The organism is Methylobacterium sp. E-012 (genome assembly GCF_057836545.1).
In genome coordinates this window covers 1-42,267 of record NZ_JBYQEY010000008.1, presented here as the reverse complement: position 1 = coordinate 42,267, position 42,267 = coordinate 1, and the positions used below count along the sequence as shown (strand labels likewise).

At 65.3% G+C, this 42,267-nt stretch carries 52 protein-coding genes and 1 pseudogene; 23 read left to right on the top strand and 30 right to left on the bottom strand.

The features are described 5' to 3' along the window. Positions 1-217 precede the first annotated feature (217 nt). Both AC3IF1_RS30840 and AC3IF1_RS30835 read right to left on the bottom strand, forming a co-directional pair. Positions 218-757, bottom strand: coding sequence for a hypothetical protein (locus AC3IF1_RS30840; protein ID WP_489220889.1), 540 nt, complete (start codon positions 755-757; stop codon positions 218-220). Positions 758-2,085: 1,328 nt separating this feature from the next. Next, entirely contained in the window at positions 2,086-2,916 is an 831-nt protein-coding gene (locus AC3IF1_RS30835) for a helix-turn-helix domain-containing protein (protein ID WP_489220888.1), read from the bottom strand. Positions 2,917-3,326: 410 nt separating this feature from the next. On the opposite strand from AC3IF1_RS30835, the gene AC3IF1_RS30830 reads away from it, so the two are divergent. The 4 genes from AC3IF1_RS30830 (at position 3,327) to AC3IF1_RS30815 (ending at position 4,886) form a co-directional block, all read left to right on the top strand. Next, complete coding sequence (locus tag AC3IF1_RS30830; protein WP_489220588.1) at positions 3,327-3,812, top strand: hypothetical protein; 486 nt, start codon at positions 3,327-3,329, stop codon at positions 3,810-3,812. A 96-nt stretch (positions 3,813-3,908) separates the two neighbouring features. After that, a complete protein-coding gene (locus AC3IF1_RS30825) occupies positions 3,909-4,175 on the top strand; it encodes a hypothetical protein (RefSeq protein ID WP_489220587.1) in 267 nt (88 codons plus the stop codon). Positions 4,176-4,254: 79 nt separating this feature from the next. Next, entirely contained in the window at positions 4,255-4,470 is a 216-nt protein-coding gene (locus tag AC3IF1_RS30820; RefSeq protein ID WP_489220887.1) for a hypothetical protein, read from the top strand. A 176-nt stretch (positions 4,471-4,646) separates the two neighbouring features. Beyond that, the gene (locus AC3IF1_RS30815) at positions 4,647-4,886 is read left to right on the top strand and encodes a DUF6894 family protein (RefSeq protein WP_489220886.1); all 240 of its coding nucleotides are present in this window, start codon (positions 4,647-4,649) and stop codon (positions 4,884-4,886) included. Between the two features lie 169 nt (positions 4,887-5,055). Here AC3IF1_RS30815 and AC3IF1_RS30810 read toward each other — a convergent pair whose 3' ends face one another. From AC3IF1_RS30810 to AC3IF1_RS30800, 3 genes are all read right to left on the bottom strand, one after another. After that, positions 5,056-5,580, bottom strand: coding sequence for a DUF1993 domain-containing protein (locus AC3IF1_RS30810; protein ID WP_243969442.1), 525 nt, complete (start codon positions 5,578-5,580; stop codon positions 5,056-5,058). Positions 5,581-5,790: 210 nt separating this feature from the next. Next, positions 5,791-6,429: a pyridoxamine 5'-phosphate oxidase family protein gene (locus tag AC3IF1_RS30805; protein ID WP_489220885.1), complete on the bottom strand. Its 639-nt coding sequence runs from the start codon at positions 6,427-6,429 to the stop codon at positions 5,791-5,793. Between the two features lie 11 nt (positions 6,430-6,440). After that, positions 6,441-8,528, bottom strand: coding sequence for a sodium:solute symporter family protein (locus AC3IF1_RS30800; RefSeq protein ID WP_489220884.1), 2,088 nt, complete (start codon positions 8,526-8,528; stop codon positions 6,441-6,443). A 39-nt stretch (positions 8,529-8,567) separates the two neighbouring features. Here AC3IF1_RS30800 and AC3IF1_RS30795 point away from each other — a divergent pair, with 39 nt between their 5' ends. From AC3IF1_RS30795 to tal, 3 genes are all read left to right on the top strand, one after another. Further along, entirely contained in the window at positions 8,568-8,708 is a 141-nt protein-coding gene (locus AC3IF1_RS30795) for a hypothetical protein (protein WP_489220890.1), read from the top strand. Beyond that, complete coding sequence (locus AC3IF1_RS30790; protein ID WP_489220883.1) at positions 8,705-9,031, top strand: hypothetical protein; 327 nt, start codon at positions 8,705-8,707, stop codon at positions 9,029-9,031. The genes AC3IF1_RS30795 and AC3IF1_RS30790 overlap by 4 nt, the downstream gene beginning before the upstream one ends. Before the next feature lie 188 nt (positions 9,032-9,219). Next, entirely contained in the window at positions 9,220-10,185 is a 966-nt protein-coding gene (gene tal / locus AC3IF1_RS30785; RefSeq protein ID WP_489220882.1) for a transaldolase, read from the top strand. Positions 10,186-10,475: 290 nt separating this feature from the next. On the opposite strand, the gene AC3IF1_RS30780 is transcribed toward tal, so the two are convergent. Continuing rightward, positions 10,476-10,862: a heme utilization protein gene (locus tag AC3IF1_RS30780; protein ID WP_489220881.1), complete on the bottom strand. Its 387-nt coding sequence runs from the start codon at positions 10,860-10,862 to the stop codon at positions 10,476-10,478. Positions 10,863-11,138: 276 nt separating this feature from the next. Between AC3IF1_RS30780 and AC3IF1_RS30775 the strand changes: the two genes are divergently transcribed. Further along, positions 11,139-11,387, top strand: coding sequence for a hypothetical protein (locus AC3IF1_RS30775; RefSeq protein WP_489220880.1), 249 nt, complete (start codon positions 11,139-11,141; stop codon positions 11,385-11,387). 9 nt (positions 11,388-11,396) lie between these two features. Here AC3IF1_RS30775 and AC3IF1_RS30770 read toward each other — a convergent pair whose 3' ends face one another. The 3 genes from AC3IF1_RS30770 to AC3IF1_RS30760 all read right to left on the bottom strand — a co-directional run bounded on the left by AC3IF1_RS30770 (position 11,397) and on the right by AC3IF1_RS30760 (position 12,812). Further along, positions 11,397-11,657, bottom strand: a complete 261-nt coding sequence (locus AC3IF1_RS30770; RefSeq protein WP_489220879.1) for a hypothetical protein — start codon at positions 11,655-11,657, stop codon at positions 11,397-11,399. A 114-nt stretch (positions 11,658-11,771) separates the two neighbouring features. After that, entirely contained in the window at positions 11,772-12,044 is a 273-nt protein-coding gene (locus tag AC3IF1_RS30765; protein ID WP_489220878.1) for a hypothetical protein, read from the bottom strand. A 3-nt stretch (positions 12,045-12,047) separates the two neighbouring features. Continuing rightward, on the bottom strand, positions 12,048-12,812 hold the full coding sequence (locus AC3IF1_RS30760; protein ID WP_489220877.1) for a Crp/Fnr family transcriptional regulator: 765 nt from the start codon (positions 12,810-12,812) through the stop codon (positions 12,048-12,050). Positions 12,813-13,393: 581 nt separating this feature from the next. On the opposite strand from AC3IF1_RS30760, the gene AC3IF1_RS30755 reads away from it, so the two are divergent. Continuing rightward, positions 13,394-14,140: a Crp/Fnr family transcriptional regulator gene (locus tag AC3IF1_RS30755; RefSeq protein WP_489220876.1), complete on the top strand. Its 747-nt coding sequence runs from the start codon at positions 13,394-13,396 to the stop codon at positions 14,138-14,140. After that, a complete protein-coding gene (locus AC3IF1_RS30750) occupies positions 14,137-14,382 on the top strand; it encodes a hypothetical protein (RefSeq protein WP_489220875.1) in 246 nt (81 codons plus the stop codon). The genes AC3IF1_RS30755 and AC3IF1_RS30750 overlap by 4 nt, the downstream gene beginning before the upstream one ends. 87 nt (positions 14,383-14,469) lie before the next feature. On the opposite strand, the gene AC3IF1_RS30745 is transcribed toward AC3IF1_RS30750, so the two are convergent. From AC3IF1_RS30745 to AC3IF1_RS30730, 4 genes are all read right to left on the bottom strand, one after another. Further along, on the bottom strand, positions 14,470-15,639 hold the full coding sequence (locus tag AC3IF1_RS30745) for a methyltransferase domain-containing protein (protein ID WP_489220874.1): 1,170 nt from the start codon (positions 15,637-15,639) through the stop codon (positions 14,470-14,472). Positions 15,640-15,879: 240 nt separating this feature from the next. Next, positions 15,880-16,224: a hypothetical protein gene (locus AC3IF1_RS30740; protein ID WP_489220873.1), complete on the bottom strand. Its 345-nt coding sequence runs from the start codon at positions 16,222-16,224 to the stop codon at positions 15,880-15,882. Next, complete coding sequence (locus AC3IF1_RS30735; RefSeq protein WP_489220872.1) at positions 16,221-16,871, bottom strand: ParA family protein; 651 nt, start codon at positions 16,869-16,871, stop codon at positions 16,221-16,223. Before AC3IF1_RS30735 ends, AC3IF1_RS30740 begins: the two co-directional genes overlap by 4 nt. A 51-nt stretch (positions 16,872-16,922) precedes the next feature. Beyond that, on the bottom strand, positions 16,923-17,546 hold the full coding sequence (locus AC3IF1_RS30730) for a hypothetical protein (protein WP_489220871.1): 624 nt from the start codon (positions 17,544-17,546) through the stop codon (positions 16,923-16,925). A gap of 138 nt (positions 17,547-17,684) precedes the next feature. Here AC3IF1_RS30730 and AC3IF1_RS30725 point away from each other — a divergent pair, with 138 nt between their 5' ends. The 3 genes from AC3IF1_RS30725 to AC3IF1_RS30715 are packed head-to-tail and all read left to right on the top strand — an operon-like array spanning position 17,685 to position 19,670. Beyond that, positions 17,685-18,650, top strand: coding sequence for a tyrosine-type recombinase/integrase (locus AC3IF1_RS30725; RefSeq protein ID WP_489220870.1), 966 nt, complete (start codon positions 17,685-17,687; stop codon positions 18,648-18,650). A gap of 10 nt (positions 18,651-18,660) precedes the next feature. Beyond that, positions 18,661-19,302, top strand: a complete 642-nt coding sequence (locus AC3IF1_RS30720) for a hypothetical protein (protein ID WP_489220869.1) — start codon at positions 18,661-18,663, stop codon at positions 19,300-19,302. Then, on the top strand, positions 19,302-19,670 hold the full coding sequence (locus tag AC3IF1_RS30715) for an HGGxSTG domain-containing protein (RefSeq protein WP_489220868.1): 369 nt from the start codon (positions 19,302-19,304) through the stop codon (positions 19,668-19,670). Before AC3IF1_RS30720 ends, AC3IF1_RS30715 begins: the two co-directional genes overlap by 1 nt. A 35-nt stretch (positions 19,671-19,705) precedes the next feature. Here the strand turns inward: AC3IF1_RS30715 and AC3IF1_RS30710 are convergent, their stop codons facing one another. Beyond that, positions 19,706-19,966: a hypothetical protein gene (locus AC3IF1_RS30710; protein ID WP_489220867.1), complete on the bottom strand. Its 261-nt coding sequence runs from the start codon at positions 19,964-19,966 to the stop codon at positions 19,706-19,708. 33 nt (positions 19,967-19,999) lie between these two features. On the opposite strand from AC3IF1_RS30710, the gene AC3IF1_RS30705 reads away from it, so the two are divergent. Together AC3IF1_RS30705 and AC3IF1_RS30700 are read left to right on the top strand one after the other, a co-directional pair. Continuing rightward, positions 20,000-20,260: a hypothetical protein gene (locus AC3IF1_RS30705; RefSeq protein WP_489220866.1), complete on the top strand. Its 261-nt coding sequence runs from the start codon at positions 20,000-20,002 to the stop codon at positions 20,258-20,260. A gap of 32 nt (positions 20,261-20,292) precedes the next feature. Then, positions 20,293-20,595: a hypothetical protein gene (locus tag AC3IF1_RS30700; RefSeq protein WP_489220865.1), complete on the top strand. Its 303-nt coding sequence runs from the start codon at positions 20,293-20,295 to the stop codon at positions 20,593-20,595. Positions 20,596-20,623: 28 nt separating this feature from the next. Here the strand turns inward: AC3IF1_RS30700 and AC3IF1_RS30695 are convergent, their stop codons facing one another. Then, on the bottom strand, positions 20,624-20,899 hold the full coding sequence (locus tag AC3IF1_RS30695; protein ID WP_489220864.1) for a hypothetical protein: 276 nt from the start codon (positions 20,897-20,899) through the stop codon (positions 20,624-20,626). Positions 20,900-21,044: 145 nt separating this feature from the next. On the opposite strand from AC3IF1_RS30695, the gene AC3IF1_RS30690 reads away from it, so the two are divergent. After that, positions 21,045-22,202, top strand: a complete 1,158-nt coding sequence (locus AC3IF1_RS30690; RefSeq protein ID WP_489220863.1) for a hypothetical protein — start codon at positions 21,045-21,047, stop codon at positions 22,200-22,202. Between the two features lie 2 nt (positions 22,203-22,204). On the opposite strand, the gene AC3IF1_RS30685 is transcribed toward AC3IF1_RS30690, so the two are convergent. From AC3IF1_RS30685 to AC3IF1_RS30675, 3 genes are all read right to left on the bottom strand, one after another. Then, positions 22,205-22,924: a cache domain-containing protein gene (locus AC3IF1_RS30685; protein ID WP_489220862.1), complete on the bottom strand. Its 720-nt coding sequence runs from the start codon at positions 22,922-22,924 to the stop codon at positions 22,205-22,207. A 56-nt stretch (positions 22,925-22,980) separates the two neighbouring features. Continuing rightward, positions 22,981-24,678: a methyl-accepting chemotaxis protein gene (locus AC3IF1_RS30680; protein WP_489220861.1), complete on the bottom strand. Its 1,698-nt coding sequence runs from the start codon at positions 24,676-24,678 to the stop codon at positions 22,981-22,983. A 357-nt stretch (positions 24,679-25,035) separates the two neighbouring features. Further along, entirely contained in the window at positions 25,036-25,824 is a 789-nt protein-coding gene (locus AC3IF1_RS30675) for a helix-turn-helix domain-containing protein (RefSeq protein WP_489220860.1), read from the bottom strand. A gap of 340 nt (positions 25,825-26,164) precedes the next feature. On the opposite strand from AC3IF1_RS30675, the gene AC3IF1_RS30670 reads away from it, so the two are divergent. Continuing rightward, on the top strand, positions 26,165-26,431 hold the full coding sequence (locus tag AC3IF1_RS30670; protein WP_489220859.1) for a hypothetical protein: 267 nt from the start codon (positions 26,165-26,167) through the stop codon (positions 26,429-26,431). An 89-nt stretch (positions 26,432-26,520) separates the two neighbouring features. Here the strand turns inward: AC3IF1_RS30670 and AC3IF1_RS30665 are convergent, their stop codons facing one another. Beyond that, positions 26,521-26,928: a DUF1993 family protein gene (locus AC3IF1_RS30665; RefSeq protein WP_489220858.1), complete on the bottom strand. Its 408-nt coding sequence runs from the start codon at positions 26,926-26,928 to the stop codon at positions 26,521-26,523. Positions 26,929-27,170: 242 nt separating this feature from the next. Next, positions 27,171-28,139: an alpha/beta fold hydrolase gene (locus AC3IF1_RS30660; RefSeq protein ID WP_489220857.1), complete on the bottom strand. Its 969-nt coding sequence runs from the start codon at positions 28,137-28,139 to the stop codon at positions 27,171-27,173. Between the two features lie 398 nt (positions 28,140-28,537). On the opposite strand from AC3IF1_RS30660, the gene AC3IF1_RS30655 reads away from it, so the two are divergent. Then, positions 28,538-29,125: a phospholipase A2 family protein gene (locus tag AC3IF1_RS30655; RefSeq protein WP_489220856.1), complete on the top strand. Its 588-nt coding sequence runs from the start codon at positions 28,538-28,540 to the stop codon at positions 29,123-29,125. 144 nt (positions 29,126-29,269) lie between these two features. Beyond that, positions 29,270-29,566: pseudogene (locus tag AC3IF1_RS30650) on the top strand (IS481 family transposase); the annotation flags it as partial. 191 nt (positions 29,567-29,757) lie between these two features. Here AC3IF1_RS30650 and AC3IF1_RS30645 read toward each other — a convergent pair. From AC3IF1_RS30645 to AC3IF1_RS30635, 3 genes are all read right to left on the bottom strand, one after another. Next, positions 29,758-29,889 (bottom strand): hypothetical protein, encoded by a 132-nt coding sequence (locus AC3IF1_RS30645; protein ID WP_489220891.1) that lies wholly within the window; start codon positions 29,887-29,889, stop codon positions 29,758-29,760. Further along, the gene (locus AC3IF1_RS30640) at positions 29,876-30,463 is read right to left on the bottom strand and encodes a chemotaxis protein CheB (protein ID WP_279598608.1); all 588 of its coding nucleotides are present in this window, start codon (positions 30,461-30,463) and stop codon (positions 29,876-29,878) included. The genes AC3IF1_RS30645 and AC3IF1_RS30640 overlap by 14 nt, the downstream gene beginning before the upstream one ends. 536 nt (positions 30,464-30,999) lie before the next feature. After that, positions 31,000-31,407, bottom strand: a complete 408-nt coding sequence (locus tag AC3IF1_RS30635; protein WP_489220855.1) for a hypothetical protein — start codon at positions 31,405-31,407, stop codon at positions 31,000-31,002. Positions 31,408-32,165: 758 nt separating this feature from the next. Between AC3IF1_RS30635 and AC3IF1_RS30630 the strand changes: the two genes are divergently transcribed. After that, positions 32,166-32,453: a hypothetical protein gene (locus tag AC3IF1_RS30630; protein ID WP_489220854.1), complete on the top strand. Its 288-nt coding sequence runs from the start codon at positions 32,166-32,168 to the stop codon at positions 32,451-32,453. 1,082 nt (positions 32,454-33,535) lie between these two features. Here the strand turns inward: AC3IF1_RS30630 and AC3IF1_RS30625 are convergent. Further along, positions 33,536-33,862 (bottom strand): helix-turn-helix domain-containing protein, encoded by a 327-nt coding sequence (locus AC3IF1_RS30625; RefSeq protein WP_489220853.1) that lies wholly within the window; start codon positions 33,860-33,862, stop codon positions 33,536-33,538. A gap of 287 nt (positions 33,863-34,149) precedes the next feature. Here AC3IF1_RS30625 and AC3IF1_RS30620 point away from each other — a divergent pair, with 287 nt between their 5' ends. Further along, on the top strand, positions 34,150-34,458 hold the full coding sequence (locus AC3IF1_RS30620) for a hypothetical protein (RefSeq protein WP_489220852.1): 309 nt from the start codon (positions 34,150-34,152) through the stop codon (positions 34,456-34,458). Positions 34,459-34,490: 32 nt separating this feature from the next. Here the strand turns inward: AC3IF1_RS30620 and AC3IF1_RS30615 are convergent, their stop codons facing one another. The 6 genes from AC3IF1_RS30615 to AC3IF1_RS30590 form a co-directional block, all read right to left on the bottom strand. Then, positions 34,491-34,691: a hypothetical protein gene (locus AC3IF1_RS30615; protein ID WP_489220851.1), complete on the bottom strand. Its 201-nt coding sequence runs from the start codon at positions 34,689-34,691 to the stop codon at positions 34,491-34,493. A 13-nt stretch (positions 34,692-34,704) separates the two neighbouring features. After that, complete coding sequence (locus AC3IF1_RS30610; protein WP_489220850.1) at positions 34,705-35,229, bottom strand: hypothetical protein; 525 nt, start codon at positions 35,227-35,229, stop codon at positions 34,705-34,707. Between the two features lie 7 nt (positions 35,230-35,236). Beyond that, positions 35,237-35,584 carry a nucleotidyltransferase domain-containing protein gene (locus AC3IF1_RS30605; protein ID WP_489220849.1) on the bottom strand — a complete coding sequence of 116 codons (348 nt, stop codon included), beginning with the start codon at positions 35,582-35,584 and terminating at the stop codon, positions 35,237-35,239. A gap of 134 nt (positions 35,585-35,718) precedes the next feature. Continuing rightward, a complete protein-coding gene (locus AC3IF1_RS30600) occupies positions 35,719-36,198 on the bottom strand; it encodes a PAS domain-containing protein (RefSeq protein ID WP_489220848.1) in 480 nt (159 codons plus the stop codon). A 77-nt stretch (positions 36,199-36,275) separates the two neighbouring features. Continuing rightward, positions 36,276-36,518: a DUF6894 family protein gene (locus AC3IF1_RS30595; protein WP_489220847.1), complete on the bottom strand. Its 243-nt coding sequence runs from the start codon at positions 36,516-36,518 to the stop codon at positions 36,276-36,278. A 272-nt stretch (positions 36,519-36,790) separates the two neighbouring features. Beyond that, positions 36,791-39,064, bottom strand: a complete 2,274-nt coding sequence (locus AC3IF1_RS30590; RefSeq protein ID WP_489220846.1) for a hybrid sensor histidine kinase/response regulator — start codon at positions 39,062-39,064, stop codon at positions 36,791-36,793. A gap of 482 nt (positions 39,065-39,546) precedes the next feature. Here AC3IF1_RS30590 and AC3IF1_RS30585 point away from each other — a divergent pair, with 482 nt between their 5' ends. Both AC3IF1_RS30585 and AC3IF1_RS30580 read left to right on the top strand, forming a co-directional pair. Continuing rightward, positions 39,547-41,964, top strand: coding sequence for a bifunctional diguanylate cyclase/phosphodiesterase (locus tag AC3IF1_RS30585; protein WP_489220845.1), 2,418 nt, complete (start codon positions 39,547-39,549; stop codon positions 41,962-41,964). Positions 41,965-42,006: 42 nt separating this feature from the next. Then, a complete protein-coding gene (locus tag AC3IF1_RS30580) occupies positions 42,007-42,168 on the top strand; it encodes a hypothetical protein (RefSeq protein WP_489220844.1) in 162 nt (53 codons plus the stop codon). The last annotated feature ends 99 nt before the right edge of the window (positions 42,169-42,267 follow it).

Genomic DNA, 42,267 nt, shown 5'->3' with positions numbered 1-42,267 from the left:
GGCCGGCGCTCGCGGTCTCCAGTCCCGCCGCACCGCGCCGACCCTCACGCAACTGCCCGGCCAAGGCTTCACGGGCGCCCTGCGGGGAACTGGCCCGGAGAACGCCTGTCGTCGCGTGCTTGCCCGCCGCACGCTTTGCGGTGTCGCGAACGCCTCGGGCACGCGAACGGGAAGAAGCGATGCTGTAGCAGGTGCAGGAGGTGCTGTCGCCGTCAGCTCACCGGCGGCTGAGCGCCGGCCACTGCGTGATCACCGCGTCGTCGGCCGGCATGTAGGCGTCGACGATGGCGCCCTTACGGCTGACAACACAGATCATCGCCGCCTGGCGCACCTCGTACATCATCGGCCGCTCGTAGGTGATGCGGAACAGCACCGGTGCGAAGTAGTCGCCCTTCTTATCCGTCTTGTCGGCGCCGGCCGAGACCGCCTCGACCTGCTTCATGCCGGCCTTGGTCGCCTCGCTCATCACGGTGGCGCGGCAGGTATCGACCGTGCGGTTGCGACCCGGCACCTCCGGCAGGGGCTGTCCGATCGTCTGCAGAGCTGAAGAGGTGCCCTTCACCAGTCCTGTACCGGGCACCATCGACAGGACGGTCTGCTCACCGGCCGAAGATGAAGCGACCCCGATCGGCGCGATCTGCCAGGGCATCTGCCAGGTAGCGGCAGACGTGTCGGGCTGGGCGGAAGCGTCCTGGGCTAGGGCAGGTCCGGCGAGAGCAAAAACGAGGGTAGCGCAGCAGATCGAACGTCGAATCATCAAGGCTCTCCTATTTCGCGAGGGTGAACGAGGGGCCGCGGCATGGACCTAATCCGTCGGCGAGAGGGCGGACGGCATCGTCCAGGGTGAGGGCGGCACAGAAGCGGTCGGCGGGGTGGCTGAGCGATCGACCCGTACCCGGTGCATGGAGGCGTAGGCGATTGCACCGGCATCGATCCGCGGCCGCGTCGCCGTCGGCGAACTGATGAGACCCGCCGTCTGCTCGGCGTCATGAGTAGGTACGCGTATTTTCGAGACCGTTGCCCGCGCTCGTGGCTGTCTGAGCGATCGAGCGTGCCGCGCCGGTCCGGGGTTCAGGACCGGCCCGACCACGCCCTGTGCGTCGCGCGGCGGCATCATCGCAATCGTCCGGTCTAGCACCGGCCGCTTTGGATCTGGGCCGAGCGTCGCTACGCGTTCGGGCGGAGCTGCAGCAGTGATCGTCGGCGCAAGACCAACGACGACCTCGGTCGGCGGCCGCATTGGAGCCGGTCTGGGTAGCAGGGTCGGCGTGGCCGTCGGGTCCGCTGGCTCGGTTCGCGTCGTTCCCAACTCGGGTCGACCCAGCAACGGTCGCGGCGCGTCCGGTTCGAGGGTCGCGACCACGGATGGCGGGATCATCGTCGCGATATCCTGACGCTCGGTGTGGTCAGTCCACGCGGGTGCCTGTTCGTGCGTGAGACGCGCTGCATCGAGGGGTGCGCGGCTGATTAGCGAAAGGCGTGGGTTGGCGCGGGGTGGCAGGAACTCCTGCTGCTCAACCGTATCCGCGGGGTTCGGATCCAGAAAGCTGCGCGGTCCGTCGGCAAGGGAGAAAGTGTCTGGGTCACCCGCGTGTGAGAGAAGCCCTGTCAGGTGTGGGACTTCTACCCATGGTGGGAATGTCGCTGGAGGTGAAGCTTCGGCAGACACCACTGATGCCACACGTTGGGCGGACGTTGAGAAGATCCAGTTGCTGGGCGGGACAAGCCACGCCGCGCCAGCGGCGAACACAGCGAGGGTTGAAAGGCATGAAATCGAGATCGTGGCCCAAGATGACAGGCGGCTGCTGGGCCTAATGACCTGGAGTGGCCGGGCCGCACCGACCGGCTTCAAGTCACCTACAAAGACGGGATCACGCTGCAACATCCTCTCAGAACTGATCTGGGTGAGAAACGGTTCAAGGCCGGGATGATGTAGAATCGTCGCTAGCCGAACACGGCCGGAATCCTGACGGTGCATACGGATGATGCACAACGCCCAAATAGTTTGATGTTGAGCGCTGAACGACAGCCGACAAACTCCGCCTTATCCGAGCGCCGTCCGCCTTGCCGAACGCCTGTAGACCGTCACCGCATGGCTCGGCCGCCTCCACCACCCGCGCGGATTCTCGCACGATCTGATCGGCCAAGGTCGCCCGCCGCTTGTCGGCAGCCCTTCTTCGGCTCCGTTTTCCTCGATTCTCCTAGATCTAGAACCTGAGTAGACGTGGTGGTCGCGCTTTTGACCCCTCCCCCTTGCGAGAGGGAGGGTGCTGCCTGCTTTCTCAGGTTCGAGAGAGGATCGCCTTTCCGCGCCAGCCGCAGCCAAGCCAGCCACTCGCGGCTCACGATGCGCACGATGTTCGTGTCATTGCGCCAGCCAGTGACCTGCCGCTCCTCGACAGTCACAAACCCGAACCGCACAGCCTCGCGGATCGCGTTCTTCACGGTCGAGCGTGAGACCCCGACCACGGCCGCGACGTTGTCGATCGCCAGCCGGCAGTCGCCGCGGCGCGCTACCTCGGCGGCGACCAGGGCGAGCACGCCTTGCTCGGCGTGGGTGAACTTGGCGGCGAGACCTAGCGGCATGCGGCCAGAGGCGGCCCAGCGGCGGCGACGCTCCAGCGAGGCGTCCGTGCGTGGCCGGGAGCCGACGCCGGGCCTCCTGGGGCTTCCCACGTATTTTTGCGCGGGTAGGTCGATCGAATGCTTGGCTGTTCCCCCTGAGTTCGGGCTTTGTCCGGATCGCGGTCCACTTTTGGACAGCGTTCGCGTTCCGATCAGCCCAGACAGAGCTTCGGCTTCGGCCTCCGTGACCTTCCCCTCCCCGAACGCGCGCCACAGCAGCGCCGTGATGGCTGGCAGCGCCGCGCACGGAGCCACCTCCGCCCGTCGGCGGATCTCATCGGCATAGTTCATCGAACCCGGTCCCTCACGGGCCGCGGCTAGGGTCCAGGCAAAGCCTTCCCGTTGACGGAAACAGGTTCCGTCTTGACTCCCGAGGGAGGTCATGGCTTGTGAGGAGTTAGTTAGACCGGCCTCACAGGCCCTTGGGTTTTTCAGCAGCCTCTTCCTTGCCGGGAAGGGGCTGTTGGCTTTTCAGGGTCTATCTCGCGGCGATGGTCTCCTGAATGGCGGCCGCGACTCGCTGAGGCGAGCCTGGCCGTGACCGCCCATGTCGGCCGGGGCACACCGTTAAGTCAACGCCGTGGCCCGATGGCCGCAGGATTGCCTCGCCTAGCGTGTCTGCGTAGTTTGGCACCGAAGCTGGGCGGTTCTCGCCCGCCGCTTCGTGTTGCGTACCCGCACTCTGTCACCGTGAGGCAGGCATGGTCGTGATGCGCATCGCAATGCTGTGTGGGTTGAGTGCCGCGTTGGGCGGCTGCCTGTCTCCTGCAGAGACCGCGCCGTCCTACAGCGCATTGTCCTACGCGGGTCCATCGACAAAGGCCGTATGGGATAAGGCTTCGCTAGATGCCGTCGAGCCGGGGCAGCCGCTGAGATCCGATTTCGGCAGAACGGGTTTCGGCCAAGATCCAATCGCTGATTTGTCGGCGTCTGAACGCGCCAGGAGTGCTTGGGAGGCCCAGCGCCCTTCCGAGTTTGCTCGGCCGTTATGGCCCTCAGCTCGTTCTGTCGGCGTTGCGAAACCGAGCAAGGCATCCGATCCCGTCAGCACGGCCAGCCTCTCGAGGCCGGCTAAGAGCGGCGGCCATCGTGGTATTGGTCCGCAGGCCTATGACCGCGAAGCGACGATGGACCGTTTGGAGGAGGAAGCTAAAAAGGACGCCAAGCCGATCTGCAGCGGTTGCTGAGCTTGGTGGGCGTTGCACAGAGCGCCCGCCAACCGGACATGGCATGTCGACCGGGCGGCACGGTTAAGTCAACGTCAGGGAATAATCAGCGCGACCATGCCGGCAGGACCTTCGACCCTCGCGGACCTGCGCAAGGCAGGTATCATCACGAGCCAGGAGATCGTCGCGGCGATCGACGTCTACCTCCGGGATCCGGCGGCAGGGCCCTATCGCTTCGCCAGCGGGCACAGCATCGACATCGCAGCGCTCGTCGCTCTCAAGCTCAGTTGCGAGGAGATCAGAGACCGGGCTGGCCCGCAGGAGAAGACATTCCGGACGGCCGTGGCGGCGGTCGTCATGGGGGCGCATCCGACCCCACCGTGATCTTGGACCATTCGATCATTTTGCTGTCGATCCAGATCAGCGGCGAGACGCTCTCGCCGAATGCGGTTAGGCTCAGACCATGATCGACGCTACTTTCCGTGCCGAGGACGCCCTTCGTGAGGTCCGTGGCTTCGTGCGCGCGGCGCGGGCGGTCATCGAAGTGACGCGGCTAAAGGCGGCCGGCACGGATCATCAGGTGGCTGAAGCAGCCGCACTACAGGCCCGCGGCCTCGCCGCGTTAGCCGCGTCACAGGCGTTGCTGGATCGTGTGAACATCCGATCCTGCCAGCGATGAGCCGAGCAGCGCGCCCCTGTCCCGGTCTGATCGCGAATTGAACTCCGCTGTAGATACGACGTATGTTGGTGAGGCCCCCAAAATCCACCTTATGATAGCTTTGCCGCGGTCCTAATCTCTGGGCATTCCGCGTTTGCGAGACCTGTGTGCTCCCGCCTGTTTCGCGCAGAGAGCCCATGCCTCGGTACTTCTTCGACATAAACAACGGCCGCGCTGATCGCGATGAGGAAGGCCACGAGTGCGCCGATCTTCAGGCCGCCGTGCTGCAAGCCAAGCAGGCGCTCCCAGAGATCGCGGTCGCTGAGTTGCCCAAGGACGGCGAGCGCCAAGCCATCACGGTCCTGGTGACGGATGAGAATGGACAGGCCGTCTATCTAGCGGCTCTGACCTACACGGGGACGTGGTTGAGCCGATAGCACCGCGCCGCAGGATCGCCCGCACCTCCCTGACGTGTTCGGGCTCGGGGATGCCCGGCAGCAGGGCGGCGGTCGCCTCGTGGCAGGCCAGCCAGCGCCGGGCGAGGGGCAGCATCTCGTCGCTGCCCGCTCTCAACCCGTTACGGACACTCGACGCGTCCGCCCTGTGCTAGGCCGGGCGGGTGCGCAGTTGCCCCTCATAGTCGCGCTTGCCGATCGGCACGCCCCGCGAGCGTAGGATGTCGTAGGCGGTGACGGCGTGGAAATGGAAGTTGGGCAGCGAAAACGAGAGGATCAGGGTCTCCGACGTAAAGGCCACGCGCCGCGGTCCGATCTGAAGGTCGAGGTCGCGGCCCGTCCAGGTGTTGACCTCGTCTGGGACGTAAGCCTCCAGCGTCGCTTCCGCTTTGTCCATCATGACTTGCAGCTCTACGAAGGGGACTGGTCCGACCAAGCCAGGTGGCTCGAACACACCGGTCTTTGCGGCCTCCAGCCCCCACACGGCATGATGCCAAGCAGCCTCGATCTGGAAATGAAAGGGGGCCATGTCATCGTAGAGCCGGGCTCCCACAAGTTCATCCGGGTCGGCGCCCAACTCGGCGCAGTGCCTGTTTGCGCGGTCGAGGAAGCCCGCAACGGCACGCACGGTCTGCAGGAAGGTCGGCACGCTGAGTTCGTAGAAAGATGTCGCCATCGGACCTTCCCGGATTTGGACACTCATCGTCGCTGACGATTGTGGCACCGACCTACGTTGTCGGATTTCCGCCTTCGACCCAACGCAGTCGTTTATGCGCGGCCGGGCGGCTCCCGGAAGCGGACGTATGGTCCGCTGCTTCTCTGACAGTGATGCGCTCGAAGCGGTGATCGCAGACCGAGATGTTGGAGGTGGACACTCGGATCGCTTCTATCCGTCGCCCGTGCCAACCTTCGCCTCGTATTCGGACTGCGTGATGGTTCCGACAGCCGCCACGCTCTCGCGATCCGCCTGCGGCAGGTCTTCTTGTAGGGACGCCAGCCGCTTCCACTCAGCTACCGGTGCGTTCCCGCGAGCATCGGGCACGTATCGCGAGCTGTCCTCGCGCCGGTAACGATGAACGTAGCGTGGGCAGTTCAAAAAGATCTGCGTCGGGCTGATGCGCATGACCATGGCTGCGCCTGGGACCGGAACGGTCTCGTCCAAGCGCGCAATCCCGTGCACCCGAAGCCGCCGGGGCGTCTCGAAGTCGATGAAGAGGAGGCCCACACGGGCCTCCCCCGTGACGTTGCCCATCGACAGGAACATCCCGTTGCCGTCGTAGCATGGCAGCAGCAGGTCATCCCCGTCGATCCGCACGAAGCCCGGCGTACCGCCCTTGTAGGACACGGTCGGCTGGCCTGTGGCATCCACCGTTGACAGGAACAGCATGTCGCGATCCGCGATGAAGGCCCGATCAGCCTCCGACAGCCGCTCGCTGACGATCGCGCGCTCCTGCGTATCCGCCAGCCGCCGCGTGCCGAAGCGGTCCTGAAGCGACCTCTGTTCAGGCGTGTAGAAGCTACCCATCACGGAGCTCCTCAAGCCATTGCCGGGCGGCTCTGAAGAGGCACTGCCGCCCTTCCTTCCCTGTTCGCTTCAACGACCGTGAACAGCTCGTCGACGCGCTGCCGTTCCTCTGCGGATTGCGGCAACACGTATGCGCACGCGACGTACACGAGCAGATTTACGGCCAAGCCGAAACACCCGGAGGTCAGGCCGTAGCCGAAGGGAAGCTGGCCCCCGTAGGCGACTTCGAGCCCGACCGCCGTGACGAAGCCAAGGATCATGCCGGCGAACGCGCCCTGCCGGTTTCCGCGCCTCCAGAAGATGCCCAGGAACTGCGGGATCGAGAGCTGGATGATGCCCTGGTAGGCCAGCACGGCGAGCGAGAACAGCGCCGGCAGCGTTAGGGTGGCGAGCCACGAGGCGAGCAGGGTCAGCAGCAGCATGCCGACCTTGGCGATGACGATCATCTGCCGCTGTTCGAGCTGGACGTAGTTGCCCACCAGATCGTTGGCGAGCTGCGCGCCGTAGGCCTGGATGTTGCCGTCCGTGTGCCCCATCGAGGCGGCCAGCAAGACGACGCCGGCCAGGCCCAGCAGCACGAGGCCGCCGGCCTGCTCGGAGACGATGAACCAGACATCGTCGGGCTTGGCCACCGCCTCCGGCACCTTGGACGCGAGCATGCCGAAGATCAGGAGCGCGACACCGAACAGGAAGGTCAGCGGCACGGCGAGGGCGGCCGACTTCTTCAGGCTGCGCACGCCATCGGCCGTGAACAGGCGCACGAAGATGTAGGGCCAGCACCAGCCTCCGAGCGCTCCGGTGAACATCAGCGCGAACAGGTAGAGCGGCCCCTCCTTGGAGCCGAAGCTTGGGATCGCGAACATCTTCGGGTCGAGTGTGCCAAGCGTGCTGCCCCGGGCCATAACGAGCCAGACGATCAGGCCGACGAGCATCAGGCCGCCGCCGATGTAGGCGACGATCCCCTGCAGGTAGTCAGAGATGACGACGCCGCGCATGCCCATGCGCACCGTCCAGACCTGCCGCAGGGCGATCACGAGCACGCCGACTACGACCGAGGTCGAGAACGAGAGCGCGCCGAGCGACATGGCTTGGAACAGGTTGCCGAGCGCCTGCATGCCCAGCACGAGCCAGGGCAGGCCCGAGACGATGCCGATCAGGGCCGCGACCGTGCGGATGTGGCGCGAGCCGTAGCGGAGCGCGAACAGGTCGCCCTGGGTGCGCAGATCGTAGGCCTTGCCCCAGATCCAGACCGGCCGGGCGAGCACGAACAGCAGCACGACGGTCAGGAGTGAGTAGGACAGGACGTAGAACGACAGCACCACGCCGCCGACGAGGTCCGCGAGGTCGTGGAGCGCCTGCAGGTCGTCCAGCGATGCAGAGGCGAGGTCGAGCATGCCTACGAGACTGGGCTCGCGTGGCGCTGCGGATGCCGATGTGGCGGCTGGCTTAGGGGCCGGGCTCTCGGCTTGCCGCTCGTCCTGATCGTCGGCCAGGATTGCCGTAGCCCCGGCCACGAGGAGGCGGACCCAGACGGCATCCAGCATCTCCGCGTAGGTTTGCGCCTCGGCGCGGGCCGCCTCGATCTGCTTGAGCATGCTGGCCGGCAGAGTGGCGTCCTTTTGGCCGGCGCCACGGACGAACGCGACCAGTTCGCGCTTGCTCATTCGCAGCATGCGGTCGGCCATGTGCAGGCCGAGGGTATGAGGCGCGAACCGCTCGTGCCACTGGCGGGGAGTGCGGGTCGCGGTCTGCACATGCACGGCCTCGAAGTCGAGCGAGGCGGCGCTCTCTGTGGTCAGCGGCTCTCCGTCCTCCACGGACGCAGCAGCGTCGGACAGGCTGGCGAGATCGCGCAGCACCGCGTCGGCCGCCTGCCGGAGCCAGTAGGGGTTAGCTGGGTCTGGTCCGACGGCGATGTCAGAGAACTCGTCTCGCAGCACCGGCATCTTGGCGCAGAGGTCGGCGACCGATGCCACGGGGAAGGCGTAGATCGCCGGCTGAAGAAGCAGGATCTGCTCGAACAGCGCGTCACCCTCCTCGGTCTGGTCGTCCTGCGTGACCGCCTCATACCGGCTCGCGGTTTGATCGACTGGTCGCAATCAGACCTCGCCGCAGCGTCAGGCGTCAGCCTGTCCACGGTGAGGGACTTTGAGACTGGCAAGCGGACGCCAATCGCCAACAATCTGGCGGCACTTCAACGCGCCCTTGAAGGTGCGGGCGTCGATTTCACCAACGGTGGCGAGCCAGGCGTGAAGCTGCGCCGGAAGGATCCAACGTGAGCACGGCAGCCGCGTCGCCCGAGCGCTTGGCCGAGGTCCGCCGTCTCACGGAAGCTCTGATCGATCAGGTGCTCGAAGCGCAGATCATGGGGCGGCCGGTTCCGCACGAGCAGAGCGAGGCGCTGATCAAGGCCGCTTTCTTGCTGCGCGAGTGCAACCTACCCTGGTGGCCGACGCTCGCCCAGGCGCTCCATGGCTTGGGCCGTGACACTGGGGAGGCGACACCAGAGACGGATGTGGGAGATGAGCCGCTGGAAGATATAGACCAGCAAGGGCTAACACGCTTCCTCGCCCAGCTCTGGTTAGAGAAGGGTCGATCATGACCGCCGCCCCTCCCTTCATCTCCGAGAACGGCGGCGGGGCCGGGATCCGGTTCCGGGAGCGTAAAACGTAAATTGCGGAACAACCCTTCACCGCTGACACTATCTTCTGAGTGTCCGGTGCTCGCTCCCAGTGCTTGATTTGGACACACGCCGGGTTGTCCGGCCGGCAACATCCCGAGAGGCTCGCCATGACATCGCTGCTCGATCAGCTGCGCGAGATGACCGTGGTAGTCGCCGACACCGGCGACATCGGCACCATCGAGAAGCTCAAGCCAGTCGATTGCACCACCAACCCGTCGCTGCTCCTGAAGGCGGCCGGTATGGAAGGGCTCGCCCCCATCGTGGACGAGGCGGTGACCTGGGGCAAAGCACAAGGCGGCGACATCGAGGATGTCGTCCAGTCCGTCGCAGACCGGCTCGCCGTGTCGGTGGGCATCGAGCTGACGAAGCTGGTACCGGGGCGGGTCTCCACGGAAGTGGACGCCAACCTCTCATTCAACACGGACCGGACGTTGGAGAAGGCCCGGGCGATCATCCGCGCCTACGACGAACGCGGCGTCTCGCGCGACCGGGTGCTGATCAAGATCGCCTCTACATGGGAGGGCATCCAGGCGGCGCGTGTGCTCCAGCGCGAGGGCGTGGACTGCAACCTGACCCTGCTGTTCCACCTCGCTCAGGCCATGGCCTGCGCGGATGCCGGCGTATTCCTGATCTCGCCCTTCGTTGGGCGCATCACCGACTGGTACGCCAAGGCTGAGGGTAAGACCTACACAGGGGCAGACGATCCCGGCGTTCAGTCCGTGCGGGCCATCTATGCTGCGTACAAGTCGCGCGGGATCAAGACCGTCGTGATGGGCGCCTCGTTCCGCAACGTCGATCAAATCCAGGCGCTGGCGGGTTGCGATCGGCTGACCATCTCGCCGAAGCTGCTGGAGGAACTCGCGGCCGCGCAGGGCACGCTCCCTCGTGTCCTGTCGCCCGATGTCTACGGTGAAACGCCCGAGGTACCTGCCACCGACGAGTTCTCGTTCCGTTGGGAGATGAACGAGAGCGCGATGGCGACGGAGAAGCTCGCCGAGGGCATCCGGCAGTTCGGCAGCGATCTACGCGCGTTGCATGCGCTGATCCGGAAGAAGCTCACCGATGGTGGGTAGGGCAGCGGTCATCCTGTATCCCGCGCTTCGCTTTTTGACCATCTGGACGATCTGCTCATCCGTCTTCCCGCGGGGCCTGTATCCGCGACGTTCCAACTCATCCACCATGCTTTCGCGAGTCTGTAACTGCTGTTCCAGCGACTTGCTCAACGGTCCGAAGCGTGTGGCTACAGCTTGGCGTAGGCGTTCTGGCATACTCATTGAACCAACATATCAGGCGTGCTTGTTTGCATTGAGGCGACCTCCCCCGCCAGCCCGTGATCAGATCGGGCGGCGGGGCAGCGTTCCGCCTACCCTGCGCGCTTGGCGCTCCAGCTCCCGGTGCACTCGACTAGGCCGTCCGTCGTCTGCCACGTCCCGCGGCCGGTTCCCTTTGGATCGAGGCTGCCGGTGATCGGCACCTTGTTCGAGCCCTTTGTGATCGTGGCGGTGACACTGCCGCCAGCGGACACGCCTCCGTCAATGCCGATGTCGTCGCCCGTATAGGAGACGTCGCTGGTCCTGATCTGTACCGCGTAGTGGGTGCTGGGCGAGCACGGGCCAACGTTCGTGACGGCTTCGATGTCCCAGCTGCCGTCGAAATGGTCCGGGATCTTGACGCTTCGCTTGGCTGCCTCAGCCGAGCTGAGGACGGCCAGAAAGCCAATAGTTAGTGCTGGGATGAAATTGCGTCCCACGAAGGGCTCCTGCGGTTGCGATCACGAACCGATCGGATACGAGGCAAACAGCGCGAGGCGCCGAAGAGTTGCCGCGCATCAGTGCAATGGGATTACCGCCTCTCAGCAACTGCCTCACACCATGTGACATCGATAGAAATACATGGGCCTATTTTCCAACTTATGATCATATTTAGCGGCCAAACATCCCGCCAATGCAACATTTGATGGCGTCTGGATCTTTGTAAACTCGGGTCGCGTTGAGCCAACACCGCACCAACGCGGCGCGGAGGTCCCATGTACAATCCCTTCTTCTCTTCGTTCATGCTCGCGATTGAAGCTCAGCGCGTGATCGAGCTGCGCATGGTGCGTCTTGCCTGGGGCGGCCGCGAGAGCCGAGCCGAGATGCAGTCGATGGTCGTCGAGAAGGTGCATGCGGCCGGCGAGGCGATGACGACGCTGATGCTCGGCGGCTCGCCCGAGACGGTCATCGCCCGCTACCGCGAGCACGTCGCCTTCAACACCAAGCGGCTGTTGGCAGCCTGATGCGACGCGTCAGTCGCGCCGAGCTTCGGTGCTCGCGCGCTCGACGACAGCCCGCAAGGCTGCGCTGCCTTCCATCACGAACCAGGCCCGCAACATGCTGGTGGTTTCAGGCGTGTCGTCCGACCGCTCCCGGAACAGATCGGCGTAGCGGGCCAGCTCGCGCTCCATGAACATGTCGAGGTAGCTCGCACCCTTCGTCCGTGCGAGGTCGACGAGGGCATCGTTGAGAACGCGCCGCATTATCTCGCCGACCATGGCCGAGACGTACACCGCCTCGGCACTGCCTTATTCGGGTTCGCTCATGATTTGCCCTATAGCCCCGCGCCGCGGCGTCCCTTTTGGGGTTTGCAGGCAACATTTTCTATCGATCACCAGCGAGATAGCTCAAACCGGCTTGAGATGTCGTCGCAGCCAGCGCGTTGCGTCTTCCAAGGCCGGAAAGGCAGGGACCCTCTGCCCTTGCAGCCGGCCGAACCCCGCCTCCATGAACCAGCTTCCGACATTGGCATGCTCGGGTTCGGCGAGGCGAACCAACACTGCCACGAGCAGGCCGTTGGCGATCACCAGCATGCCGTCCCGGTCGGGGCTGTTGGTGTCGACCGCGATCGGTTGCAGCTGCAGCACGAGCAGCGTCTCGACGTTGCCCCGCCCGGACATCGGCTAACCCTCCTGGGCTGTACCGGGCCAACTCAGGTCGCGGCGATCACCCCAGCGCGTGCTGCGCAGGTGCAGGTAGTTCGGTGTGAAGCGGCAGAAAGCCTTCAGGCGCTCGACGTCGAGGATTGTCAGCACCCGGCGCTTGAGGTGGATCAGGCCGAGGGCGCGAAGCTCGCGCAGCGTCCGGTTCACGTGCACGTCGGACAGACCCATCGTGTCGGCGATCTCGGTCTGCGTGAGCGGGAACGCGTAGCTGTTGTCCGTGACACGCCCGACCGCTTCCAGGCGCATGAGAAGTTCGCACAGAAGGTGCGCGATGCGCTGGTCCGGAGCACGTGCTCCCATGTTGACCAGCCACTCGCGCAGGACGGCACCATCGACCAGGGAGCACCACCAGAAGGCGCGCGCGATGCTCGTGTGATGCGCCGTGATCTCATCGATGGCCCGACGGGGGATGTCCACGACCTGGCACTGCGAGATGGTGCCGATGGTGTGATCCATCTCGTCGAGGATGAACACGTTCAGGTCGCAGAAGTCACCTGGTACCAACAGGGCCATGATCTGCCGCTGGCCGTCCGGGAGCATCTTGTAGCGGCAGGCGAAGCCGTCGAGGATCAGCAGGACGTTGTCGGGCTTGTCGCCTTCCCGGATCAGATCCTGGCGCGCGCCGACGTGCCGAACCTTGAGTATCAGGTTGTTCAAAGCCCAGCGAGCTTGGTCGGACAGCGGCTCGAAGCTCTCGAGCTTCCGCGTCAGCGCCTGCTGCATTAAACCGCCCTCCCAAAAGAGAGAACGAGGTGATTGTTCGAAAGGTGCCTCTCGAAGGAACGCCAGACCGAGCCCAGCCGATCTAGCGACGACACCGCGAGCACGACATTGGATGCCTGCGCCTTGTCCAGTGATCGATGATCCGCCCGGTAAAAGACCCCGTCACCCGAACCGGGCGACGGGGCTTGAATACGCTTGGGTCGGAAGGAGCCGTGCAGGCGATGAAGGGGCAAGGAACGCTCGCGCGGCCAGCTGTGCTCACATCATCGCGGCTACAGCCGGACACTCATGCCAGCGGATAGAGACATCTATCAGATCAAAAGACAGGATTTGACGAGGTTCGCACTCATTCGCGTCGTATATACGGATCTTGCTGAAAGCCATGCCCTCGACGCGCTGTTGAAACAGAGGGCGATTGGAAGCTAGTGCCACGGTTGAATAACCACTGCAGAAACGCGTCTTATGACAGAACACGAAAATAACATCGGTTTATCGAAGTGACCATCATCAGCTAATCCGATCCAGGTGCTGATGGCCGGAAGAGCCGTGCGCTTCCACCTGCATTGCCAAGGTGAAGCACCATGAACTCAGCCCCCAACCAGCACGCCATGGGCATGCTCATCCGCAAGCTGGAGAGCATCGCCACCCTCTCGGACGCGGAGCGTCAGGCCATCCAGGGTCTGCCGGTGAGGATCCACAACCTCGACGCTCGCCAGGACATCGTGCGCGACGGCGACCAGCCCACGCATAGCTCCCTCATCCTCGACGGATGGGCCTGCCGGTACAAGCTCCTCAGTCAGGGCAAGCGCCAGATCTTCTCGTTCCATATCGCGGGCGACATCCCGGATCTGCAGAGCCTGCACATCCCCACCATGGATCACAGCCTCGCTACGCTGACCAAGGCCGTCGTAGCCTTCATCCCACACGAGAACTTGCGGGAGCTGACGGCGCGCCACCCCGGCCTCGCGGCCGCCTTCTGGCGCGACACCCTAATCGACGCAGCGATCTTCCGCGAGTGGCTGGTCAGCATGGGCCGACGCTCGGCCTTCGAGCACGTCGCGCACCTGTTCTGCGAGCTGTACCTGAAGCTGAACGCGGTGGGCTTGGCTGGCGATCACCGCTGTCCGCTGCCGATCACCCAGACCGATCTCGCCGACGCGCTGGGGCTCACCTCCGTGCACGTCAACCGCGTGCTGCGGGAGATGCGCGGCCGAACCCTGATCACGCTTCGGAGCCAGATGCTCGTGATCGAGGCGTGGGACGAACTCCTGCGGGCTTCCGAGTTTGACCCCACGTACCTGCAGTTGGAGAGGCGGGCGGCCGGATGACCCTACGCCTACAGCCTGTGCAGGTCGGAACGAACAGCTACGATGCCGAAGGCCAGCTCGTCTTCGCTGACGGCTTCCTGGCCGCGGTGCTTGTGCAGCTCTCAGGATTTCACAACGACTTGGCCGGGATGTGGTTCCTGGAGGCGGGCTTCGGGCTGGTGAGCAGCGCGTCCCCGCCCACCTTCGCTGACCTCGATGAGGCACAGAACTGGATCGAGAATCGGCTGGCTCACCCGATTTGAGCCCTGGGTTTTGATCTGCCGCCTCCGCGCACCGGCCGGGCGGCCCTATCATCACGGCTCGCCCGGCCTCGCGTAGCTTACCTGTCGCTACGGCTCGCCGGCGCTGCGCTCGGCATTTGCCAGCATACTCTGTAACCCCAACATCCTGCGTGCCTCGGCCAGCAGGACAAGATGCTGAACGGCAGCCGGGCCCGTAGGTGGGATTGATCGGCTCGCCTCGGCAATCAGACCCTGAAACTTCCTTCGATCGAGTCCTCGCCAACTCGTGCTTGCTCGCACCGCCTCTAGGACAGCCTGCATCGCCTCCAGCCGATATTCAGCGGCCTCCCTCTGTGTTTCTGCTCTTTCCGTGCGTGACTCGGCTTCCGCAATCTGATCGGCCATGGCCTGGGCCGAGCGGAGCGTGCTCAAGGGGCTCGTTGCGATCTGGCGAGACTGGTCAGCGAGTTCGATGACGATGCGATCCATCAATTGCGCACGGATTGCCTGGAGATCGCTCGCATCAGGGGTCTCACGGCCCTTCCGTAGCCAGGCGTAAAACTCGGTGGCCTCGGCCTCTACGATCTCTTCCGCGCGCAGATCGAGATAGCCCATGGTGGCAAGCTCAAAGAGCATCAAGTGAAAGCTCGCCGGCACGAACACCCAGTTGTGGGCGTCGACGTAGTCGGACCGCGTTGCAACGGTGAGCTGTCGATGAGCTTCGTCGAACGAGAACGCGATGACGGCCTGCCGCGTATCGTCCATGCCCCAACCAGGCGCGCCGCCCTTGTTGGACATGCGCATCGCGTACTCGAAGTGCGTTCGGACGTCGTGGCGAACTCGCCTCTCTTGGAATGCGATGATGGCGTCGGCCGTCGTCGAAGGGTGTCGGTAGAAGTCGAAGCATTTCCGCTTGTCGGGGACGGCGAGGATGATGATCCCGTCGGGACGGATCAGCGTCTCAGCGGCCTTCAGAAAGGTCACGACGTCAGTCGTGTGTTCGATGACGTGGCTCGCGATGAAGGCATCGAAGGTGCCGTGCTGATCTGCCGGCACAGCATCGGCGATAGAGCCGCCCTGCCAGACGAAGTCCACCTCTTCGATCCGAGATGTGTCTTGGTCGGCGTACTTGATCAACAGCTCTTCACGGGACGCATGGTCGATCACGAAGGTGTTCCAGCCGTTACGCTTGGGCGCCAGTGGACTGAAGCTAGGTCCGACCTCAATGAGGCGGGCATCCTTGCCTAAGGACTGCAGAAGGCGTTGCGTTCGATCCATACGCGCCTGCTCCTGATCGCGCAGCCGGCGTACACGAACCAGAAACGTCAGTCACGAGGCCGTAAGTCTGGATGTACCTGCCTCGATCAGCGACGCAGCGTTAGGCCGGGCGGATCCCTGTGAGAAAGCCGCCCGGCCTCGCGCACCTTCCGACCGCGTCCGCGGCGGGTAGCATCGATCTCGCGCTTAAACAGTATTTTTCCAACACCACGAAAACACTATTGCGGTGACAGATGAACGCTATTGCCACCCGCGCGCCGACGGCTTGCCGATCACGTGGTCTATCCCCTCCAAGATCAGGGAATGGATCGAACGGCCGCGATCCTCGGCGATGCGGGCAAGCGCTGCATGCCGGGCGTCATCGAGGTAGACCGTCTGCCGCGCTGCGACCGGCCGGCGCCCCTTGGGCCTGCCGACTGGCTTCGCGCTCTCTTCGGCTTCGCTCGGCTGCGGCATCTCGGCGACCGGCGCGAGCTGGGGTTCTAAGGCTGCCGGCGGCGGGTCCTCGTCCTGCTCAACCTCACGGGCTGCCGCCGCTGCAGCCTTCATCGCCAGCGTCTGTGAGACGTTCGGGCGGCGGCTCATTGGGTCTCTCCCAGGCGGACCATGACGGCGTCAGCGAGCGCGGCGAACTCGGCGGCGGACGGCGTATCCGGTGGCACGGCCTCACCCGTCGCGAGGCTGTCGGCCACGATGGCGCGATAGGAGATGGCCGGCGCCACCGGCTCGGTGAGAGCGGCTAGCGTCGTCACCACATCGCGCCCTGCCCCGGTGCGCCGGTCGATGCGGCTCGGGACGATGAGGATATCCGGCCGGTCCCGCTTGGCGGCCTTCCGATGCCTACGGATCGTGCCGACCGTCTCGGCCGCGCCGCGCAGGTCCAGCACCGTCGAGCCAGCTGGGACCAGCACGAGGTCGGACACGGCGATCGTCGCGCCGAACGCGGCGCCCATCGCACCAGGTGCGTCGATCAGCACGAAGTCAGTCCCCTGCCCCCGCACGGTCTTCACCCACGCCGAGACCGCCGCGTCGGCATCCTCCTCGAGGAGATGCGGGGCGACCTTAAACGGCAGTTGCCCATCCTCGGCGATCGAGGCGGCATGCGCGGCCGGATCCGCGTCGAGCACCGCGACGGTGCGCCCGCGCCGATGCAGTTCGGCCGCGAGGTTCAGAGCCGTGGTCGTCTTGCCGACGCCGCCCTTGCTCTGCGCAAGACCGATGATTCTCACCATGACGGCGCCAATATCTCGCTATTGTGGTGGTATAAAATTCTCATAAAAACTTTATCCTGCCGCCATCGTGGCGTGCCCGTCGTTGCGGATGAGCCAGTAAAGGATTGAGGCGGATTGGCCGAAGGCAGCCCCGCCTTCGACCTCGCCGCGGGCTACAACGGCGCGAGCCGCCAGGCCCTTGTCGATGGTCTCGCAGGCCTGAGCGCGGACCGCTGCGGCATTGCCGTGCTTCGTGATCGCCCGGTTGATCCCGCCCGAGTACTTCACCGGTTTTAGGAACCGAGGCTCGATGGCGCCCCCGAGGTGGGTAGCGAGCAGCAACGAGTAGACGGCGGTTCCACCGACGGCGAGGCGTTGGGCCTTTATCTCGTCAGCCGTAGTCGCGTCGGTGAAGTGCCGGAGGTTGCCGAACGCGTCGAAGGTATACATCGCCTTAAGCTCGACGAGAGCGAGCGGCGCGCCGGCCGGGTCGAGCACGGCCAGGTCGACCCTGTTCCATTCCCGGGCGACGATGTAGCCGGACGGCTCGTAATCTTGGTGCAGCCTGAAGGCGAGGCGGTCGCGGATCGAGGCCTCGACCTTCATCGTCGTCGCAAGATATGCGAGCTCATTCGGGCAGAACTCGCCGCCGATCGCGGCGAGGGCGGAGGCCAGCTCTTGATCCGGGTCTTTCATGCAGCCGCTCACCAGAATGCCGTTGCCGCACGTCATCACACTTTAGTGGTGTGATAAAAGCGGTATCTTGAGGTGGCACTCGCACGAACTTAGCGCGTGTGATAGTGTCTGAGAAGGACAGTTATCGGACACGATGCGATGTCGGGCCTGAAATCTCGCGCGCCGGAGGTGAGCGCCGGCCTGCCGGTCGTCGCCGGCCTGTCGGATCAGGCCAAGGCGTTCCAGCGTGGCGGCAAGGCCAAAAGCACGCAGCGGGCCTATGCCAGCGATGTCGCGCAGTTCGCGGCTTGGTGCGATCGGTTCGGGTTCCAGGCCATGCCGGCGACGCCGCTCGCCGTGCTGGAGTTCTTGAGCCGCGAGGCGACGCGCGGCGCCAAAGCGTCGACCATCGCCCGGCGGCTCGCCGCGATCCGGTACGCGCACAAGCTGGCCGGTTTCGCAGACCCAACGGACGATGAGGGCTTGCGCGAGGGGATGCGCGGCATTCGGCGCCATGTCGGCACGCGCCCGGTTCAGAAGGTCGCCGCGACCGCCGATATCCTGGCGGCCCTACTGATGCGGACGCCGGACACCCTGACGGGCAAGCGGGATCGCGCGTTGCTGGCGCTCGGCTTCGCGGGCGCGTTCCGGCGCTCCGAACTGGTGGCGCTCGATGTCGAGGACCTGCGCGAGGATCCCGACGGCCTGCGGGTGCTCGTCCGGCGATCGAAGGTGGACCAGGAAGGGCAGGGGTTCGAGAAGGCTATCCCGCACGGTCGTCTGATCCGGCCCGTCGCCTTAGTCCGTGAATGGCTCGACGCGGCGGGCATCACGACAGGGGCGGTGTTCCGGCCGGTGAACAAGGCCGGCAGGGTCGAGGGCGAACGTCTCGGGCCCAAGACGGTCGAGCGGGTGGTGAAGCAATACTGCGCCGCCGCGGGCCTCGATGCCTCGACGTTCGGAGCGCACAGCCTGCGGGCTGGCTACATCACCACGGCGGCCGAGCGTGGGGCGGATCTCGCCCGGATCATGGATCAGTCGGGCCACAGGGACCCGCGGACGGTCGTCGGGTACATTCGCCGGGCCAACGCCTTCAAAGGGCACAGCGGCTCCGGGTTTCTGTAGGGGCATGAGGATGACACGTAAGGCAAGCGAGGGCGCGCTCTGGGCGGCCCGCATCCGGGCAGAGGAACGCGGCGCGCGATCCGGCGCAGCGGATCGGCATGATGCCGCCAGCCGCGAACCCCTGGCCCAGGTTCCGGCGCGGACGGTCGGCGGCGAGCTGCTGCCCGGCGACGATTTCACATCCACGGTTCTGCCCGCGGTCCTCGACACGCTGGTGAGCCCCGACGCGATCGGCGCCGACGCCAGCCGTAGCCGCCTCCAACTGGCGGAAGACGCCGGCGCCCTCGACCTCGCGCTGGACACGGCCGACACGATCCAGGCGGCCGACGGGCTCGAACGGATGCTGGCCCATCAGCTTGCGGCAACCCACGTCGCGGCGATGAAGTCGGCGGCGCTCCTGGGGAAGCAACTCGACATCGCCGATCGGACGATGGGCGCGGCCTGCCAGGCAGCATGCATTGAGGTGGGTCGACTGGCGGGTGCTACGGCACGGCTCAACGGGTCGTTCCAAGCTGGGCTGCAGACGCTGCAGAAGGTCCGGTCCGGTGGCCGGCAGGTTGTCGTCGTGCAGTACAACCAGGTCGAGGCTGGTGCGCAGGCTGTGATCGGTGGGCAGACGGGGGTCTCCCGCGGAAAACGGAAGGGTGGGTAATGGGGGCTTTATCCAAAAGCGACGACCCACCCCATGCACCCCGCCACGTTCCAGACTGGCGAGAGGCGCTAATCCGGGCGCAGGCGGCAGCGCGGTGCGGGGCTAAGACCCGATCCGGCTGCCCGTGCCAGGGGCCGGCGATGGCAAATAGCAAATGCAGAATGCACGGCGGGCGTAGCACCGGGGCGAGGACGGCCGAGGGGTTAGAGCGCGCTCAGACGGCAACCCTGACGCACGGTCGGCGCTCTGCCGCCTACGTCGCGAACCGGCGGGCACTGGCAGCGCAGAACCGCGAGATGCGGGCGACCATTCGGCACGCGAAGGCTGATTTGCGATGGATGGCGCGGCTCGTCCGGCTCTACGGATAGGGGTTTTCGCACCAATACGCGCGCGCGCGCGAGGGTCAGCCGGCCTTCTCGATCTCGCCCCGCAGCATCAGGTCTCGCGCGCCTTCGGCCAAGGCCTGCAGGGCTGCGACCGCGGCTTGGTGCTGAACCCGGCTCGCGTCGTCCCGGACCTCGATGGTGACGGCCGCGGTGAGCGCCATCTGGCGGGCCGTCTCAATGCCGGCATTGATGGCGACTCGCTCGCGGCTAATAAAGCTGCCCATTAAAATGATTCGAACCTCATCATCCGATGGAGTACTCAGCTCGTTGATAGCCAACAAGGGTCCGCACCTTCAGAACGAGCGGCATCCGTGATCCATCAAACAGAAATTCCCGGCAATTTCTGGGCCGAGCTTGAGCATAACGTTTCGTCGAAAGTTGGCGAAGCTCTTAACACAGATGAAGTTCCGCACGAGTTGCTGATTTCGTATCTGCGCGATTTGGAGGTCATGGCGCGGACGGCATGCCATAGCCGACAGACCGTCCAGATCATCGCCTCCGGGCGTAGCCTTCTCGGAGACCGGACGGAAGTTGGACCAAAGGATTGTGCGTTCTCATACGCGCATCTGTGATCGAAATGGATCTCGGGACAGTGGGCTATGTCATGACCGAACAGGCGTTCGCGGTCTTGATAGCCGCGGCCTTCACCTTCGGGTGTGCAGCGATCCACGAGTGGCGCGAGCACGCGCGGCACCTCACGCCGATCCTCGCCAGCATTACGATCGGCTTGGCTCTTATGGCCGGTATGATCGCGTTGGCGCAGAATGGGGCCATCAGTCCAGCCGACGCCTCGAAGCTTAACCCCATGGGCCGCGCCCAAGTGTCCTCGTGGCATTCGGAAACGAGAATGGCTGCGGCCCAGAAGCCGAGCATGGCCGAGATCCAGCAGGCGCTTCGCGGGCAGTAGTGCAGCCCGTGCGTCGCGGACAGCGCACTCACGCAGGATCTCCGTTACTCTCCAACAAGCCGGACCATGCGGCGGCCAGGATGGCAGCGCGGGCCTTGGTCCGGCGAGGGTCCGCGGCCGTGATCTCGCGCCGTATGGCGTCGAGGGTTGCGGGACCGCCGGCCGCGTGCGCCTCCAGGCCGGCACGAAACAGGGCGGACCGGAAGGCGAGGGCTGCCGGGGCGGCCGGCCCATGGCGCTCAATGTCCTGGATCAGGGTGAGGATGCTGGCCGGTGTCGGCGGATCGGGGAGGGCGGCAATCACGGCGCCTGCCTCCCGATCCCGGGCCAGGCCACACCCTGCACACTCTGCTCGCTCACGGGCGCGCACGCGCGCGAGGCCGAGGCGCGGCCGGGATGGGGGACGGGCACAGGGTCTCGCGGTCGAGCCCGCGACGCGCGGCGCCATCGTGACGCCTCTGGAGACGCGGGCGACCGGCGCCAACGCCCGGATCCGTGGTGATGTGGACCAGGCGCTCGGTCCCGCCGCAGACCCAGCCACGGTGCGCGCGGCGCGGCAGCAGAGCTATGACCAGGTCGTGCCGCCGATGTATCGGCAGGCCGTGGGGCAGCCCGTGCAGGTCGACACGAGCAACGTGCTCGGCATGATCGGCGATCTCCGCAGCCAGGAGAAGGGCCCGGCGGCCGACGCCTTGGCTCGCGCCTGGAACCTCCTGCACCATGACGGCGACGTGCAGGGCGTCGGGCAGGCCATGATCCCGGATCGCCGGCCGGAGGCTCTGCACAACGCCAAGGAGGCCTTGGACAGCGCCATCCATCAGGCCCAGACGCAGTACGGGTCTGCGGGGGCCAGCACGGTCAACCGGCTCGGTCAGGTTCGTGGCGCTCTCAACGATGCCCTAGAGGCGCAGGTCCCGGGTTACGCCGATGCGAACCGCACGGCGCAGCAGTACTTCGCGGGCGGTGACGCCTTCGAGCGCGGGCAGACGCTGCTCAACGCGGGCCGGGACGCGGTTCGACCGGGGCAGCTCGCGGCAGAGACCGCGGCGATGTCGCCGATGCAGCAGTTCATGCAGCGCACGGGGCTCCGGTCCGAGATCGACCGCCACCTCGGCACGACTCTCAACGACCGGGTGGCCCTACAGCGCGACCTGATGGGCGAGGGCGATTTCAACCGCGCCCGCATGGCGACGGTGTTCGGCGAGCAGCCGACCCAGCGGCTCGCCTCGACGGTCGGGCGCGAGGCGCAGTTCGATCGGACCTACAACGACGTGGTGCGCGGCAGCCATCCGGCCCCCTCTGCGCTCAAATGGAGCCGGGGCGTCTACCTGCGCTGGAGGTCAGCTTCAATTGAAAGGGGCCATACGGCAGCCGGATCAAGGGCATTCGCATCGATGCCGACGCTCTCGGGCGTCAGGGCGATCAGCAGCCCGGCAACCAGCAAGGCCGCAATGGCTATCAGCACCAAGCCGACGCGCTCTGGATCAAGCCACCGCGCGCGCAGCATCGCGCACCCGAAGGTGAAGGTCGCTGCCTCTGTCAGCGGCACAAGGTTGGCCAGCGCCACGATGCGCTTCCTGGTTGTGAGTCCAGTGCGATCTGACTGAGCCTATTTCTGCTCGTCCAGATTGAGGGCAGCTTCAGCGGCCTTTAGACCATCGCGTGCCTTCGCCAGCGCCGCGGTTCGGGCATCACCGACCTGGTTCAGCGTCTCCAGAAAGGCATTCCAGTCGGCACGGGCTGCTTGCGGGATCTCTCCGTCGAGCTTCTGGCGCAGGCTTACCAAGCGCGCCTCCGGAGTAGCCAGCGCCGGCGCCGCTGTATCGGTATCGTAGATGCCTACCCCGCAGGTCTGATCGCCAGCCTTCGTATAATAGGTGGTCTTAGGCTCCTCGACCGTGCTGCCGGGCTTCGGGAACAGGTAGCGGATCTCCTTAACATCGCCGGCCACGGCCGTGTCCACCATCGTCTTGATGAAATACTTGCCGGTCTTGTCGTGCAGGTCATGCACGTCGTGACCTTGGAGGATGGGATTGGGATGCGCGCTCATGATGCCATCGGGTCCGACGCAGAACACGTAACTGTCGGCGGTGCGGAAGCCGTCCGTGCCCTTGGTGAACGCGCCGAGCGCCTTGGCCTTGTCGACCATCACGGCCTTGCTCGCGCGGCTCAGCATCCATTTGGCGCCCATCTCGGCCCCAGAACCGCTATCGTCGCAAGAGAGACCAGCTTCGCTATCGCCGCAGGCGTCGGCGCTTGTGCCGATGCTCAGAACAGTCACCACGGACAGCAGGAGGGGAAGAGATACCCGGCGGATCGATGCAGGCATGGCTGGTCTCCGATACGAGTGCAGGATGAGAAAACCAAAGGCTGGGGACGCAAAGCTCATGCTGCCCGCACCGTAGCGAGGAAGCGCCCGACCTCGGCCGCAAGGTGCTCGGATTGACGGGATAGTTCGGAGGCTGCCCCCAGCACCTGGCTGGCTGCTGCGCCCGTGTCCTCGGCCGCACTCGCGACACCCGCGATGTTGTGTGTCACCTCGCCGGTGCCCATCGCGGCCTGGCTGACGTTGCGCACGATCTCCTGTGTCGCCGCCCCCTGTTCCTCCACGCCCGCGGCGATCGAGGTCGCCACACCGCTGATCTCGCGGATCCGCCCGGTGATACCGGCGATCGCCGTGACCGCCTGACCGGTCGAGGCCTGGACCTGAGCGATCTGTCCGGAGATTTCGTGTGTGGCCTTGGCGGTCTGCTCGGCCAGGGCCTTCACTTCGGAGGCGACCACGGCGAAGCCCTTGCCGGCTGCTCCGGCCCGAGCGGCCTCGATCGTGGCGTTCAGGGCGAGCAGGTTGGTCTGCCCAGCGATGGTCGAGATCAGCCCGACCACGTCGCCGATGCGTGCGACCGCGGCGCTCAGCTCCTGCACCAGGGCGCCGGTGTGATCCGCCTCGCGCACGGCACGCTGCGCCAGTTCGGCCGAGCCGGCGACTTGCCGGCTGATCTCCTGCACCGACGAGCCCAGTTCCTCGGCGGCCGCGGCCACGGTGTTGACGTTCGAGGCAGCTTCCTCGGCGGCAGCCGCGACCGTCGTCGATTGACTGGCGGTCTCCGTCGCCGTGGCGGTCATGGTCTGGGCGGTGGCCTGCAGCTCGGTCGCGGCGGCTGAGACCAAGCCGATGATCCCGCCGACCGCCTGCTCGAAGCCATCGGCCATCTGGCGCATGCCGGCCTTGCGCTGCGCTTCGGCGTCGAGGCGGGCCTGTGCGGTCTCGGCTTCGAGCACCCGGGTCCGGATTAGGCTGTCCTTGAACACCTGGACCGCCGCGGCCATGGCGCTGATCTCATCTCGTCGAGATGCTCGTTCTATGGGTACGGTGGCATCGCCCGCCGCCAGAAGCCGCATGGACTCGGCCAACCGCTTTAAAGGGGCCAAGCTTCGGCGCATCCAGAACCACAGCACCGCGCTAGAGACGAGGGCCAGCAGCCCACCGATCAGACCGGCTTGCCTTTTCAAACGAGTCACGATGGCGAGGTAGTCAGTGCGCTCGATGCCGGCGTAGAGGATGCCAAGGGTACTGCCGTCGGCGGCGAGGATCGGGTCATAGGCGGTGAAGTACGGGACCCCGAGGATTTCGGCTTCGCCCCGGTAGGGCCGGCCCTGCTTGATCACCGCATCGTAGACGGGTCCGGGTGCCAAGCGCGTGCCGATAGCGCGAGTCCCGTCGGATTTAGTCACGTTGGTCGCCACGCGCAGATCGCCGAGGAAGATCGTGGCGGTGCCCCCGATGATGGTCCGGACGCGATCGACGGCGGGGTCCTCGGCCCCGATCGAGTGGGATCCGATCTGGAGGTGACCATCGACCAGGCTGAAGCGCTGCGAGCCACCCTCGTCGGACAGGTTCTGCCGCAACAGCCTCATGTTGCTCTCCAGCACGGCGGAGGCGTGCTGAGTCATATCCGTTTCGACCTCGACCAGGATCGTGGCGATTGTCGTCGCCGAGGCGATACCGAGCATCACGGTACCGACGAGGCTGAGGCGCATCGGGAGCGTAAGGGAAAGCCGGGTCAGGCGGCGCAGGGACATCCGACGGCTCTCATGGCGTGAGGCCGATCTCATCGCCACGAGCCATCACATCGCTTCGTCTGAAGAAACAAGTGCGTGTCGGCCGTGACGCGGGATCGTGATGCGGAGATAGGCAGATACAGATCATCAGGCACGCTTCAGCCTGATTCTGTATTCGTGATACAGCGCGGCCTCTTAAATATTTCTTACGACAATTCACTAACCCTCTGCATCAGCGTCTTTAAAAGTCACAAACTTGCGAGCTGCAACCGCAAATTGAGGAGTTTACATTATAAACTGAACTCCGTTGCTCGAACGGTGGGGAAAGTCCGGGTGCCGTTCTGAGTGGTGTCCATCATCCTATCCAGCCGCAGACCGTCACCGCATGGCCCGACCGCCTCCACCGCCCGCGCGGATTCTCGCTCGGTCTGATCGTTCGAGGTCGCCCGCCGCTCGTCGGCAGCCCTTCTTCGCTTCAGTTTTCCTCGATTCTCCTAGATCTAGAACCTGAGTATGCGTGGTGGTCGCGGATTTGACCCCTCCCCCTGATAACAGGGGGCGCCGTGCCAGCTGCAGCCAGGCGGTCCATTCCCGGCTGATGATGCGGATCACGTTGGTGTCGTTGCGGAAGCCGGTGATCTGGCGCTCCTCGACGGTCAGGAGCCCGAGGCGCACGGCCTCCCGGATGGCGTTCTTCACGGTGGTGCGAGACACGCCGGTCACCGCGGCCATGTTCTCGATCGACAGCCGGCAGTCCTTGCGGCGGGCCACCTCGGCCGCCACCAGGGCGAGAACGGCCTGCTCGGCCAGCGTGAACCGGGCCGCGATGGCCGGAGGAAGCCTGCCAGAGGCCGCCCAGCGGCGGCGGCGCTCCAGCGAGGCGCCCGTGCGTGGCCGGGAGCCGACGCCGGGCCTCCTGGGGCTTCCCACGCATTTTTGCGCGGGCAGGTTGATCGAATGCTTGGCTGTTCCCCCTGAGTTCGGGCTCTGTCCGGATCGCGGTCCACTTTTGGACAGCGTTCGCGTTTCGATCAGCCCAGACAGCGCCTCAGCCTCAGCCTCTGTGACCTTCCCCTCCCCGATCGCGCGCCACAGCAGCGCCGTGACGGACGGCAGGGTGATTCGGTCAGACGCTTCGATGGCGCGGCGGATTTCGTCTGCAAACACGTGTCTCGGCCCTTTTCACAGGGCCACAGGGGGACGATCGGCGGCGCAGGCTGTGCGCTCCGTTCAAGACAAGCCGGTATCGTTGCCGGAACCGAGGTTCCGACTTGACGCCCGAGGGCGCTTCGTGGCTTGTGGGGATTGGAAAAGCGGCCCCACAGGCCATCTCGATTTCGACAGCCTCGACCTTGCCGGGTCGGGGCTGTTGGCTTTTCAGGGTCCTACTGTGGCGGTTGGTGCTCCTGGTTGCTCCGGCGACTCGCGTGAGGCGCGCGCCGGCCGGACTTGGCATGTCGGCTGGGCGGCACGGCTAAGTCAACGTCAGGGAATGATCAGCGCGACCATGCCGGCAGGACCTTCGACCCTCGCGGACCTGCGCAAGGCGGGTATCATCACGAGCCAAGAGGTCGTGGCTGCCATCGACGTCTACCTGCGGGATCCGGCGGCAGAGCCCTATCGCTTCGCCAGCGGGCACAGCATCGACATCGCAGCGCTCGTCGCTCTCAAGCTCAGTCGCGAGGAGATCAGAGACCGGGCTGGCCCGCAGGAGAAGACATTCCGGACGGCCGTGGCGGCGGTCGTCATGGCGGCGCACCCGACCCCGCCCTGATCTTGGACCATTCGATCGTTTTGCTGGCGATCCAGATCAGCGCCGAGACGCTTTCACCAGAAGCGGTGAGGCTCAGACCATGATCGACGCTACTTCCCGTGCCGAGGACGCCCTTCGTGAGGTCCGTGGCTTCGTGCACGCGGCGCGAGGTCGCGGCCCGTCCAGGTGTTGACCTCGTCTGGGACGTAAGCCTCCAGCGTCGCTTCCGCTTTGTCCATCATGACTTGCAGCTCTACGAAGGGGACTGGTCCGACCAAGCCAGGTGGCTCGAACACACCGGTCTTTGCGGCCTCCAGCCCCCACACGGCATGATGCCAAGCAGCCTCGATCTGGAAATGAAAGGGGGCCATGTCATCGTAGAGCCGGGCTCCCACAAGTTCATCCGGGTCGGCGCCCAACTCGGCGCAGTGCCTGTTTGCGCGGTCGAGGAAGCCCGCAACGGCACGCACGGTCTGCAGGAAGGTCGGCACGCTGAGTTCGTAGAAAGATGTCGCCATCGGACCTTCCCGGATTTGGACACTCATCGTCGCTGACGATTGTGGCACCGACCTACGTTGTCGGATTTCCGCCTTCGACCCAACTCAGCCGCCCAAAACGCTGTCGGCTATCCCCCGAAGCGGACGTTCGTCAGCCGTGCGGCAACTGCGGCTCGGGGTGGCAATCGGACGTTGACCTTTCGCCGCGAAGCGGACGTTCTGTCTCCAACCCTTCTCCGACGTTCGGGGGAGTGGCCTCGGGACTATCGAGGTACGGATGATGGGGCTGTCGAGGTTCCAATGCTGCGGCCAAGAAAGTCTCGTGTCAGCCAAGCAATCCTGTCCGTCGCCTCATCTAGCGCGAAATGGCCAGCATCGAGGATGTACAACTCTGCCTTCGGTGTGTCGCGCAGATAGGCTTCGGCTCCTGGCACAATGAAGGAGGGATCGTAACGGCCCCACAGCACGAGGGTCGGCAACGGTTGCGTGCGCATCCACGCCTGCCAAGCTGGGTAGGATGCGACGTTCGTTTGGTAGTCTGAAAGGAGGGCCGCCTGGATGTCCCGCTCACCTGGCCGGGACAGGATCGCGTACTCGTCCATCCAGGTGTCCGGGTTGTACCGCTCCGGATTTGGGCTGGTGCCGAGATGGCGCTGCTTGGCCCCTTCGAGGGACATGAAGGCGTCGACCTGCTCGGGATGGGCTGCGGGGTCGGCCCAGTACTGGGCGATGCCCTGCCACTTCGCTCCGAGCCCCTCCACGTAGGCGTTGGCGTTCTGGACGATCAGCGCGCTCACACGGTCGGGATGGGCGAGCGCCATGCGAAAGCCGACCGGGCCGCCGTAATCCTGCATGAACAGCGTGTACCGCGCGAGGCCGAGTTGCGCGGTCAAGCCCTCCATCGTCGCGGCGAGGTTGTCGAAGGTATAGGTGTATTGCGCGGGCGTCGGCGCATCGCTCTGACCGAAGCCAGGGTAGTCCGGCGCAATCAGGTGGTAGCGATCGGCGAGCAGCGGCAGCAGCGCGTCCCACTGGCGGGATGACGACGGATAGCCGTGCAGCAGCAAGATCGTGGGCGCATCGCGCAGCCCAGCCTCGCGGTAGAAGATGCCAACACCGTTTACCTCGACCCGATGGTAAGTCGTCGTAGCCTGGGTGGAGGGAAGCGGGTGCGGCGTGCCTTGTCCAAGCGCCAGGGCCGTTGCAGCGGCTAGGACTGTTTGTGTCGGCATAATTCATCTCCTCTGCGGGGGAGAGATAGGACCTTCCCGTTGGAAAGGCCGCAACGACCACTTCCCACGCGATCCAATCGCAGGGCTCTCTGTCGTAGAGTGCCCCGAAGCAGACCGTCCGACCTTCCGCAAGGGGTCGTGTGCGGGCGCGGAGGCGATGTCCGCATCCATCGATCGTTGCCCGAAAGCAGACAGGCGGAAATCCACCCTCAGCAGACCTAGGCATCACGCCCGCTCTAGCAGGTCGAGCAGCGTCACGCCGGCCACCGCGATGACGTTGCCGCGGCCGCCCCCGAACTGTGCTCGGATCGGTCCCCTACAGGTTACCGATGTTGGGAGCTCCGGCGGAACGGAAATGCCGAGCTTCGGATTGATCGCTCCAAATTCGGGAGCCTGTTTTGAGATCTACCATCCTTGTGCTCCTTGGGCTGTCGCTCCTGGCCTGCCCGCAAAGCCTCAAAGCGCAGGGCGCCACAGATGAGGTGGCGTCCACCACCATCGAGGCGGACGCCCCCCGCCCCGGGCCGCCTCCGCCGCTTCCAGATCTGTCTGATCCCAACGGCCGAGCAGCCGAAGCCCTCAACGAGCCCGGGGAGCGCTCCGGCATCCCGAAGGCGCTGCGGTCGTCAGCCTCCAAGGCGGGTGGTCCGGCCAACGACCTCAATCCAAGCGGGCAAGCAGAGGCGCCGGCTCCGCTCAAGGGCGATCTCGGCAAGGTCGTGACCGGCAAGGAACTGTTCCACGGCAACTACTGCGGGAAAGGGCAGCGCGGCGAGGGATTGCCGCCCATCGACGCTCTCGATGCCGCCTGCATGCACCACGATGCCTGCTACGACACCGCCGGCTATAGCTCGTGTGCCTGCGACACGGTACTCAGGCAAGAGGCGGGGGCCATCTCGGACGATCCGGATGCACCACTGGAGACGCGGCGTAGGGCCCTCAGCGTAACGGAGGCGACTACGGCAATGGATTGCCGCAGACCCTGATGTTTTCGTGGCTGCCGCATGACCGGGACGAGTGCCAAGCTGAATGTCGGATTTCGGGCTGAAACCCAATGGCAGCTCACCACCTAGATGTTTGATCCCAGGGTTTGATGGTGCATTCTTCACGCTGGAGTGGAGGGACGCGCTATGGGCCAAGTTCTTCACGGCAGCGCCACCACGACGGAGGCAGTCCGTCGAGCGATCCAGCATAGTCAAGCGAGCCTGAGGGCGCTCTCGAAGCGCTACGGGATCAACCAGAAGACGGTCGCCAAGTGGCGGCAGCGGACCTCGGTCGCCGACCAGCGCACGGGTCCGAAGGATCCCCGCTCGACGGTGCTGTCACAGGAGGACGAGGCGGTCGTCGTCGCCTTTCGCCGTCATACGCTCCTGCCGTTGGACGACTGCCTCTACGCGCTCCAGGCGACGATCCCGCAACCACTACGACAGCCATGGGCAACTCCGTGCGCACTTGGCCGACTTCGTCAGCGCCTACAACTTCGCCCGCCGCCTCAAGACCCTGCGCGGCCTCACGCCCTACGAAGCCATCTGCAAGGCATGGTCGGCCGAGCCCAGCCGTTTCAGGTCAAACCCGCTCCACCAAATGCCGGGACCAAACATCTAGAGCAGCTTCGACTTTACGCCCGCTCCAGCAGGTCGACGAGGAAGGAACGGGCCGCCGCGATGACGTTCTCGCGGACGCTCCAGCGCCGGGTCTCCATCTTGATCACGGTCTCGAACGCGTCACTCTGAAGCTCAGCCTTTGGCAACGCTCTTGATGATGGCGGCAGCGATCACCCGCGGACTGCCGATCACATCGACCGGACCATCGTAGTTGATCGCGTTCCTGGGCATGCCGCGGTACGGCTCCGGGTCCGGCGTGAGTACCATCGTGAGGCCGCCCGCCTCATGGATTGCCGCGAGCCCGCGCGACCCATCATCAAGCGATCCGGATAAAACGATGCCGATCATGCGGCCCTGCCCGTGCCGGGCGACTGAGCGGAAGAGTAGGTCGACAGTCCGATTTCCATGTACGCGATCCGGATCATGGATTATCTCGCCTAGGCTACGCGCCGCCAGGGTGAGGTGCTGAGCAGGTTCGCCAATATAAACGGTACCCTGCTCGAATTTATCGTCCTCTTCGGCAATCACGACCGGCAGGGTACAGGCACGCTCCAGAACGGGTTTCAGATTGCTAGGCTTGTCCCAGGATCTATGCAACACAACGAGGATTACGGCCCGGATTGATAACGGAAGGGCGGCGAGCAACGCTTTGATGTCCTCTAGGCCATCGCCTCCTGAGGCACCGATAGCAACGTACCAGGGCGAAGCATTTTCCGACATCTCACTTGGATATCAACAAATCCCTCTGGCAGTCACGCTCAAACGCCGAGGTTCGGATCACGACATCAATTGAAAAGCTTCTTGCCACCCACATTGCGCTGCATCACGCCCGCTCAAGCAGGTCGAGGATCAGGGTGCCAGCTGCTGCGAGGACGTTGTCACGCCCGTGCCGGGGTAAGCTATCGACCACCGGCAACGGCTCAGCCAGCACCCCGCCCGCCGAGCGATCTGGTGTAGCCGACCTCACGCAGCAGTGTCCCTCGCTCGAACCTCAAGCGCATCGCCGGTATCTGCGGGCGTGCGCGCTTCAATCTTCTGTTCAATCCAAGACCGCGCAGCCTCTTCAGTCACGACATCTGCGTATCGGTCGTATCGCAGCGGCCATCCCAGACTCGGGCGATAGGTACAGGCCCTAAACCCTCCCTGCTGCAGTGGGCTTATGGATCCAACCGGGATGCCATCCTCGCCGATGTAGTCGACCCAGTCCTGAGTGCGATGCTGGATCCAGCGAAGATCAGGCATCCAGTCTTTCTCCCTCACCGCACCCGCGCAAGATTGAGCAGGACTACGCCAGCAACAGCTATGACGTTCCCGCGGCCCTGCCAGGGCAAAGCGATCTCCCTTGACGATGGTTCTGCCGCCACCTCCGACAGAACGTCCTCGGGCGCCTCAACCTCGCGGTCCTGATCCCCGCCGCGCATGTAGACGACCTGCGAGCCAACGGTGTTCTCTGGCGCAGCCAGGGACGGCTCATCGTCCCCGCTGTCCTCGTGGTCGGCATCGCCGTCCATGCGGTCGAGCACGGCGATGATGCGGTCCGCGGCGTCGAGGGCGATCTGTGCCGCCTCCTCCAGGCTGGCGCGCAGGGCGGGTCCGGTCAGCGGCTCCGGGATCGCCGGAGCGGCCGGTTTCGGACGCGGGGTGAAGGTGAGCACGTCGCCCATGGGGTCAGGTCTCGGGGGGTGAAGGAGAAGGCCCGGCGGATCCGGCCGGGGCGGTACGCACGGCTACGCGAATGGGGTGACGATGCGTCCGTGATGAGAGAGCGGGCCGGATCCCGTGACGACGTGGTTCGGCCCTGTGCCGTTCGGCGTTCGCGCCGGAGCGACGGCTACTGTGTAGCGCGCGGTGGCGGCGACGTGCCCGCGGTGAGTGCTGAGGGTGTTCGGCAGACAAACGCGGACGCTGAGCAGTTCGTCGGCATCGAGTTGGCTGATGCGTTCGCAAGCAGATTGCTCGATCCCGCGCCCATCGCATTTTGAATACAATCCGCTGGACGAGCATCGCCCGAGGAGCGTTTCTCCACGCCCCCGGGGTTTGTCATGCGCTTCGTGCCCGTTTGTTGTCCGCACTGCGGGTTATCGTTCAGCGTCGTCGTGTCTAACCAACACCGCTCCGCGCGCGTCGATCGGGAGGCCTGGCGTACGATCTGTCCGCGTGCCTGTGAGGCCATGGAGCCGCGGCTATGCAACGATTTCCGCGCGGTGGTCATGTCGGTGCTGAGCGAAGGTGAGACACCGGTGCTGGTCGGTGAGAAACAACGAGTAGAGCATCACCGGAAGCCTGGGCCAGGTCGCGGCCATAAGGGAAAGATGATTGTCTGAGCCACTGGTACCCGCGGGCCGTGGTCAGCACATCCGTCGAGTCAATGCCTTCAAGGGACACTCGGGGAGCGGCTTCCTCTGACACGGGAGACCAGATCATGCAGGAATTCGACGCCGAGACCGCCGCTCGCATCATCGCCGAGAATGCCGTCTCGGCCTTCCTCCGGAACCGATCCGGGCCGCTCAACCTGAAGCCAGACGCGCGCATGCTGGCGATCGGCGCCGTGATGGTCGAACTGGTCCGCATCCTGCCGACCGATAGCGGAGCCCAAGCCGCAGACGCATGCAATCGGGGGCTCGCGTTTTTCTCCCGGATGGGGATCGACGGGCCGCTCGTCTCCGATGTCGATATGGCGGACGGGTCCGTGATGGTTCGCCTAGGCTGAGCCGCGCCGCTCGAGTTTCGCAACCAATACGCCCGCGCGCGCGAGACTGGCGCATCGCTAAAATAGTGATGTTTAGTGATGGTGAGGCCGAGTTTCGGCAGCAGTACGCGCGCCCGCGCGAGGCCGGCGAGACGGGGGCAGAACGGGGTACAGTGCCATCTTGGTCGGGGGACGGATGCCGGGCCGCCTGTTGACATTTGTTGACCTTCGCGGGTCTCGGCGGCGAGTTTCGGGCCCGGTACGCGGCCGTGCGCGCGAGGGCTTCGGCCGGGGCCATCGATTCCCCAAGACGATTGCCCGCCAATGGCTTAGCGCCTCTCGGGCGATAGCATGCGGGGTGTCCAAAATGGGCAAGCTGCACAACCCGCACACCCTAAAAGGGCCGGCGCGGACCAGGCCCCGATTTGAAAAACAATCAACGGAAATCAGAGCGCACGCGCAGGCGAAGGCCGAATAAAAAAACGGCGGATATTGGCTGAGCGCCGCGCCGGAGGCCGATTAAGATACCGGCCGATATCCCACCTCGGGGCTGCCAACTTGTTGAAGAATGTTGAAGCCGGAACGGGGACGCGCCTGTTGGTAAATGTTGGTCTCGGGCGACGCTTCGGGCCCAGTACGCGCGCGACGCGCGAGGCCAACCCGGACAACTCGGACACCTGAAAAAGGACGGCGCTTCTGTCTAAAGTAGAGCGATTTAGAGGGCGCCGTTCTAGCGGTCGGGGAGTTTTCGGTAGCCGCTACGCGAGGAGGGCGCTCCATCAAGGCCAGTTAAAATAACTGAAAAAAACAATGGCCGTTGCCTCAGATGGGTTTTGCACAGCAGCTCTCCGCACAGGCGGGAAGAGTTTTCCGAGGCAGTCATCGCGGGAGTTTCCGGAGTTTTCGGAGGCAGTCTCGCGAGGGCAGTTTTTGGTAGCCAGGGCGCGAGGCCGGCGGGCGGGCGTTGAGTTTTGCAAGGCAGTCATCGCGCGCCCGGCTCGATATGGGGCTCACCTATATTGCCCTTAGGATCGCCAGATTTGGCGTGGGGCGGCCGTTGTCCGAAATCCGGTAGTCATCACCTATAAAACGAGGAAGCGGCCTCACGCGCCGATTTTGGCGACTTCCTGCGCTTTCCTGACAGCGGACACTGTCGAGGGCGACACGCCAGCCCGCCGGGCGATCTCCCGATCCGAAAGGCCTTCGGCGAGTAGGGTCTCGACGGCGGCACGGCGCTCGGCGACGGGGCGGTGCTCGGGCTTGTTCGGCTGAGAGGCCGGGCGGGCGGCAGACCTGGCGGTCGGCTTGCGGGCCTGTCCATTTTGGGCGGGCGGGCGGCGCGATGGTTTCGGCGAGGGGGTAGCGTTCTGCGACCCCCTTTCGGGCTTCGGCGGCTCAGGATCAGATGGGGTAACGGATGGTAAGCCCATCTCAGCCTCAACCGACGAAGGGGGTAACGGATCGTGCCCCCCTTGGCTCTCGGGCTCGACCGAGTCGACCGACTCGCACTGGATCTTGGCGCGGCTCTCCTCAAGCTCCGCATCCCACCGAGCCTGCATCGCCCAACGCCGTCGCTGTCCTGTATCGCATCCGGGCGTGCCGCGGTTGCTGTTGCCGTCGTCCCGGTAGCGGCCAGGCACTGCCGGCGACGTCCGCGCCCCGCGGCGCCTCGATGGGCTCGACGGCGCAACGTGGCGGGTTCGGGCTAGGCGGCATCGTGGGGCAGGGTTCTGCCGTTCCGGGGCAGTCTTCCCTGACGCCCGACGCCGCGTCCCTGGCCGGTCAGCCAACCGCGCTGGACGGGTCGCAGGGCCAGCAGGAGGACGCCAGTCCCTACGGCGGTATCGCCAGCGCGCTCAAGAGCATCGCGGGCGGCCAGCAGAAGCAGGGCCAGAAGGCGGCGGGCGGCGGCGGAATGGCGCCCCCAAAGATGGATGGGCGGGCGATGACCCTACAGCAGGCCCGGCAGCAGTTCGACGCGAGCCGGTTCTACTCGATGCTGCCCCGGGGCGGGCGGGCTGGATAGGTCAGGGCACCTGGCGGTGCGCCTGTCGAGGCTTACGCCTGCTTCCGCCCCTTCCCAGGCTTCCGGCTCGGATCGTTGGCGACGCTGGTAGCGGTCAGCCCGTCGAGCACGGCTGGCACATACCGGCTGTGAACGGCAGCCTTGATATCGGGGTCCTTGAGCGCCTTGTGCAAATAGCCCGTGGTCCGCTCCTCGGCGGTCTCAGCCAGCGCTATCAGTTCTTCGCGGGTCATCGCCTCACCGTTGCTAGCTACTAGGATCGGGATCGGCTTCGCCAGAGTCAACCGCTGGATCAGGCGGCCGGGTCGCTTCCCACGCCCGTCGCCCTCGCGGCAAGCGCGAGACCGTGACCGTGTATCCACACTCCTCGACCACACGCCTGACGAGGTCGAATTTAAGCAGCGCCCTCCTCGGCATAGCCTCGTCATAGGTGAACCACACGAAGCTATCTGGCGCGCTGACGCTCAGCAGATCGCGCAGGCCGAATAAGATTGCCCCAAGCACGGCGGCGCGGTCTTCCGTCGCCCTGATGAAGCGCGTATTTCTGCCGCTCCAGAACGTGTGCTCCCCGCCGGTTTCTCCATCTGCCTCAATGACATTGAAGTACAGTTCGAGGCACCCGCCGGCCTGCGCATCGAGGCCGACCGCGACCTTGTAGTTCAACGGCTCGGCGTCGTCGTACCCAATGTCGATGATTGCGATGCGGGGCGTGCTCGCGGCAAATCCTTGGACGCGAAAGCCGCCCTGTATAACGGTGCAGACGAAAGCCACCGGACGGCTACCTTGACCATAGCAGGATGGCTGATGCCCGCGCGGCTAATTCCTGATCGCTTCGCCGTTCACCAGGGCGAGCGAACACCTTCAAGTGGACTGCACAGCTAAGGCGCTCTGAGAGCGCATCACGCCATTGCTCCTTGAGCGAGCCGAAGTTGGCGAGCGGCCAATCGTGACCCAGTTCCTCGCCGAAACTCAGCTCACCAGGCACCAGCACGATGCCGAGATCCACGTCGCTGTCTGGTCGCGCCATGCTCCTAGCTCGACTGCCGAATAGCCAGACCTCGGCGACGTTCTCATTGCTGGCAGCCCACATGGAAATGGCGTTGATCGTGCTCTGATGAAGATCCATCAGGTTATCTGTTCCATCGCCCAAGGCAGCAGATCCTTCTGCGGATCGTAGGTCTGGCCGTGCTGCCCGGGCATGGGCTCAAGATGGCGAGCGGCGGGGCGGGTGTCGAGGTGGCGCTTCGATGGGTCGTCGGCTCAGATGTGCCGGAACAGCGCAAGCTCTTGGAGCACGCCCGCCAGCATATCGTCGCCCACGCTGATCGGCTCGTAGCGCCCGTCTGCCCTTATCACCGGGCGGCCGACGCGCCGGACCACCTCGCGCTCGAAGGACACGAAGTTCTCGACTTGACCATCCGCACTGCGCAACGGCCGGCAATCGATCTCGGCGCGGTACCGGGTGCCGTCGGCGCGGTAGTTGGTTAGGTAGCCGTGGAAGCGCACGCCCGCCGTCATCGCGCGGCGGAAGGAGTCCAATTGCGCCCGCCGTGTCTCCTTGCCCTGCATGAAGCGCGGGCTCAGTCCGATGAGACTGCCAGGATCGCGCCCCACGAGGCGGCCGAAGGCAGCGTTGACGTATAGGATCGTGGGGCCGGGCAGGTCGATGGTCGCGTCGGTGACGACGACACCCACAGGCGCGTTGTGGGCGACGGCACGGAGCAGTTCAAGGGCCGTCATCGTGTCAGAGGTGCCAACGTGTGATGGGTCATCTCAAGCATCTAGGGCGTTCCCTAAACCGAACCCTCGGCTCAGTGTCATGCTTCGTTCGCGAAATCGGATGGGTAAGGGACCTTAGCCAAGGCCGTCCCATTCTCATCCAGGATGGCCACGTGCCAGTGGAACGGGTTTGCGGCACCTGCGGTGTGCTCCCTGAGAATACGCTTCCAGATCTCCAAGGCTTCGATTTCTGCCGCCTCCAGATTGGGTAAGTCGATCCCATCGTGGTCGCGCGTCACGTCCTCGCCATCGTGCAGAACGTCGAAAAAGTAGCGTGGCATCCGCCCTCCCGTGAGGCTGAACCTATCTGCCTGCACAACGCTGGCAGGTGTATTCAAGGTTCATCAAGCCCAAGCGTTGCGGCGCCCGACGTGCGGCCCGAATTGGGCGCACAGGGCAAGGCACGAGCCCCCATCACCTAGAGCTGAATTGCCAGCTGTCCGGAAGCTCCTGTCAGCCGCTGATACGGAGTAACGGGGGAGTACCGGTGTCAGGGGTCAGCCGCTGACCGAGAACGGCGTTACCTCGTTGAGGTTGGGCGAGGAGCATATGACTAACTCAGCACCTCGCGTACCTTGCCCGCCAATTGCTCCAGCGTGAACGGCTTGGGCAGGAAGTGCGTGCCGGGGTCGAGCACGCCGTTGTGCACGATCGCGTTGCGCGTGAACCCTGTCGTGTAGAGCACCTTCAGCTCGGGTCGCCGCCGCGTCGCTTCCTCGGCCAAGCGACGCCCGTTCATGTCCGGCATGACGATGTCGGTGAACAGCAGCACTACGCCAGGCTGAGCATCGAGCACGCGCAGCGCCGTCGCACCGTTCTCAGCATGGCGCACGGTGTAGCCGAGTTCGCGCAGCGCCTCGACGCTGAGCAGGCGCAATGATTCCTCATCTTCCACCACGAGGATGATCTCGCCTCTGTTGCCGGTCGGTAGGGCCGGCCCAGCCTGAGCGTCGGCAAAGAGATGCCCGATCTCGTCCTCGCCGTAGAAGCGCGGCAGGTAGAGCTTCACGCTCGTGCCCTGTCCAGGCTCCGAGTAGACCTTCGCGTGTCCATTGGACTGCCGCACGAAGCCATACACCTGCGACAGCCCCAGCCCCGTTCCTTTGCCCACAGGCTTGGTCGTGAAGAACGGGTCGAACACCTTGGTAAGGACGTCGGGCGTCATACCAGTACCGGTGTCGGTCACAGCCACCATGACGTACTGGCCGGCGGAGATCCCGGCGAGCTTGGCGTAGGCCTCGTCGAGATGGACGTTGGCAGTCTCGATCGTCAGGCGACCGCTATCGGCCTCGGCGTCCTGCATGGCGTCGCGCCCGTTCACGGCGAGGTTGAGGACAGCGTTTTCGAGTTGGCTCACGTCGGCATGCGTGCGCCACAGGCCGCCAGCCAGCACAGTCTCCAGGTGGATGCCGCCCCCGAGTGTGCGCCGCAGGATCTCGGACATGCCCGCCACGAGCTTGTTGGCGTCGATCGGCTCCGGCGCGAGCGGCTGCTGGCGAGAGAAGGCGAGCAGCCGCTGGGTGAGAGTGGCGGCGCGGGTTGCACCGTCCATCGCGACATCGACGAAGCGCTCGATGCCGCCCTCCCCGCGCTCCAGGCGCTTGCGGATCAGGTTCAGGCCGCCCATCACGATGGCGAGCATGTTGTTGAAGTCGTGCGCGATGCCGCCGGTGAGCTGGCCTACCGCTTCCATCTTCTGTAGTTGCCGCAGCTGGCCCTCGGCCACCTCGCGGTTCTGCATCTCGGTAATCAGCGTCCGGTTCGTAGCATCCAGATCGCGGGTGCGCGCGGAGACGCGGTCTTCCAGCGCCGTGTTGAGGTCGCGTAGAGCCGTCTCGGCCGCGTCACGCTCGCGAGCGCGGTCCTGGAGCTGCAGCGCCGCCGTCGCAAGTGCCGCCCCGACGCGGTTCACCTCGACGATGGGGGTCGCAATCGAGCTGACTTGGCTACCTCGTCCGATCGCCATCGCTCCCTCACCCAGGCGACGCATGGCGCGATCCACACGTCGGGCGACCGTGAGGGCGACGCCGATCGCGATCAGCCCGAGTACGAGGCCCAGTCCGACGAGGATCGCGATCGAGCGCTGCAAAGGCGCCTCGACGATCTCCGTCCCGACGACGACCGCCGCGGACCATCCGGTCAGCCTAGATCGGCTATAGCCGGTCAGGACCTCCCGCCCGACCCTGTTATGCCCGTAGTACAGCCCGGCCTCATCGACCGCGTGGGCCCGAAAGTCTGGCGAAGCCAGCTTGCCAACGAAGTCCGTCTGCTGCTCGGTTCGGACGGCCACGATACCATTGCGGTCGACGAGGGAGCCGGTCCAGCCCGGGGGCAGATCCTCGCGCCGCGCCGCTTCCACGAGATAATCGAGGTCGAGGCTCGCCGCGAGCAGGTAGGTCGGTGCCCCGCCGACCCGGATGGGCGAACTCACGATCTGGAAGACGGGCTGGCCTGAGGTGGTGCTGGTGAAGATGTTGCTCACGGTCGCGACGCCCGTGCGCAGGATCTCCTTGTCTGTGTCCGCAAGGAGTGGTGGCACGGCGACGCTGGTTCCGAGTGGGGCCCGCGTGGTCAAGACGGTCTGACCATCGACGCTGCGCAGGCTGATGTGGATACCCTGCAGGCGATGGATCGCGCTCACTTGGGCGTAGAAGCTCTGGAGGTCGTGCGTCTGCAGGCTAGGCGAAGTACCAAGGGCCTGGAGGGTGGTGAGGACGCCGTTGATCTCCCGGTCGAGCGCTACGGCCAAGCCGTGCGCTCGTGCCCTCACATCCTGCTCAACGCGGCTGCGCTCAGAGGCCGCGAATTGCCAGAGCAGCACGCCCACGAACAGCAGGGTCGGCAGGAGCAGTCCGAGACCGAGCCTGACGAACTGCCACCTCAGAGGGCGGGGGCGTCTCACGGACTAATCAACCCCTCGACTCGCATCAGCGGCCACCGCTCTCATCTACCCGCAGCATCGAAACCGTGAGCATCTGATCGGGGCCCCGCCGTTGCTGGCACAATGCGGTGGATCGAGGGCGATCGAATATGCATCTCGGCCTTCGCCCCTAGCGGCCGCGGCCGTCATGAAAATTGCTTGGCCAACTATCAGTCATTCCATTGCCCGAGCCGCTGCAGGTAGGCGCGCCAGGAGTGTTGACTGGCGGACCACCGCTGTACTGACGCCACCAAACCGTACATCTTGACTGAGCATTTTATCGTCCCTCAACCACAAAATGAGTTCGCTTAGGTAGCTGACCAATCGGTAGGCATAGGTGCGATATGATCGCGATCTGACGACCAGTCGTTGTCCGGACTGAGCAAACCATGATCCGCGTCCTCACCTGTGTCGCACAGCAGCACGACTTGCGCCTCGTCGCGCTCTCGGCCGTGATCTGCGCCCTTGGGTGCTTCGCCACAGTCACCTTGATCGCGCGGGCCGAAGCTAGAGCTCGCTCGCTGCTTCGGACCCTCGTTCCGGCTGCAACCATCTTCGGTGGCAGCGTCTGGTCGCTGCATTTCGTCGCCATGCTGGCGTTCCAGACCGGGGCGCAGGTCGCCTACGACCTCGACCTCACGGCCGCCTCGATCGTGGTAGCTATCGCCGGCTCCTTGACCGCCCTGTACCTGTGGCGGCGGCTGTCCACCGCCCCGCTCGGTGTCGTGCTGGCAGGCACCGTGCTCGGTCTCACGATCACCGGCATGCACTATCTCGGCGTCGGCGCGATGGCCGCCTCCAGCCTGGTGCTGCTCGATCCCGACTACGTCGCCGCCTCGATCCTGGTTAGCGTCGCGTTCTCCATCCTCGCCCTGGCGCGCGCCGGCAGGCTGACGAGCCTCGGCCGCCGCATCGAAGTCACCGGCTGGCTCGCGCTGGCGATCTGCGGCCTGCACTTCACCGGCATGACCGCCGTCACGGTCGCGCCGATCGCGTTGCACGAGGGGGAGAGCTACGTGCTCGGCTCGACCCCGCTGGCACTCGTGGTCGCTGCTGTCAGCCTCGTGGTGCTGGTCGCGGGCCTCGTCGCCCTGGCGCTGCAGCAGCATCTCTCGCAACGTGATCGGCGCGACCTCAGCCGCATGCGCCTGCTCAGCAACCTCGCGCACGAGGTGTTGTTCATCCATCGCGACGGCGAGGTGCTGGAGGTCAACGACGCCGGCGGTCGCCTGTTCGGGATGGCCCCCGACCAGATCGTCGGCCGGCCGGTGCTCGACCTGTTCTCGCAGGCCGATACCCCGGCGCTGCTGCGGCGCACGCGCTGCCGCTCCGAGGATCTGCAGCCGGAGGAATTCGAGATCCGCACCGCCGCCGGCACACATGTCCCGGTCGAGCTGTCCTGCCGCACCATCGAGTTTGGCGGTAAGCCCGCCACCGCCGTCGCCTTGCGCGACCTCACCGACCGCAAGCGCGACGAGGCCCGTATCCGGCACCTCGCCCTACACGACGCCCTGACCGACCTGCCCAATCGCTACCTGCTGGAGCAGCGCCTCGGCCCAGCACTCGACGCCGCCGCCCTGGACGGGACCGGCGTCGCGGTGATCTACCTCGACCTCGACCGGTTCAAGGCCGTCAACGACCTGCACGGCCACGCCGCCGGCGACGCCCTCTTGGTTCAGGCAGCCAAGCGCATGCTCACCGAACTGCGTCCGAGCGACACCCTGGCCCGGGTCGGCGGCGACGAGTTCGTGGTGGTGCTCACCGGCGCGCGCGCGCCTCAACGGGTTGCTGAGATCGCTGGTCGCCTGATCGAGGGCCTGCGTCGCCCGTTCCGGATCGACGACCACCGCGTCGAGATCGGCGCCTCGGCCGGCGTCGCCCTCTACCCCGGGGACGGCAGCACGGCCGAAACGCTGCTGCGCGCGGCCGACACCGCTCTGTACCGCGTCAAGGACGAGGGCCGGGGTGCGGTGCGCTTCTTCGAGACGGCGATGGACGTGCAGCTGCAGGCGCGCCGACAACTCGAACACGAGCTCGGCGGGGCGATCGCCCGCGACGAGCTACGTCTGTTCTACCAGCCGATCGTCAACGCCCGCACCGGCGAGGTCGAGACCTTCGAGGCGCTGATCCGCTGGCAGCACCCGGAGCGCGGCTTCGTCTCGCCGGCCGAGTTCATCCCGGTGGCGGAGCAGGCCGACCTGATCGGGCGGATCGGCGCGTGGGTGATCGACACCGCCTGCGCGGCCGCGGCCGCCTGGCCGCAGCCGTGGCGGGTATCGGTCAACGTCTCCCCGAGCCAGTTCCGACAGTCCGACGTCCCGGAAATCATCGCGGCAGCGCTGGCGCGTCATGGCCTCGCCCCGGCGCGGCTGGTGGTCGAGATCACTGAGAGCGTGTTCATCCAAGATGCCGCGAAGGCCGTGCAGGTGCTCACCGACCTGCGCGGGTTGGGCGTGCGCCTGGCGCTCGACGATTTCGGCACCGGGTACTCGTCGCTGAGCTACCTGCAGCAGTTCCGGTTCGACAAGATCAAGGTCGATCAGTCGTTCGTGCGCCGGCTGGGGCAGCACGCCGACACGTTGGCGATCGTGCGGGCGATCGTGAACCTCGGGCACAACCTCGGCCTGCAGGTCACGGTCGAGGGGGTCGAGACCGCCGAGCAGCTGGCGATCCTGCGCGAGCTGCACTGCGAGCAGATGCAGGGCTATCTGTTCGCGCGCCCCGCGGCGGCGCTGGGTGTGTCGGAGTTGGAGCTGGCCCGGTTGCGGGCGTTGTTTGCCGAGCCGTTGCTTCGGGCCATGGCGTAAGCTCGACGCATCGCGCTCAGTCCTCATGGCCTCCACGGGGGCGTGCATGTTCCCGGCGTCGATCGCGGTCTCGACGAGCATGTCCTGCACAGAGGCCGGCTGCTCGCGCAGATCGGCATTCTCGGCCGCAAGCGCCAGGAGCAGGGCCGCAACGTCGTCACCCATGCCAACACCTGCCTCTCGCGTCCGGGGCCTGCCTGGTAGGGCCGGCGTAGTCACCGCGTCGACAAGGATGCTGGGTCCGCAGGTGCCGGCGGCGACCTAGTCCACAGCAGGATCACGAGCACGCTCCGGCCGGGCCGT

Excerpts from the sequence above, each read along its gene's own strand:
- AC3IF1_RS30840 (WP_489220889.1), bottom strand. The coding sequence starts at position 757 with ATGATTCGACGTTCGATCTGCTGCGCTACCCTCGTTTTTGCTCTCGCC.
- AC3IF1_RS30835 (WP_489220888.1), bottom strand. The coding sequence starts at position 2,916 with ATGAACTATGCCGATGAGATCCGCCGACGGGCGGAGGTGGCTCCGTGC.
- AC3IF1_RS30830 (WP_489220588.1), top strand. The coding sequence starts at position 3,327 with ATGGTCGTGATGCGCATCGCAATGCTGTGTGGGTTGAGTGCCGCGTTG.
- AC3IF1_RS30825 (WP_489220587.1), top strand. The coding sequence starts at position 3,909 with ATGCCGGCAGGACCTTCGACCCTCGCGGACCTGCGCAAGGCAGGTATC.
- AC3IF1_RS30820 (WP_489220887.1), top strand. The coding sequence starts at position 4,255 with ATGATCGACGCTACTTTCCGTGCCGAGGACGCCCTTCGTGAGGTCCGT.
- AC3IF1_RS30815 (WP_489220886.1), top strand. The coding sequence starts at position 4,647 with ATGCCTCGGTACTTCTTCGACATAAACAACGGCCGCGCTGATCGCGAT.
- AC3IF1_RS30810 (WP_243969442.1), bottom strand. The coding sequence starts at position 5,580 with ATGGCGACATCTTTCTACGAACTCAGCGTGCCGACCTTCCTGCAGACC.
- AC3IF1_RS30805 (WP_489220885.1), bottom strand. The coding sequence starts at position 6,429 with ATGGGTAGCTTCTACACGCCTGAACAGAGGTCGCTTCAGGACCGCTTC.
- tal (WP_489220882.1), top strand. The coding sequence starts at position 9,220 with ATGACATCGCTGCTCGATCAGCTGCGCGAGATGACCGTGGTAGTCGCC.
- AC3IF1_RS30775 (WP_489220880.1), top strand. The coding sequence starts at position 11,139 with ATGTACAATCCCTTCTTCTCTTCGTTCATGCTCGCGATTGAAGCTCAG.
- AC3IF1_RS30765 (WP_489220878.1), bottom strand. The coding sequence starts at position 12,044 with ATGTCCGGGCGGGGCAACGTCGAGACGCTGCTCGTGCTGCAGCTGCAA.
- AC3IF1_RS30760 (WP_489220877.1), bottom strand. The coding sequence starts at position 12,812 with ATGCAGCAGGCGCTGACGCGGAAGCTCGAGAGCTTCGAGCCGCTGTCC.
- AC3IF1_RS30755 (WP_489220876.1), top strand. The coding sequence starts at position 13,394 with ATGAACTCAGCCCCCAACCAGCACGCCATGGGCATGCTCATCCGCAAG.
- AC3IF1_RS30750 (WP_489220875.1), top strand. The coding sequence starts at position 14,137 with ATGACCCTACGCCTACAGCCTGTGCAGGTCGGAACGAACAGCTACGAT.
- AC3IF1_RS30745 (WP_489220874.1), bottom strand. The coding sequence starts at position 15,639 with ATGGATCGAACGCAACGCCTTCTGCAGTCCTTAGGCAAGGATGCCCGC.
- AC3IF1_RS30740 (WP_489220873.1), bottom strand. The coding sequence starts at position 16,224 with ATGAGCCGCCGCCCGAACGTCTCACAGACGCTGGCGATGAAGGCTGCA.
- AC3IF1_RS30735 (WP_489220872.1), bottom strand. The coding sequence starts at position 16,871 with ATGGTGAGAATCATCGGTCTTGCGCAGAGCAAGGGCGGCGTCGGCAAG.
- AC3IF1_RS30730 (WP_489220871.1), bottom strand. The coding sequence starts at position 17,546 with ATGAAAGACCCGGATCAAGAGCTGGCCTCCGCCCTCGCCGCGATCGGC.
- AC3IF1_RS30725 (WP_489220870.1), top strand. The coding sequence starts at position 17,685 with ATGTCGGGCCTGAAATCTCGCGCGCCGGAGGTGAGCGCCGGCCTGCCG.
- AC3IF1_RS30720 (WP_489220869.1), top strand. The coding sequence starts at position 18,661 with ATGACACGTAAGGCAAGCGAGGGCGCGCTCTGGGCGGCCCGCATCCGG.
- AC3IF1_RS30715 (WP_489220868.1), top strand. The coding sequence starts at position 19,302 with ATGGGGGCTTTATCCAAAAGCGACGACCCACCCCATGCACCCCGCCAC.
- AC3IF1_RS30700 (WP_489220865.1), top strand. The coding sequence starts at position 20,293 with ATGACCGAACAGGCGTTCGCGGTCTTGATAGCCGCGGCCTTCACCTTC.
- AC3IF1_RS30685 (WP_489220862.1), bottom strand. The coding sequence starts at position 22,924 with ATGCCTGCATCGATCCGCCGGGTATCTCTTCCCCTCCTGCTGTCCGTG.
- AC3IF1_RS30680 (WP_489220861.1), bottom strand. The coding sequence starts at position 24,678 with ATGTCCCTGCGCCGCCTGACCCGGCTTTCCCTTACGCTCCCGATGCGC.
- AC3IF1_RS30670 (WP_489220859.1), top strand. The coding sequence starts at position 26,165 with ATGCCGGCAGGACCTTCGACCCTCGCGGACCTGCGCAAGGCGGGTATC.
- AC3IF1_RS30665 (WP_489220858.1), bottom strand. The coding sequence starts at position 26,928 with ATGGCGACATCTTTCTACGAACTCAGCGTGCCGACCTTCCTGCAGACC.
- AC3IF1_RS30660 (WP_489220857.1), bottom strand. The coding sequence starts at position 28,139 with ATGCCGACACAAACAGTCCTAGCCGCTGCAACGGCCCTGGCGCTTGGA.
- AC3IF1_RS30640 (WP_279598608.1), bottom strand. The coding sequence starts at position 30,463 with ATGTCGGAAAATGCTTCGCCCTGGTACGTTGCTATCGGTGCCTCAGGA.
- AC3IF1_RS30635 (WP_489220855.1), bottom strand. The coding sequence starts at position 31,407 with ATGGGCGACGTGCTCACCTTCACCCCGCGTCCGAAACCGGCCGCTCCG.
- AC3IF1_RS30630 (WP_489220854.1), top strand. The coding sequence starts at position 32,166 with ATGCAGGAATTCGACGCCGAGACCGCCGCTCGCATCATCGCCGAGAAT.
- AC3IF1_RS30625 (WP_489220853.1), bottom strand. The coding sequence starts at position 33,862 with ATGGGCTTACCATCCGTTACCCCATCTGATCCTGAGCCGCCGAAGCCC.
- AC3IF1_RS30615 (WP_489220851.1), bottom strand. The coding sequence starts at position 34,691 with ATGACCCGCGAAGAACTGATAGCGCTGGCTGAGACCGCCGAGGAGCGG.
- AC3IF1_RS30605 (WP_489220849.1), bottom strand. The coding sequence starts at position 35,584 with ATGGATCTTCATCAGAGCACGATCAACGCCATTTCCATGTGGGCTGCC.
- AC3IF1_RS30600 (WP_489220848.1), bottom strand. The coding sequence starts at position 36,198 with ATGACGGCCCTTGAACTGCTCCGTGCCGTCGCCCACAACGCGCCTGTG.
- AC3IF1_RS30595 (WP_489220847.1), bottom strand. The coding sequence starts at position 36,518 with ATGCCACGCTACTTTTTCGACGTTCTGCACGATGGCGAGGACGTGACG.
- AC3IF1_RS30585 (WP_489220845.1), top strand. The coding sequence starts at position 39,547 with ATGATCCGCGTCCTCACCTGTGTCGCACAGCAGCACGACTTGCGCCTC.